This is a genomic window from Pseudomonas sp. 7P_10.2_Bac1 (assembly GCF_025465935.1).
Lineage (GTDB): Bacteria > Pseudomonadota > Gammaproteobacteria > Pseudomonadales > Pseudomonadaceae > Aquipseudomonas.
This window is the reverse complement of the sequence record NZ_JANLNV010000007.1, coordinates 115,344-173,014: the sequence shown is the minus strand read 5'-3', so window position 1 is coordinate 173,014 and position 57,671 is coordinate 115,344. Positions and strand designations below refer to the sequence as shown.

General features: G+C 58.6%; 51 protein-coding genes and 1 pseudogene (2 of these 52 cut by a window edge). 25 read left to right on the top strand and 27 right to left on the bottom strand.

Annotation, left to right across the window (positions count from 1 at the left end; translation table 11 throughout):
- Both mscK and selO read left to right on the top strand, forming a co-directional pair.
- Positions 1-2,685, top strand: the 3' portion of a protein-coding gene (gene mscK, locus NTD86_RS01850; RefSeq protein ID WP_262200442.1) for a mechanosensitive channel MscK. 642 nt of this gene lie to the left of the window's left edge; the window shows 2,685 of its 3,327 coding nt (coding positions 643-3,327); its start codon lies beyond the left edge, outside the window; it ends in the stop codon at positions 2,683-2,685.
- A gap of 108 nt (positions 2,686-2,793) precedes the next feature.
- Complete coding sequence (gene selO, locus NTD86_RS01845; protein ID WP_262200441.1) at positions 2,794-4,257, top strand: protein adenylyltransferase SelO; 1,464 nt, start codon at positions 2,794-2,796, stop codon at positions 4,255-4,257.
- A gap of 98 nt (positions 4,258-4,355) precedes the next feature.
- On the opposite strand, the gene NTD86_RS01840 is transcribed toward selO, so the two are convergent.
- Positions 4,356-6,287, bottom strand: coding sequence for an acyltransferase family protein (locus NTD86_RS01840; protein WP_262200440.1), 1,932 nt, complete (start codon positions 6,285-6,287; stop codon positions 4,356-4,358).
- Between the two features lie 616 nt (positions 6,288-6,903).
- On the opposite strand from NTD86_RS01840, the gene trxC reads away from it, so the two are divergent.
- Positions 6,904-7,344 (top strand): thioredoxin TrxC, encoded by a 441-nt coding sequence (gene trxC / locus NTD86_RS01835; protein ID WP_262200439.1) that lies wholly within the window; start codon positions 6,904-6,906, stop codon positions 7,342-7,344.
- Here the strand turns inward: trxC and NTD86_RS01830 are convergent.
- Entirely contained in the window at positions 7,341-8,114 is a 774-nt protein-coding gene (locus tag NTD86_RS01830) for a ParA family protein (protein WP_262200438.1), read from the bottom strand. The two genes, trxC and NTD86_RS01830, sit on opposite strands and share 4 nt — an antisense overlap.
- A gap of 335 nt (positions 8,115-8,449) precedes the next feature.
- On the opposite strand from NTD86_RS01830, the gene NTD86_RS01825 reads away from it, so the two are divergent.
- The 20 genes from NTD86_RS01825 (at position 8,450) to NTD86_RS24285 (ending at position 25,306) form a co-directional block, all read left to right on the top strand.
- Positions 8,450-9,169: a beta-ketoacyl synthase chain length factor gene (locus NTD86_RS01825; protein WP_262200437.1), complete on the top strand. Its 720-nt coding sequence runs from the start codon at positions 8,450-8,452 to the stop codon at positions 9,167-9,169.
- 41 nt (positions 9,170-9,210) lie between these two features.
- The gene (locus tag NTD86_RS01820) at positions 9,211-9,948 is read left to right on the top strand and encodes a lysophospholipid acyltransferase family protein (RefSeq protein ID WP_262200436.1); all 738 of its coding nucleotides are present in this window, start codon (positions 9,211-9,213) and stop codon (positions 9,946-9,948) included.
- Positions 9,929-10,189 carry a phosphopantetheine-binding protein gene (locus tag NTD86_RS01815; protein WP_262200435.1) on the top strand — a complete coding sequence of 87 codons (261 nt, stop codon included), beginning with the start codon at positions 9,929-9,931 and terminating at the stop codon, positions 10,187-10,189. The genes NTD86_RS01820 and NTD86_RS01815 overlap by 20 nt, the downstream gene beginning before the upstream one ends.
- A 9-nt stretch (positions 10,190-10,198) precedes the next feature.
- On the top strand, positions 10,199-10,453 hold the full coding sequence (locus NTD86_RS01810; RefSeq protein WP_262200434.1) for an acyl carrier protein: 255 nt from the start codon (positions 10,199-10,201) through the stop codon (positions 10,451-10,453).
- Complete coding sequence (locus NTD86_RS01805; RefSeq protein WP_262200432.1) at positions 10,450-10,995, top strand: hypothetical protein; 546 nt, start codon at positions 10,450-10,452, stop codon at positions 10,993-10,995. The genes NTD86_RS01810 and NTD86_RS01805 overlap by 4 nt, the downstream gene beginning before the upstream one ends.
- Positions 10,992-12,662 carry an AMP-binding protein gene (locus NTD86_RS01800; protein ID WP_262200430.1) on the top strand — a complete coding sequence of 557 codons (1,671 nt, stop codon included), beginning with the start codon at positions 10,992-10,994 and terminating at the stop codon, positions 12,660-12,662. The genes NTD86_RS01805 and NTD86_RS01800 overlap by 4 nt, the downstream gene beginning before the upstream one ends.
- A gap of 116 nt (positions 12,663-12,778) precedes the next feature.
- Positions 12,779-13,513: a glycosyltransferase family 2 protein gene (locus NTD86_RS01795; RefSeq protein ID WP_262200428.1), complete on the top strand. Its 735-nt coding sequence runs from the start codon at positions 12,779-12,781 to the stop codon at positions 13,511-13,513.
- Positions 13,510-14,448, top strand: a complete 939-nt coding sequence (locus NTD86_RS01790) for a glycosyl transferase (protein WP_262200427.1) — start codon at positions 13,510-13,512, stop codon at positions 14,446-14,448. The genes NTD86_RS01795 and NTD86_RS01790 overlap by 4 nt, the downstream gene beginning before the upstream one ends.
- Positions 14,429-15,973, top strand: coding sequence for a histidine ammonia-lyase (hutH, locus tag NTD86_RS01785; protein ID WP_262200426.1), 1,545 nt, complete (start codon positions 14,429-14,431; stop codon positions 15,971-15,973). The genes NTD86_RS01790 and hutH overlap by 20 nt, the downstream gene beginning before the upstream one ends.
- Positions 15,966-16,391: an acyl-CoA thioesterase gene (locus NTD86_RS01780; protein ID WP_262200425.1), complete on the top strand. Its 426-nt coding sequence runs from the start codon at positions 15,966-15,968 to the stop codon at positions 16,389-16,391. Before hutH ends, NTD86_RS01780 begins: the two co-directional genes overlap by 8 nt.
- A gap of 59 nt (positions 16,392-16,450) precedes the next feature.
- Positions 16,451-17,044: an outer membrane lipoprotein carrier protein LolA gene (locus tag NTD86_RS01775; protein WP_262200424.1), complete on the top strand. Its 594-nt coding sequence runs from the start codon at positions 16,451-16,453 to the stop codon at positions 17,042-17,044.
- The gene (locus NTD86_RS01770) at positions 17,034-19,388 is read left to right on the top strand and encodes an MMPL family transporter (protein WP_262200422.1); all 2,355 of its coding nucleotides are present in this window, start codon (positions 17,034-17,036) and stop codon (positions 19,386-19,388) included. The genes NTD86_RS01775 and NTD86_RS01770 overlap by 11 nt, the downstream gene beginning before the upstream one ends.
- Positions 19,375-20,103, top strand: coding sequence for a class I SAM-dependent methyltransferase (locus NTD86_RS01765; protein ID WP_262200421.1), 729 nt, complete (start codon positions 19,375-19,377; stop codon positions 20,101-20,103). Before NTD86_RS01770 ends, NTD86_RS01765 begins: the two co-directional genes overlap by 14 nt.
- 125 nt (positions 20,104-20,228) lie before the next feature.
- Positions 20,229-20,693 carry a DUF3261 domain-containing protein gene (locus NTD86_RS01760; protein WP_262200455.1) on the top strand — a complete coding sequence of 155 codons (465 nt, stop codon included), beginning with the start codon at positions 20,229-20,231 and terminating at the stop codon, positions 20,691-20,693.
- A complete protein-coding gene (locus NTD86_RS01755; protein WP_262200420.1) occupies positions 20,690-21,877 on the top strand; it encodes a beta-ketoacyl-[acyl-carrier-protein] synthase family protein in 1,188 nt (395 codons plus the stop codon). The genes NTD86_RS01760 and NTD86_RS01755 overlap by 4 nt, the downstream gene beginning before the upstream one ends.
- Positions 21,874-22,341, top strand: a complete 468-nt coding sequence (locus NTD86_RS01750; protein ID WP_262200419.1) for a hotdog family protein — start codon at positions 21,874-21,876, stop codon at positions 22,339-22,341. The genes NTD86_RS01755 and NTD86_RS01750 overlap by 4 nt, the downstream gene beginning before the upstream one ends.
- Positions 22,334-23,062: a 3-ketoacyl-ACP reductase FabG2 gene (locus tag NTD86_RS01745; RefSeq protein ID WP_262200418.1), complete on the top strand. Its 729-nt coding sequence runs from the start codon at positions 22,334-22,336 to the stop codon at positions 23,060-23,062. Before NTD86_RS01750 ends, NTD86_RS01745 begins: the two co-directional genes overlap by 8 nt.
- On the top strand, positions 23,062-24,288 hold the full coding sequence (locus NTD86_RS01740) for a beta-ketoacyl-ACP synthase (RefSeq protein WP_262200417.1): 1,227 nt from the start codon (positions 23,062-23,064) through the stop codon (positions 24,286-24,288). Before NTD86_RS01745 ends, NTD86_RS01740 begins: the two co-directional genes overlap by 1 nt.
- 16 nt (positions 24,289-24,304) lie before the next feature.
- Positions 24,305-24,748 carry an excinuclease gene (locus tag NTD86_RS01735; protein WP_262200416.1) on the top strand — a complete coding sequence of 148 codons (444 nt, stop codon included), beginning with the start codon at positions 24,305-24,307 and terminating at the stop codon, positions 24,746-24,748.
- A 369-nt stretch (positions 24,749-25,117) separates the two neighbouring features.
- Positions 25,118-25,306, top strand: a complete 189-nt coding sequence (locus NTD86_RS24285; protein WP_410016934.1) for a DUF6124 family protein — start codon at positions 25,118-25,120, stop codon at positions 25,304-25,306.
- A 267-nt stretch (positions 25,307-25,573) separates the two neighbouring features.
- Here the strand turns inward: NTD86_RS24285 and NTD86_RS01730 are convergent, their stop codons facing one another.
- On the bottom strand, positions 25,574-26,479 hold the full coding sequence (locus NTD86_RS01730) for a LysR family transcriptional regulator (RefSeq protein ID WP_262200415.1): 906 nt from the start codon (positions 26,477-26,479) through the stop codon (positions 25,574-25,576).
- A gap of 220 nt (positions 26,480-26,699) precedes the next feature.
- Between NTD86_RS01730 and NTD86_RS01725 the strand changes: the two genes are divergently transcribed.
- Positions 26,700-27,878, top strand: coding sequence for an MFS transporter (locus NTD86_RS01725; RefSeq protein ID WP_410016938.1), 1,179 nt, complete (start codon positions 26,700-26,702; stop codon positions 27,876-27,878).
- A 20-nt stretch (positions 27,879-27,898) separates the two neighbouring features.
- Here the strand turns inward: NTD86_RS01725 and NTD86_RS01720 are convergent, their stop codons facing one another.
- The 23 genes and pseudogenes from NTD86_RS01720 to pilM form a co-directional block, all read right to left on the bottom strand.
- Positions 27,899-28,345, bottom strand: a complete 447-nt coding sequence (locus NTD86_RS01720; protein WP_262200413.1) for a type II secretion system protein M — start codon at positions 28,343-28,345, stop codon at positions 27,899-27,901.
- Positions 28,342-29,403: a type II secretion system protein GspL gene (gene gspL / locus NTD86_RS01715; protein ID WP_262200412.1), complete on the bottom strand. Its 1,062-nt coding sequence runs from the start codon at positions 29,401-29,403 to the stop codon at positions 28,342-28,344. Before gspL ends, NTD86_RS01720 begins: the two co-directional genes overlap by 4 nt.
- Positions 29,403-30,260: a type II secretion system protein GspK gene (locus NTD86_RS01710; RefSeq protein WP_262200410.1), complete on the bottom strand. Its 858-nt coding sequence runs from the start codon at positions 30,258-30,260 to the stop codon at positions 29,403-29,405. Before NTD86_RS01710 ends, gspL begins: the two co-directional genes overlap by 1 nt.
- Positions 30,257-30,817: a type II secretion system protein GspJ gene (locus NTD86_RS01705; protein ID WP_262200409.1), complete on the bottom strand. Its 561-nt coding sequence runs from the start codon at positions 30,815-30,817 to the stop codon at positions 30,257-30,259. Before NTD86_RS01705 ends, NTD86_RS01710 begins: the two co-directional genes overlap by 4 nt.
- Positions 30,810-31,178, bottom strand: coding sequence for a type II secretion system minor pseudopilin GspI (gene gspI, locus NTD86_RS01700; protein WP_262200408.1), 369 nt, complete (start codon positions 31,176-31,178; stop codon positions 30,810-30,812). The genes NTD86_RS01705 and gspI overlap by 8 nt, the downstream gene beginning before the upstream one ends.
- Positions 31,168-31,656 carry a type II secretion system minor pseudopilin GspH gene (gene gspH / locus NTD86_RS01695; RefSeq protein ID WP_262200407.1) on the bottom strand — a complete coding sequence of 163 codons (489 nt, stop codon included), beginning with the start codon at positions 31,654-31,656 and terminating at the stop codon, positions 31,168-31,170. Before gspH ends, gspI begins: the two co-directional genes overlap by 11 nt.
- A 3-nt stretch (positions 31,657-31,659) precedes the next feature.
- The gene (gspG, locus tag NTD86_RS01690) at positions 31,660-32,100 is read right to left on the bottom strand and encodes a type II secretion system major pseudopilin GspG (RefSeq protein WP_262200406.1); all 441 of its coding nucleotides are present in this window, start codon (positions 32,098-32,100) and stop codon (positions 31,660-31,662) included.
- A gap of 3 nt (positions 32,101-32,103) precedes the next feature.
- Complete coding sequence (gene gspF, locus NTD86_RS01685) at positions 32,104-33,303, bottom strand: type II secretion system inner membrane protein GspF (protein WP_262200405.1); 1,200 nt, start codon at positions 33,301-33,303, stop codon at positions 32,104-32,106.
- 2 nt (positions 33,304-33,305) lie between these two features.
- The gene (gspE, locus tag NTD86_RS01680; protein ID WP_262200404.1) at positions 33,306-34,778 is read right to left on the bottom strand and encodes a type II secretion system ATPase GspE; all 1,473 of its coding nucleotides are present in this window, start codon (positions 34,776-34,778) and stop codon (positions 33,306-33,308) included.
- The gene (gene gspD, locus NTD86_RS01675) at positions 34,775-36,691 is read right to left on the bottom strand and encodes a type II secretion system secretin GspD (RefSeq protein WP_262200403.1); all 1,917 of its coding nucleotides are present in this window, start codon (positions 36,689-36,691) and stop codon (positions 34,775-34,777) included. Before gspD ends, gspE begins: the two co-directional genes overlap by 4 nt.
- A gap of 9 nt (positions 36,692-36,700) precedes the next feature.
- The gene (locus tag NTD86_RS01670) at positions 36,701-37,147 is read right to left on the bottom strand and encodes a type II secretion system protein N (protein WP_262200402.1); all 447 of its coding nucleotides are present in this window, start codon (positions 37,145-37,147) and stop codon (positions 36,701-36,703) included.
- Between the two features lie 267 nt (positions 37,148-37,414).
- On the bottom strand, positions 37,415-38,890 hold the full coding sequence (gbpA, locus tag NTD86_RS01665) for an N-acetylglucosamine-binding protein GbpA (protein ID WP_410016933.1): 1,476 nt from the start codon (positions 38,888-38,890) through the stop codon (positions 37,415-37,417).
- Positions 38,891-39,213: 323 nt separating this feature from the next.
- Complete coding sequence (gene hemE, locus NTD86_RS01660; protein WP_262200401.1) at positions 39,214-40,281, bottom strand: uroporphyrinogen decarboxylase; 1,068 nt, start codon at positions 40,279-40,281, stop codon at positions 39,214-39,216.
- A gap of 193 nt (positions 40,282-40,474) precedes the next feature.
- The gene (locus NTD86_RS01655) at positions 40,475-41,893 is read right to left on the bottom strand and encodes an FAD-dependent oxidoreductase (protein WP_262200400.1); all 1,419 of its coding nucleotides are present in this window, start codon (positions 41,891-41,893) and stop codon (positions 40,475-40,477) included.
- 33 nt (positions 41,894-41,926) lie between these two features.
- The gene (gene gltB / locus NTD86_RS01650) at positions 41,927-46,375 is read right to left on the bottom strand and encodes a glutamate synthase large subunit (protein WP_262200399.1); all 4,449 of its coding nucleotides are present in this window, start codon (positions 46,373-46,375) and stop codon (positions 41,927-41,929) included.
- 476 nt (positions 46,376-46,851) lie between these two features.
- Positions 46,852-48,429 carry an AAA family ATPase gene (locus tag NTD86_RS01645; protein WP_262200398.1) on the bottom strand — a complete coding sequence of 526 codons (1,578 nt, stop codon included), beginning with the start codon at positions 48,427-48,429 and terminating at the stop codon, positions 46,852-46,854.
- 10 nt (positions 48,430-48,439) lie between these two features.
- Complete coding sequence (gene aroB, locus NTD86_RS01640; protein ID WP_262200397.1) at positions 48,440-49,540, bottom strand: 3-dehydroquinate synthase; 1,101 nt, start codon at positions 49,538-49,540, stop codon at positions 48,440-48,442.
- A 93-nt stretch (positions 49,541-49,633) separates the two neighbouring features.
- Positions 49,634-50,152 carry a shikimate kinase AroK gene (gene aroK / locus NTD86_RS01635; RefSeq protein WP_262200396.1) on the bottom strand — a complete coding sequence of 173 codons (519 nt, stop codon included), beginning with the start codon at positions 50,150-50,152 and terminating at the stop codon, positions 49,634-49,636.
- A 4-nt stretch (positions 50,153-50,156) separates the two neighbouring features.
- A pseudogene (locus NTD86_RS01630) lies at positions 50,157-51,407 on the bottom strand (type IV pilus secretin PilQ); the annotation flags it as partial.
- Between the two features lie 168 nt (positions 51,408-51,575).
- Entirely contained in the window at positions 51,576-52,106 is a 531-nt protein-coding gene (locus NTD86_RS01625; RefSeq protein ID WP_262200394.1) for a pilus assembly protein PilP, read from the bottom strand.
- A gap of 5 nt (positions 52,107-52,111) precedes the next feature.
- Positions 52,112-52,723 carry a type 4a pilus biogenesis protein PilO gene (locus NTD86_RS01620; RefSeq protein ID WP_262200393.1) on the bottom strand — a complete coding sequence of 204 codons (612 nt, stop codon included), beginning with the start codon at positions 52,721-52,723 and terminating at the stop codon, positions 52,112-52,114.
- Positions 52,723-53,289 (bottom strand): PilN domain-containing protein, encoded by a 567-nt coding sequence (locus tag NTD86_RS01615; protein ID WP_262200392.1) that lies wholly within the window; start codon positions 53,287-53,289, stop codon positions 52,723-52,725. Before NTD86_RS01615 ends, NTD86_RS01620 begins: the two co-directional genes overlap by 1 nt.
- A complete protein-coding gene (gene pilM, locus NTD86_RS01610) occupies positions 53,289-54,260 on the bottom strand; it encodes a type IV pilus biogenesis protein PilM (protein ID WP_262200391.1) in 972 nt (323 codons plus the stop codon). The genes NTD86_RS01615 and pilM overlap by 1 nt, the downstream gene beginning before the upstream one ends.
- A 207-nt stretch (positions 54,261-54,467) precedes the next feature.
- Between pilM and NTD86_RS01605 the strand changes: the two genes are divergently transcribed.
- Positions 54,468-56,891 carry a penicillin-binding protein 1A gene (locus tag NTD86_RS01605; RefSeq protein WP_410016937.1) on the top strand — a complete coding sequence of 808 codons (2,424 nt, stop codon included), beginning with the start codon at positions 54,468-54,470 and terminating at the stop codon, positions 56,889-56,891.
- 91 nt (positions 56,892-56,982) lie between these two features.
- On the opposite strand, the gene NTD86_RS01600 is transcribed toward NTD86_RS01605, so the two are convergent.
- On the bottom strand, positions 56,983-57,671 hold the final stretch of the coding sequence (locus NTD86_RS01600; protein ID WP_262200389.1) for a lipase family protein. It continues 1,498 nt past the right edge of the window; the window shows 689 of its 2,187 coding nt (coding positions 1,499-2,187); the start codon falls outside the window, past its right edge; the stop codon is at positions 56,983-56,985.

Genomic DNA, 57,671 nt, shown 5'->3' with positions numbered 1-57,671 from the left:
GACTTGAGCGGTAGCCAGCACGATCTATTGCTGGAAAAAACCACACGCCAGGACCAGGAAATCCAGGACCTGCAGACCCTGATCAACAAGAAGCGTCTGGCGCAGTCGCAACAGACCGTGACCGAACAATCGATCGAGGCTCAAAAGTCTGGCAGCAGCAGCCTGCTGGCCACCGAAAGTGCCACCAACCTCAGGCTCTCCGACTATCTGTTGCGCAGCACTGACCGGCTCAATGTGGTCACCCAGCAAAACCTTGAAACCAAGCAGCAACTGGACAACGTTACCCAAAGCGACCAGGCGCTGGATGAGCAAATCAACGTCCTACGGGGCAGTTTGCTGCTGTCCAAGATCCTCTATCAGCAAAAGCAAGCGCTGCCGCGCCTGCAAAAGATGGACAAGAACCTGGCAGACGAAATCGCTGATATTCGCCTGTACCAATTTGAAATCAATCAACAGCGCGAGCTGATCAGCAGCCCGATTGTTTATGTCGACAACCTGCTATCGACCCAGCCTGCCGACCAGGTGACCCCACAACTGCGCAAGACCCTGCTCGAACTGGTCAACACCCGCAGCGACCTGCTGGACCGCTTGAATCGCGAGCTCAGTTCCCTGCTCAGTGAGTCGATCAACCTGCAACTGAACCAGAAACAGTTGCTCAGCACCGCACAAGGCCTGCGGGCAACGCTGGAAGAGCAGATGTTCTGGATCCCCAGCAACAAGCCGCTGGACCTGGATTGGCTGGAGTCGGCCCCGCGCCACCTCAAGCAACAGATCGTCATGCTGCCGTGGGGCTCAAGTGTTACCGAGCTAGCAGAAGGCCTGATCCAGCGGCCATTGTTGTTTTTGCCGTTTGTCTTGGTGGTGGTGGGCCTGCTGTGGAAGCGCCGTTACCTGTACAACAAACTCAACGATATCCATAAGGACATTGGCCACTTCAAGCGTGACAGCCAGTGGCACACGCCGTTGGCGATTCTGATCAACATTTTGCTGGCGATGCCGATTTCATTGGCCCTGGCGCTGTGCGGCTATGCCTTGCAAACCGACGCCCGCGGCATGAATGCCAACACTGGCGCGGCATTGATGCAAATGGCCGAAGCCTGGCTGGTGTTCTACACGGCTTATCGGATTTTGGCACCGGGCGGCGTAGCCGAATTGCATTTCCGTTGGGAGAAACCGCTGGTTTCCTTCCTGCAGAACTGGATCCGCAAGCTCGGGCTGGTGGTGCTGGCATTGGTCGCGGTGGTCGCCTTTGCCGAACAACAACCGGCGGCGCTGGCAGACGACGTACTGGGTATCCTCGTGGTGTTGACGTGCTACGCCGCCATGGCGTGGCTGTTGTGCCGCCTGATCCTCAACGACCAGACCGAGAAAAAAGCCTACCGCGTGCGCAAACTGCTGGGTTTCGCCTTCGCCCTGCTGCCTCTCACGCTGTTTTTGGCGGTGTGTTTTGGCTACTACTACACCGCACTCAAACTCAGCGACCGGCTCATCAACACCCTCTACCTGCTGATGCTATGGCTGGTGGTTGAGGCCACCTTTGTACGTGGGCTCGCCGTCGCCGCTCGTCGTCTGGCCTATCAGCGGGCGCTGGCCAAGCGCCAGGCCGCCAAGGAAGCGGGTGAAGGCAACGATGCCATTGTTGAAGAACCGACGCTGGACATCGAACAGGTCAATCAGCAATCGCTGCGCCTGATTCGCCTGGCATTGCTCGCAGCCTTTATCGGGGTGCTGTATTGGGTATGGGCCGACCTGATTTCAGTGTTTTCTTACCTCGACAACATCACCCTGTACGAGTACACCAGCGGTACCGGCGCAAACATGAGCATGGTGCCGATCAGTATTGGCGACGTGATCGGTGCGCTGGTTATCATCGGCATCAGCATCGCGCTGGCGCGCAACTTGCCCGGCCTGCTGGAAGTCTTGGTGCTGTCACGGCTCGATCTGGCCCAAGGCAGCGCCTACGCCACCACGACGCTGCTGACTTACGTGATCATCGGTGTCGGCTTTGTCGCCACGTTGTCGACCTTGGGGGTGAGCTGGGACAAGTTGCAATGGCTGGTGGCGGCACTCTCCGTTGGCCTGGGCTTCGGCATGCAAGAAATTTTCGCCAACTTTATCTCCGGCATCATGATCCTCTTCGAGCGCCCGGTACGGATTGGCGACACAATCACCATCGGCAACCTGTCGGGCACCGTAAGCAAGATCCGCATCCGGGCCACCACCATCACCGACTTCGACCGCAAGGACATCATTGTCCCGAACAAAACCTTCATCACCGGGCAACTGATCAACTGGTCGTTGACCGATACCATCACCCGCGTGACCCTCAAGCTGGGTGTCGATTACGGGTCGGACCTGGATTTGGTCAAGCAGTTGCTGCTCAAGGCCGCGCAAGACAACCCGCGCGTGCTCAAAGAGCCCGAGCCGCATGTGTACTTCTTGAGCTTCGGCCAAAGCACGCTGGACCACGAACTGCGCATGCACGTGCGTGACCTGGGCGACCGCAACCCAGTAGTCGACGAAGTGAACCGCTTTATCAACCGCGAGTTCAAGAAACACCACATCAACATCTCGTTCCAGCAGATGGAGGTGTACCTCAAGAACACCAGCAACCAGGAATACAAACTGGTGCCCATGGACCTGCCAGCGCCGGAGCAAAAGCCCCAACCGGGTAAACCCGACTAGCAGGACGCCTAAACGTCTGTAGGAGCGATTTTTTGATCCTAAAAAGATCGCGAGGCAAGCTCGCTCCTACACGGGGTGTTTACCCTCACACTTAGCGGGAGACGGCCATTGAAAGCCCTCGACGAACTGACCTTTGACAACCGTTTCGCCCGCCTGGGTGACGCGTTCTCAACCCACGTGCTGCCCGATCCGCTCGACGCACCACGGCTGGTGGTCGCCAGCGATGCGGCCATGGCCTTGCTCGACCTCGACCCCGCCGTGGCCGACGATCCGGTATTTGCCCAACTGTTTGGCGGCCATACCTTATGGGCTGATGCCGAGCCGCGAGCGATGATCTATTCCGGGCATCAGTTCGGCTCGTACAACCCGCAATTGGGCGATGGCCGCGGGCTGTTGCTGGGTGAGGTCTACAACCAGGCGGGCGAGCACTGGGACCTGCACCTCAAAGGCGCCGGCATGACGCCCTACTCGCGCATGGGCGATGGACGTGCAGTGTTGCGCTCGTCGATCCGCGAGTTTCTCGCCAGCGAGGCATTACACGCACTGGGCATCCCCACCAGCCGCGCCTTGTGCGTGATCGGCTCCGACACCCCGGTGTGGCGTGAAAAACAGGAACGCGGCGCCATGGTACTGCGCTTGGCGCACAGCCATATCCGCTTCGGGCACTTTGAGTACTTCTACTACACCCAGCGTCCGGAACAGCAAAAGCAACTGGCCGACCACGTCCTGGCCCTGCATTACCCTGAGTGCCTGGAGCAGCCGGAGCCCCACCTGGCGATGTTCCGCGAAATCGTTGAGCGCAACGCAGAACTGATCGCCAAATGGCAGGCCTACGGGTTTTGTCACGGGGTGATGAACACCGACAACATGTCGATCCTGGGCATCACCTTCGACTTCGGCCCGTTCGCCTTCCTCGACGACTTCGACGCCCAGTTCATCTGCAACCATTCCGACCACCAAGGGCGCTACTCCTTCAGCAACCAGGTGCCTATCGGCCAGTGGAACCTCAGCGCGCTGGCCCAGGCACTGACGCCGTTTATCAGCGTTGAGGCCCTGCGAGAAACATTGGGCTTGTTTTTGCCGCTGTACCAGGCCCACTACCTCGACCTGATGCGCCGCCGCCTGGGCCTGACCACCGCCGAGGACGGTGATCAGAAACTGATCGAAGACCTGCTGCAACGCATGCAAGGCAGTGCCATCGACTACACCCTGTTCTTCCGCCGCCTGGGCGACGAACCGGCCGAACAGGCCGTGGCTCGCCTGCGCGAAGATTTTATCGACCTCAAGGGCTTTGACGAATGGGCCGCGCAGTACCTCGCCCGCATTGCCCGCGACGGCGAGCCAGACCAGCAGCAACGCCGCGAACGCATGCACGCGGTCAACCCGCTGTACATCCTGCGCAACTACCTGGCACAAAAAGCTATCGACGCAGCCGAAGCCGGGGATTACAGCGAAGTTCGGCGCTTGCACAACGTCCTGACCCAACCGTTCACCGAACAATCGGGCATGCAACACTACGCCGAGCGGCCACCTGAGTGGGGCAAGCATCTAGAGATCAGTTGCTCGTCTTGAAAAACTAAAACCGTGTAGGAGCGAGCTTGTCTCGCGATCTTTTGATCTTAAAAAATCGCGAGACATGCAAATGATTGCTCAGGACTGATTGAGCTCAATTATTTATTTTTTGTAGACACTATGAAATTTACTATTCCTAGCGAAGCTGCAATAGAGCCATCTATTGAAAGATGAAATGAGTCTGAATATAGAATTTTCCCAGAGCTCACCATCCCACACTTACTTTCTTTACAAAAAGCTTCAGTAGCATCTACATAATACGTACGGGGATTAGAAGCCGCAAAATTCTTTAGAACTGAATTTATCGACAAGGTCGCAGAAGCACTCTCAACGTATTCAAGAAGGCTTTCACAGTGCTGCGCGATGTAGTTGGGCCTCAATAGGCATGTTGCCGGGCTAATGAGTTTAGCGGGATATGGCTGATTACCGATGATGATAAAGTCTCGATCGCCTATGTCTTTTCTTGTCGCAGTGAGTATTTTAACTATTAATGCTTGATACTCAGAGGCATTGTCAACAGGCACAAGTGCTCCTGTAGAGTCTGTAATTGTGCCTAGGTAACCATCCCAACTTTGTGCCTGAATAAACGGTAGCAGGTTACCGTCTAGCTTAAGCATTGCTTTTTTGTAAGCCTCTCGACATGCAGGCCTCGGAGACTTGTTTACTTGGTTTGAGTACTCTCCGGAAAATATGCACCCATGTAAAAAAGTAGCATCAAGCATTAACCCTTGTTTTTTAAGTTCAGCGTCCATTCCTACTGCATATTGGTGAGCGAAGCTATCGCCTCCGAAAACGGCAATTTTTTCACCGTTCTCACTTCCTAACTGGCTGTCTAAATCAAACCCGTATCCACCATAATTATTGGTATGAAAGTTAACTGGATCGGCCGCAAAAGAAAGGTAATCAGCGGGCACTCTGGAACCTACACCTCTGGCCTGCACAATAAGTATGCAAATAAACGTGACAATAGCAACAGACACGGCAACGAATGAAACACCTAACGGCTTTATAGCTTTCTTTGACCTCATAAATATTCGCTCAACCGTGACGTACAAAACGTAGCCGAGCACAATAGATAAAGCGAGCAGGATTAATTTTTCTTCTACATTGAGCGATCTAAAAATATAGTATTTATAGAATACTGCGGTAGGCCAATGAACCAAATACACAGAGTAAGAAACCAGACCAAGCTTAACCATTGGCCAAATGCGCAACACTGAGCCTGATGTCGAATGCCCAGAATAAATGCATGCAGCAGCTCCAAAACATGGGATCAGCGCGAGAATTCCTGGAAAAGGAGAGGCCGCATCCAACACAAATGCCGAAATAAATATTAATGCAAGACCCAGCAAGGTGATAAGTGAATTTACAACATCCCCCACTCTATATCTTGATATGAACACTAGGCTTGCGCCAATAGAAAGTTCAAAAATTCTCGAAGGCATCATAAAATAAGCAGCGGGCGAGTTGTAAGAAAGCATATATTGAGAAAGACCCAACGAGCCTATCGCCATTGCGATCAACAGCCACACAAGAAAACGTTCCGATATTTTCAGCGTGCCCCAGACGACGAGCGGCCAAACAATATAAAACTGCCATTCAGCAGCTAACGACCACGTATGAAGCAATGGCTGCGTTTTAGCCGAAGCATCAAAATAGCCCTGATTAAACAAGAAATAGAAATTTGACGCAGAGAACAGAGAATACGTGGCAGAATTGGCAAGTTCACTAAACGAAGCAGGATCCATCAGCACATACCCGGCAATCAGGCAGAGGCTAATGGTCGCTATGAGCGCGGGGTGCAACCTGAGCAGTCTTCTTGAATAAAAATCAACGAAGGAAAATCGTCCAGCGGACACGGAGTTTTTGATAACTTCAGTGATCAGATACCCCGAAATCACAAAGAAAACATCAACACCGACAAACCCACCGGGCACACCAAGCTCAAAGTGATACAGGAGAACAAGGATGACAGCAAGTGCTCGTAGCCCGTCTATTTCCGGCCGGTAAGTGATATTTTTGTTCAGCACTAATCAATCCCCTTCCCAATTTTGATGCGCAGCTTTCAAAAAACCTTCCCAAACCATACGATGCTACGGACTCGCAAACGCGATAATTACTGCCCCTTGGCACCCACGCCTATACGTCGATAAATATAGATATTTAAATGCCACCCCCTGCACTTAAATTTATATACAACACTACCGTTAGAGACGAATACCCATATTGACCCAAGAGCATATTAGATCCACTCTAAGCATGGATTTCTGCCAAATTCGGACAATAACAACCATCTGATTATTAGGCGCTGGAGAGTAAAACTATCTGCAAGCGTAATATGTAAGGCAAAAAGCAATTATTTGTAGGAAAATTCTAAATCCCTCGAAGATTCATCAAAGACACATCGGTCCGGCCGCCAACTTGAAAATCTGTCGCACGTTGAACTGAAAGTTTCCTCTGAGTATTTCGAATACCCACGACTGCGTATCCGGCAGGTCACTTTGCTTTGCGGTGGGCTCTTGCATCAAAGAGCGCAGTGACTGTCAGCCAGTGGCGGGCGGGGGCAACATCTGCTGAACTGCACCTTTTACGCAACGCGCTCATTGCGAACAGGGGCGCGCCACAGCAATTTCCGGAGTTTTTTAAATGACTGATCCGCTGCTTATACCCTGCCCTCACTGCAACGGCCTTAACCGTATCCCCGCTGCGCGCGTGGGCGAGCACCCCAAGTGTGGGCGCTGTAAGAACGAAGTGCTGACCGCCAAGCCCTTCGATTTAAAGCAAACCGATTACGCCAGCCAGATCAAAGGCGATCTGCCGCTGCTGGTGGATGTTTGGGCTGATTGGTGCGGGCCATGCAAGGCCTTTGCGCCGGTATTCGAGCAAGCCGCCAGCCAATTGGTGGGAGTGTGCCGACTGGCCAAGCTGGACAGCGATGCCAACCAGCAACTGTCCGGGCAATTGGGCATTCGCTCGATTCCAAGCCTGATCCTGTACAAAAACGGCCAGGAAGTCGCCCGCCAAAGCGGCGCCTTCCCGTTGCAACAGCTCAAGGCCTGGCTGCAAAGCCACGGCGTGAGCGCTTAAGCGTTTTGATCCAGGTAATCGTGCAGCTCAATAAATTGCTGGGTCAGCTTGTGTCGTGGTTCGAAATACACCAGCGGCTGGCTGGCCTGGTGCGACTCGCGCATTTTGACTGAGCTGGTGAGGTACACCGGCAGCACGGGCAAGCCTTCGGCAATCAACTCATCGAGCATTTGCTGCGGCAAGCTGGCACGGGCCTGAAACTGGTTGACCACAATGCCTTCAACCAGCAGGTCTTCGTTGTGGTCGTCTTTCAACTCTTCGATCTCGGTCAACAGACCATACAACGCCTGACGCGAAAAGCTGTCGCAGTCGAAGGGGATCAGTACACGATCAGAGGCGATCAACGCGGATACCGCATAGAAATTCAAGGCGGGTGGCGTGTCGATGTAGATGCGGTCGTAATCTTCGGCCAAGTCATCCAGCAGCTTCTTGAGCTTGTTGATCTTGTGCTTGGCCTCAAGCTTGGGCTGCAAGTCTGCCAGTTCGGGCGTGGCGGTAATGATGTGCAGGTTTTCGAACGGTGTTTCGTAAATATCGACCCGATTCTTCTTCGACCCCACGCCCGCAGACAAGCTTTGCTTGAAGAACTCTGCGATGCCCATCGGAATGTCATCACCTGTCAGCCCGGTGAGGTATTGAGTGGAATTGGCCTGGGCATCCAGATCGACCAACAGAGTGCGATACCCCTCGCTGGCACTGACAGCCGCCAGGTTACAAGCGATGCTGGACTTGCCCACACCACCTTTTTGGTTGAACACCACGCGACGCATTTCAAAACCTCCGTGTATCAATAAGTGCTCGAGTGTAGATGCCCTGTAGATAACTTCGCTACCTTGCGGCGAAAAGAGCTACGAGCAAGGCAGATTTATCCTTATAAACGCCGGAACGAATCTCTTTATCAATGTGATACAGGCACCCATAGTTTAACGATTACTAAAAGATAGCGATTTCGTCCGATAAACCAAAAAAACTGCTACAAAAATGTAAGCGATAATTGCTACGAGCCAATAGCACCGGGATAATGCTGCCTCGTAATTAATAGTGCCGCATTGACCGCTGCCTAATTTCGCATCAAGGAAGCCTGCAAGGGCGGGATGAACCTCCAGTGATTAACTTCAATATTGCCGCTTGGCGAGCCTGGGCACCGGGCCTCGACAGCGTGGCCGATTGGCAGGCCTGGAGCCAGCACCCCCACGCAATCGCCGCCAGCGATGCCAACCCAGACGTATCGTTTTTACCGGCGATGCAACGCCGCCGTCTCAGTCGCTTGGCGCGTATGGCATTCAGTGTCGGCTGGCCACTGGCAGAAAGTCATGAAGCCCTGCCACTGGTGTTTGTTTCCCGTCATGGCGAAACTCCGCGCACCTTCGACATGCTGAGCGAACTCGCAGCCCAGCAGCCCTTGTCACCCACCCAATTCAGCCTCTCGGTGCACAACGCCGTCATTGGGTTGTGGTCTATCATGCGCGGCGAAACCAGTGAAATGACTGCCCTTGCTGCCGCCGGGGATGGCCTGGAGCATGGCCTGATCGAAGCTTGTGCGTTACTCAATGATGGCGCGCCAGCCGTGCTGCTGGTGATCTCTGAAGAAGAACCGCCCGAGGCTTACCGGCCCTGGATTGACGACGTGCCCTTTGCCTATGCCGCGGGCCTGCTGCTGACTCGCGGTGAGCAGTGGCACCTGTCGTTGTCCACACGACCTGCTGGCGTCGCCCAAACCCGGTGGCCTCATGCACTGCAATTGTTACAGCACCTGTTCAGTGGCCAGACGTCGTTTCAGCACGCCTGGGAAAACCGGCTCTGGCAGTGGCAACGTAAGTCGTGAAGCTTGGTAATGCTTACTACTGGCGCCTAATGGCCACGGCCATGAGCTTCGTTCTCTTTGGATTAGGGTGCCTGTGCCTGCGACTAATCATCTTCCCGCTGCTCAGTTGCTTGTCGGGCGATGCCCTGCGTCAGCGCGAGCGGGCGCGTTACACCGTCAGCCAACTGTTCTGGTTGTTTATCCGGTTCATGGCCCGCATGGGCGTACTGACCTATGACGTGCAAGGTGCCGAGCGCCTCGGACGTCCCGGCCAAATGATCATTGCCAACCATCCATCACTGATTGATGTGGTGTTTCTGATCGGACTGGTGCGTAACGCCAATTGCGTGGTCAAGCAAAGCCTTTGGCAAAACCCGTTCACCCGCAGCCCGGTGCGCGCCACGCAATACATCAGCAATGACGGTAGCATCGACATGCTCGACAGGGCTGCAGAGGCCCTGCAACAAGGCCAGACGTTGATTATTTTCCCGGAGGGCACTCGCACCTCGCCCGGCCAGATGCCGACCTTACATCGGGGGGCATCCGCCATCGCTTTGCGCGGTGCCAAAGTCCTGACCCCGGTGGTGATAAAAGTCAGCCCCACCACGCTGACCAAAGCCGAACCTTGGTACCGCATACCCAAACGCCGCGTTCACTTCAGTTTTTGTGTCGGGCCCGATATAGATCCAAGCAGCTTTGCAGCTGCAGGCCCGCCGCCCAAGGCATCGCGCCTGCTTAACGACTTCGTGCATGACTACTTTATTAAGGAGCTCGCAACAGATGAGCGATCTACGCAGTGACATCAAACAACTGATCATCGATGCCCTGGGCCTTGAAGACATCAGCATCAGCGACATTGGGGATGAGCAAACCCTGTTTGGCGAAGGCTTGGGGCTGGACTCGGTCGACGCCCTGGAGCTAGGCCTGGCGATCCAAAAAACCTATGGCATCAAAATAGATGCCGACGCAAAAGACACCCGTGATCACTTCTCCAACGTGACCAGCCTTGCGGCTTTTGTCACAGCCAAACAGGCTGCCTGAGACCGAACCATGCAAACCCGTGAAGACATTTTCAACATCCTGCGCGACGCTCTGGTCGAACTCTTTGAACTGGAACCCGAACGCGTCACGCTGGAGGCCAATTTGTATCAGGACTTGGAAATCGACAGCATCGACGCTGTCGACCTGATCGATCATATCAAGCGCAAGACCGGCAAAAAGATTGCCGCCGAAGCCTTCAAGTCGGTGCGCACCGTCAATGATGTGGTTGATGCGGTCTACCACATGGTGCAACCGCACGCATGAGCCGATTGATCGGCCTGGGCCTGCTGCTGGCAGGCCTGCTGTACCCCTTCGCGGTGCATTTCGGTATGGCCCACTTTGCTCCGTGGCAGTTCGCGTTACTGCTCGGCGGGCTGTGGCTCGCGCGAGTCCTGACCGGCGAACGACGCCCTGGCAGCCTGTGCATCGCCGTGGTCGCGCTGGTGTTTTGTGCGTTGCTGGCACTTTTTAACAGCCCGGCTCTATTGCGCTGGTACCCGGTACTGATCAGCACACTGATGCTCAGTCTGTTTGGCGTGAGCCTGAGGTTCGGCCCGCCGATGGTAGAGCGTCTAGCTCGATTGCGTGAACCGGTACTCCCCGATAGCGCAATTCATTACACCCGCCAGGTAACCAAGGTCTGGTGCCTGTTTTTTATGTTCAACGGTCTGGTCGCGGCCAGCCTGACACTGTGGGCGCCACTGAGCTGGTGGACGCTATACAACGGTCTGATCGCTTACGGATTAATGGGGCTGTTGTTTGCCATTGAATGGCTGATACGACAAAAGGTAAGAGACCAGGCATGAAGTGGATAAAGCTTGAGCAACTATTGCTCGAGGGTGATGCACATCGCATCGTCAGCGTTGAGCCAACGCTCACTCATCACGCCCTCTGCGCGCAGGCCCTGAGCCTGGCGGGCGGGTTGCAGCAACGCGGTATACAACGCATGGCCGTGCATCTGGACGATGCAGGTGAACTGGCCATTGCGCTGCTAGGCGCCTGGCGCGCCGGGGTCAGTGTGTTATTGCCCGCAGACCTGCAAGCCCACACCCGTGAACGCTGGGACACCTACGTCGATGTATGGCTGACCGGTAGCCTCGAGCTGCACGCCTTGTATGGCGCCCCATTGGTCCCTGACGAGCTGGACCTGGACGCGTGCCAACTGAGCCTGTGCACTTCAGGCTCCAGCGGCGAGCCCAAGCGCATCGACAAAAGCGTGCGGCAAATGGCCAATGAGGTAGAGACCCTCGAACAACTGTGGGGACATGAACTGGGCGACGCGTGCATCATCGCCAGCGTTGCCGCGCAGCATATTTATGGGCTGCTATTCCGCGTGCTGTGGCCGCTGTGTGCGGGCCGGGTCTTTACTCGCGAGCAACTGGCCTTCCCCGAAGACATGCAGCGCGCCAGCCGCGAACACGCAACATTTGCCTGGGTAGCCAGCCCCGCCCTACTCAAGCGCATGACCGAAAACCTCGACTGGCAAGCCTTGAGTCAGGTGCGCCGGGTGTTCTCTTCGGGCGGCGCATTACCTGCCGAGGCGGCTCACGCGCTGAATCAGCGCCTGGGCCAATGGCCGACCGAGATTTTCGGCAGCTCTGAAACCGGCGGCATTGCATGGCGGCAAGGCACCACCTTATGGCAGCCATTTGCCGGAGTTCACCTGAGTCAAAGTGAAGACGGCGCACTGCGCATCGCCTCACCGTACCTGATCGCAGGCCATGTCGAACAAACGGCCGATGCAGCACGCATTGAAGCCGACGGGCGCTTCGAACTGCTGGGACGCCTGGACCGCATCGTTAAAATCGAAGAAAAGCGCATCTCGCTACCCCTGCTGGAGCAGGCCTTGAGCACACACCCATGGATCGCGGAAGCACGCTTGGGCGTGATCAATGAAAACCGCGCCTCACTGGGTGCCTTGCTGGTACTCACCGACAGCGGGTTGTTTGCCATGCGGGAACATGGCCGTCGGGCCCTGACCCAGGCCCTGCGCCAATACCTTGTCCCCTATTGCGAAGCCCTGGCGTTACCGCGTCGCTGGCGGTTGCTGCGGCAAATGCCGCTTACCAGCCAGGGCAAACTGCCGCAAGCGCAGGTTGATGCGTTGCTGCTGGCTGTACGACCATCAATGCCTGAAGTGCTCAACCAACACTCCGATGATGACGGCTGGAGACTTAACCTGTCGGTCCCGCCTGACCTTACGTACTTCAGCGGGCACTTCCCCCAAACCCCGGTGCTGCCCGGGGTGGTGCAAGTGGAGTGGGCCATCAATTTAGCCCAGCAACTGCTCGACCTGCCGCCCCGCTTTGCCGGAATGGAAGTGCTTAAGTTCCAGCAACTGATACGCCCCGGCGATGAAATCGAGTTGACCCTGCGCTTTGATCGCGAACGCAACAAATTGCATTTTGCCTACCGCAATGCCAATGCCGCCTGCTCCAGTGGCCGTGTCGTGCTGGAGGCCGCCTGTGCATAATTTGATCTGTGAATGCTGTGGGAGCGGGCTTGCTCGCGATTGCATCAACGCGCCGCTTCAGAAAATCCGCAGCGCCTGTATCGCGAGCAAGCCCGCTGCCACAAAGGCCGACCGTCATGCATAACCCTTGCGCCGTGATCCCGGTGTATAACCATGAAACTGCCGTGCCCGCCGTGGTCGAGGCGTTGCAGGCCGCAGTTTTGCCCTGTGTATTGGTCGACGACGCCAGCAGCCCCGCGTGCAGCGCCGTACTCAACGAACTGGCCCAGCACGAACGCATCTACTTGGTGCGGCTGACCGTCAACCAAGGCAAAGGCGGCGCCGTCATGGCCGGTTTGCGTGAAGCCTCACGCCTGGGCTTTACCCATGCGTTACAAGTCGATGCCGACGGCCAGCACGACCTGAGTGATGTAACGACCTTTATCCAAGCATCACAACACAGCCCAGAGGCACTGATCTGCGGTTACCCGCAATACGATTCCAGCGTGCCCAAAGGCCGCCTGTATGCACGCTACCTGACCCATATCTGGGTGTGGATCAACAGCCTGTCATTGCGCATTCCCGATTCGATGTGCGGCTTCAGGGTGTACCCGCTAGCACCGACAGTGGCGTTGATCGACTCGGTCAAGGTGGGCAAACGTATGGACTTCGACCCTGAAATACTCGTGCGCCTGGCGTGGCGCAACCAGCCAATGCAGTGGCTGGCGACCAAGGTGCATTACCCGCAAGACGGTCTGTCGCACTTTCGCCTGTTCCATGACAACGCCCTGATTTCGGCCATGCACACCAAGCTATTCTTCGGCATGTTGGTGCGTTTACCGAGCATTCTCTGGAGGCGCTGGCAGGCATGAGCGATACACCACAGCATTGGGCCGAGCATAAAGAGCGAGGCAATTTTTGGCTGATGAAGCTCACGGCCTTTGGGGTCAAAGTGCTCGGTCGCCGCCTGCTGGCTCCCGTTTTATACGGCATCGTGCTGTACTTTTTTGTCTTCGGCCGTAAAGCCCGACGCAGCATCTGGCACTACCAGCAACACTTGGCCGACTGGAGTGGGCAGCCCGCTTTGCGCCCCACGCCGTGGCGGGTGTTCGGCCAGTTCATTGCGTTTGCCGATTCGCTGCTCGACAAGCTCGACGTATGGAACGGCCGCCTCAAGACGCAAGACATCGAGATCATCGACCCTGCCCGGCTGCGTGAGCAAATGCGCAATAAGCGTGGGCAAATGCTGGTGGGTGCACATTTGGGCAACCTAGAGGTGTGCCGTGCCCTCGCCGAACTGGGCGAAAAAATAACCCTGAACGTGCTGGTACACACCCGCCATGCCGAGCAGTTCAACCGTTTGCTGGGCGAAGCCGGAGCCACGCATGTGCGGCTGATTCAAGTCAGCGAGCTTAACCCTGGCGTCATGCTGCAATTGAGCCAACGCCTGGAAAACGGCGAGTGGCTGGCCATTGCCGGTGACCGCGTGCCGCTGCATGGCGCACGCACCGCGCAGGTCAAATTTCTCGGCCTATCGGCACCCTTCCCGCAAGGCCCGTGGTTGCTGGCCGGGTTGCTTAAGTGCCCGGTCAATTTATTGTTTTGCCTGAAACACCAAGGCCGCTATCGAGTGGTTATCGAACCCTTCGCCGAGGCCATCGAATGGCGGCGCAGCGACCGCGAACAGGTGATCGCCGAGTGGGCGGGGCGCTATGCCGAACGGCTTGGCCATTACTGCCTTGAGGCGCCGCAACAGTGGTTTAACTTTTACCCTTTCTGGAAAACCGATGACGACGCATCAGCATAAGCCAGTAACCTTCGGCCAAACCCCACTGTGCATTGAAGACGTGCTGGCACTGGCCAATCGTCAGGTGCTGACCCGTTTGCAAGACGATGCCGAGTACCGTGAACGCATCGCCAAAGGTGCGCGCTTTCTCGATTCATTGCTCGACAAAGAAGGCGTGATCTACGGCGTGACCACTGGCTATGGCGACTCGTGCGTGGTGGCGGTGCCGCTCGAGCATGTCGAAGCACTGCCACGTCACCTCTTCACCTTCCATGGCTGCGGCCTGGGTAAAGTGTTCGACGCTCAGGCCACTCGCGCCGTGCTGGCCGCACGGTTGCAGTCACTGTGCCACGCGGTGTCCGGGGTACGCGTTGAACTGCTGGAGCGCCTGCAAGCGTTTATCGCCCACGACATTTTGCCGTTGATCCCCGAAGAGGGCTCGGTGGGCGCCAGTGGCGACCTGACACCGCTGTCTTATGTGGCGGCCACCTTGTCGGGCGAGCGGGAGGTCATGTTCAACGGCGAGCGCCGCCTGGCAGCTGACGTGCACCGCGAACTGGGCTGGACGCCGCTGGTACTGCGGCCCAAGGAAGCACTGGCGCTGATGAACGGTACGGCCGTAATGACCGGCCTTGCGTGCCTGGCGTATGCCCGCGCCGATTACCTGCTCAAGTTGGCAACCCGCATCACGGCACTCAACGTGGTGGCGTTGCAAGGTAACCCTGAACACTTCGATGAGCGCCTGTTCGCTGCCAAGCCGCATCCGGGACAGATGCAAGTGGCGGCATGGTTGCGCCAGGACCTCGCCATCGACGCCCCGACGGCGCCTCTGCATCGCCTGCAAGACCGTTACTCGCTGCGCTGCGCGCCCCATGTGCTGGGTGTTCTGGCTGACAGCCTGAGCTGGCTGCGCGGGTTTATCGAAGTCGAACTCAACAGCGCCAATGACAACCCGATCATCGACGCCGAAGAAGAACGCGTGCTGCACGGCGGGCACTTCTATGGCGGGCACATTGCCTTCGCCATGGACAGCCTCAAAACCTTGGTGGCCAACGTGGCCGACTTGCTTGATCGCCAACTCGCGCTGTTGGTAGACGTGCGTTACAACCACGGCTTGCCGAGCAACCTCTCGGGCGCCAGCGCCGAACGGGCGATGCTCAACCACGGCTTTAAAGCGGTGCAGATCGGCGCCAGCGCCTGGACCGCCGAAGCCTTGAAAAACACGATGCCAGCCAGCGTCTTCTCGCGCTCAACCGAATGCCACAACCAGGACAAAGTGAGCATGGGCACCATTGCCGCCCGTGACGCCATTCGTGTGCTGGAGCTGACCGAGCAAGTGGCCGCCGCGACATTGCTGGCTGCCAACCAGGGTGTGTGGCTGCGCAGCCGCGACGCAGACGCCCGCCCATTACCCACCGCACTGGCCGACATGCACGCTGAACTGGCCAAGGATTTCGCCCCCGTCATTGAAGACCGCGCACTGGAAGCCGAACTGCGCTTGTGCCTGGCCCGTATTGCCCAACAACACTGGAGGCTGCATGCGTAGCAAAGGCGTTTTGCACGTCGACACCGAAGTCCTGGTGCCGTTTTTCGACATCGACACGATGCACGTGGTGTGGCACGGGCATTACGTCAAATACCTCGAAGTCGCCCGCTGCGCCTTGCTCGATCACATCGGGCATAACTACACGCAGATGCTCGACGCAGGCTACGCGTGGCCGGTGATCGACCTGCAACTGCGCTATGTGCGCGGTGCCACCTTCGGCCAACGGATCAACGTGCGTGCCAGCTTGGTGGAGTGGGAGAACCGTCTGAAGATCAATTACCTGATTACCGATGCGGCCACCGGCGTACGCCTGACCCGCGCCTGCACGGTGCAGGTTGCGGTCAGGATTGCCGACCGGGAAATGCAACTGGCGTCGCCCAAATGCTTGATCGATGCGATTGCGAAGGTGCTGGCATGATCTTTTCTTTGCGATCAAAAAACCCTCTACCGGAGGGAGAGGGTTGGGGTGAGGGCAAGTTGGTTCGCGTTTTGTGCACGGCGCTGCTGCTCGGATTATCGCCATTGGCCCACGCCTTCGACCTACAACAACTAAGCGATCAACTGGCAAGGCCGCAGGTGATCCACGGTGATTTCATCCAGGAAAAACACCTACGCGCGTTACCCAAACCGCTGACCAGCACCGGCACGTTTGTGCTGGCCAAAGATCACGGCCTGTTATGGCAACTCAACACCCCGCTGAAACAGGACTACCGCATCACCGCCCTCGGCATTGCCCGGCGCAATGGCAGCGAGTGGCAAATGCTCCCCGGCAAGAGCGCAGGTGCTGAGCAGAACCGTCTGTTCCTCGCCGTGCTGCAAGGCGACAGCAGCGGGCTTCAGCGTGATTTCGAGCTGCGCCTGCAAGGCCAACCGACGCATTGGACGCTAATGCTCACGCCGCGCTCGTTGTTGCTCAAGCAGGTGTTCACACAGATCAATATCGACGGCGGCGAGCTGGTGCAACGCATCGAGTTGCAGGAAGCCCAAGGCGACAGCACTGTGCTGAAGCTGCAAAACAGCACCCGTTATTCCCCCTTGAGCGACGCGGAGCAGCACGATTTTGCGCAGTGAACGCTGGCTGCCCCAGGGCTTTTTGATCCTGCTGCTGGTCGTGCTCGCACTGGCCGGTTGGCAATGGCGGCATGGCCCGCCGCTGTCGGCCAACCTGATCGAACTGGTGCCCGGCCACACCCCGGATGCACTGCTACAGAGCGCCGAGCAGCGCATGCAAGACCCCCTGAACCGAGAGGTTCTGCTGCTGGTGGGCAGCGCTGATCGCCAACAAGCCATTACCACCGCTCGCCAGTTGGGCGAACAGTGGTTGGCCAGCGGGCTGTTTGAAAAGGTCCAGTGGAACCTTAAAGCCGACTTGCCCGCCCTGCGCGAGCAACTGCTGCGCGGGCGCCTGGCAATGCTCGCGCAAGCTGACCGCACACAACTGATCGAACACCCTGATGCCTTTATCCAACAACGCGTTCAAGCGCTGTTCGACCCGTTCAGCGGGTTTAGCCTGGTGCCCAGCCAAGACGACTGGCTGGGCCTGACCGGGCGCATCCAGAACAGCCAGCCGCAACGCGGCGCGGTACAGCTGGACATCGGCAGCGGCGCCTTGATCGCTGACGACGACGGTAAAAGCTGGGTATTACTGCGCGCACGCACGCAGGGCGATGCTTTTGATATGAAGCTGCCCCTGCAAGTGGCCGCACTGGTTGAAAACAGCCGCGAACTGGCAACCCGCCAGAACGTGCAGCTACTTGCCGCCAGTGGCCTGCTCTACGCCGCCAGCGGGCAACAACAGGCCACCCGTGAGATCACCTGGGTCGGCGGCGGGGCTACCTTCGGGATTTTGCTCTTGTTGCTGCTCGCGTTTCGCCGCTGGCGCGTGCTGCTGGCATTTGTTCCGGTGCTGGTGGGCATGCTGTTTGGCGCCGTGGCCTGTGTCGGTTTGTTTGGCAGCCTGCACGTGATGACATTAGTGCTGGGCTCAAGCCTGATCGGCGTGGCCGTCGATTACCCGCTGCATTACCTGTCCAAAAGCTGGAGCCTGAAACCTTGGCTAAGTTGGCCTGCCGTGCGCCTGACATTGCCCGGTTTGAGCCTGAGCCTAGCCACCAGTTGCATCGGTTATCTAGCCTTGGCGTTTACCCCCTTTCCAGCGTTGACCCAAATTGCCACCTTCTCGGCCGCAGGCTTGGTCGGGGCGTATTTAAGCGCCGTGTGTTTGCTACCCGCGCTGCTCAACGGTATGACGTTACAGCCCGCGCAATGGCCGTTGCGCCTCGCACAACGCTTGCTGGATGCGCGAGCAGCACTTTTGAAAAAAATCCCCACACCGGTGCTATTGGCCTTGTTGCTAGCCTTTTGTGCAGCGGGCGTGTGGCAACTGACCAGCAAAAACGATATTCGCCAATGGGTTGGTGCACCACCTCAACTGACGGCACAAGCCCAGGCTATTGCACGGATTACCGGCTACCAACCGACCAGCCAGTTCTTTTTGGTGCGTGCTGACAATGAGCAGCAACTGCTTGAGCGCCAAACCGTGCTACGCGAACGGCTGGATCAACTGGTCAGCACCGGCACGCTGCAAGGCTATTTGTCCCTGGGCCAATTGGTCAGCCTGACGAGCGAGCAACAACACCTGCGCGCTGCCTTGAAGCAACTGCCACAGCACTGGCAACCGCTGCTGGAACTGGGCGTGCCCGAGGTCGCGCTGCAACATGAACTCGCACAGTTAGAGGCTTTGCCCGAGCAAACTATCGACGCCGCGCTCATCGGGCCATTGGCCGAACCGTGGCGCGCGTTGTGGTTGGGCAAACAGGGCAACGGCGTGGCCGCCATGGTCAGCCTGCAAGGCTTGAACAACCCCGACCTGTTGCACGAACAAGCCCAGGGCCTACCCGGCGTGCAGTGGGTGGACCGTTTGGGCGACTTGAATGGCGTGTTCGCGGCCACCCAGATCAGCGCAGCAGAATTGAAGCTGTTGTCGTGCGTATTGATCGTCTTGCTGTTGATCGCGCCCTTTGGCTTAAGTGGCGCGCTGCGCATTGTTGCACTGCCGCTGTTAGCCGCACTGTGCAGCGTGGCCAGCCTCGGCTGGTTGGGGCAGCCGCTGACCCTGTTCAGCCTGTTCGGGTTATTGCTGGTGACGGCGATCAGCGTCGATTACGCGATTTTGATGCGTGAACAAATCGGCGGGGCTGCCGTCAGCCTACTCGGCACCTTGCTCGCGGCGCTGACCACTTGGCTGTCGTTCGGTTTACTGGCGGTGTCCAGCACGCCAGCGATCAGCAACTTCGGGTTGTCGGTCAGCCTCGGCCTGGCCTTCAGCTTTATGCTCGCGCCGTGGGCCGGTCAACAAACGCCGCACACCCAGCGTTACTCTTCATTGCCACGGAGGCCCCATGAAACCCCTTAGCGATACCTACGTAGAAGAAACCCGGTTCGGGTTTTGGTTTTTGCGCAGCCACACCTGGCAGCACCATGTACTGCGGGTGGCGATCAATGACTTGCGCGGTTTGTTCAGTGAGCCGCCGCCGTCTGCACCGGTCATCCTGGATGCCGGTTGCGGGCAGGGCAAGTCGTTTCAGTACCTGCATAAAACCTTCGCTCCGAAACGTTTGATCGGGCTTGATGCGGACCCGCTTAGCCTTGAGCTAAGCCGTGAGGAAGCTCGCCGCCAGGGTTTCGACATTGAGCTTATAGGTAGCGACTGTGCTGAACTGAACGTGCCAGATGCCAGCATCGACCTGCTGTTCTGTCACCAGACCTTCCACCACCTGGTGCAACAAGACCGGGCGCTGGCCGAGTTCTATCGCGTGCTCAAGCCGGGCGGCTATTTGCTGTTCGCCGAGTCCACCGAAGCCTACATCGACACCTGGATAATTCGCTGGCTGTTCCGCCACCCCATGCACGTGCAGAAAAGCGCGGCGCAATACCTGGAAATGATTCGCGACCAAGGCTTTGAATTTGACGCGCAGAACGTCTCTTACCCGTACCTGTGGTGGAGCCGTGCAACCGATTTCGGGCTATTGGAACGCTTTGGCTTGCGCCCTGCCAAGCCGGTGGGTCAACGGGAAGAAACACTGGTCAACGTGGTGGCACGCAAACCGTTGCAAGGCAAAGCTCAATGACACATGCGAAAGCTGTAGTCAATGCCGCAGGCTGGGATGAGATCTTGGGAGACTTCAAAAAACGAGTTGCTCCGCAACCCTTCGCAGCCTTCGGCAGCAATTACACCATTTTTGTGGTGCTTGGAATGTTCCTGTTTGTGCTGTTAAGTGGCTGCACCAGCTTGCCCTTGCCCAAGCACACGCCCAGCCTGGCGTTGCCGATGCAGTTGCATGTCCAGCGCCAACAGGCCGACGAACGCCAGGACTGGTTGCTGGTGATTCAGCAACAGGACGCCGGGATACGCTGGTCGTTAATGGACCCGCTGGGGATTCCGCTGGCGCGGCAAGTACTGCAGAGCAATCACTGGCAAGCAGACGGTTTGCTGCCGCCAAACCCCGAGGCCCGGGAACTGTTCGCCGCGCTGCTGTTTGCACTCACACCTGCTGACCAGTTGGCCGACAATTACCCGCAGGCAACCTTCGATACTGATCGTCGTGCGCTCGAGCGCCGCTGGCAGGTGCACTATTCACAACCGCAGGTGTTTAGCATCAACATGAACAATGGCGTGCACTACACCCTCAGCCCACTCAACACCGAGACGGCCCCATGACTGCGTACCTGAATGCACTGGGCATTGCTTGTTCACTGGGCCGTGGGGCCAAGGACGTCGCGCAGCGCCTGTTTGCCGGGGACTGTTCGGGCATGCAGCAAACAGCCGGTTGGATCCCTGAGCGCCCGGTCGCGGTGGCGCAGGTGCAAGGCGAGTTGCCAGCAATCCCCGCACACCTTGCCCGCCACAACAGCCGCAATAATCAACTATTGCTTGAGACGGCGTTGCAGATTGGCGATGACATCGAGCAGGCGATCCAGACCTATGGCCGTGACCGCATCGCTGTCGTGCTGGGCACCAGCACCTCGGGTATCGACGAAGCCTCCCATGGCATTGCCCACTACGCGCAGCACCAGCATTTCCCCAGTGATTACGACTACCGCCAGCAAGAGCTGAGCGCACCGGCTGAGTTTTTGGCCGCGTGGCTGAATATCAGCGGGCCGACCTATGTTATTTCGACGGCTTGCACCTCAAGCGCCCGCGCCCTAATGAGTGCCCAGCGCCTGCTGCACATGAACCTGTGCGACGTGGTGCTGTGCGGCGGCGTCGACAGTTTATGCACGCTGACTCTCAATGGCTTTGCCGCCCTTGACGCAGTGGCCAATGAGCGTTGCAACCCGTTTTCGGTCAACCGTCGCGGCATCAATATTGGCGAAGGCGCGGCCCTGTTTTTAATGAGCAAACAGGCCCGCGGCGCGCAACCGATCGCATTACTGGGCGCAGGCGCCAGCTCGGATGCGCACCATATTTCTGCCCCCGAGCCCAGCGGCCGGGGCGCGGTCAACGCCATGCAGCAGGCCTTGAAGCTTGCAGGGTTGCAGGCCAGCCAGATCGGCTACTTGAACCTGCATGGCACGGCAACCCAGCATAACGACGCCATGGAAAGCCAGGCCGTGGCCCAGGTGTTCCCACAAGGTGTACCGTGCTCGTCAACCAAACCCATGACCGGCCACACCCTGGGTGCGGCCGGTGCGCTGGAGGCCGCGTTTTGCTGGTTGAGCTTGAACCACGGCAACACGTTGCCCCCACACATCTGGGATGCTCAGCCCGACCCGCAGTTGCCCGCGCTGAACTGGGTCACCCCCGGCCAAACCCTGGCCCCCACACATTCACGCTGCCTGATGAGCAACTCGTTTGCCTTCGGCGGTAATAACGTCAGCCTGATTATCGGAGACGCTCCATGATTGATTGGCCGCTCGCCGAATTACTGCCCCACGCTGGCGACATGATCTTGATCGATCAGGTGCTGGCATTTGATGAAGAAACCATTCAGACCCGCTTGACTGTCCGCCCAGGAGGGCTGTTTAACCGCGCAGACGGCAGCCTGCCGGCCTGGGTCGGCGTCGAGTTGATGGCGCAAAGCGTGGCCGCTTATGCCGGCTGCCGCGCACGTCTGGCAGGCAACCCCGTGGCGCTGGGCTTTTTGCTCGGCACCCGCAAGTTTGAATGCAACGTGGAGCACTTCCCGCTCGGCGCCGAGTTAAAAATCCACGCCGTGCGCTCGCTCGAAGACGACAACGGCATGGGCGTATTTGAGTGCCACCTGACCGGCCCACAGATCCACGCCACCGCACGCCTGAATGTGTTCCGTCCGCCTCAGGCTGAAAACTACCTTGCTCAGACATCTCAGGAGACTCGCCATGACTGAGGCCATTTTGGTCACCGGCTCTAGCCGTGGCATTGGTCGTGCTATCGCGTTGCGTCTGGCCCAGGCCGGTTTCGATCTGGTGCTGCACTGCCGCAGTGGGCGCAGCGAAGCCGACAGCGTAATGGCTCAAGTGCAAGCAATTGGCCGCAACGCCCGTGTTCTGCAGTTCGACGTGTCGGACCGTGCTCAGTGCCAGGAACTGCTAGAAGCCGATGTTGAAGCCCACGGCGCTTATTACGGTGTGGTACTCAATGCTGGGCTAACCCGTGACGGGGCGTTTCCGGCCCTCAGCGAAGACGATTGGGACGTGGTGATGCGCACCAACCTCGACGGTTTTTACAACGTCCTGCACCCGGTCATGATGCCCATGATCCGCCGTCGTCAAGCCGGGCGCATTGTGTGTATCACCTCGGTATCGGGCTTGATCGGCAACCGCGGCCAAGTCAATTACAGCGCCTCAAAAGCCGGGCTGATCGGCGCAGCCAAGGCCCTCGCCATTGAACTGGGCAAGCGAAAAATCACCGTTAACTGTGTGGCACCGGGCCTGATAGACACCGCCATGCTTGACGAGAATGTTCCCATAGAAGAATTGATGAAAATGATCCCTGCCCAACGCATGGGCACCCCGGAAGACGTCGCTGGGGCGGTCAACTTTTTGATGTCGGCCGAAGCGGGCTATATCACCCGCCAGGTGCTGGCCGTCAACGGAGGCTTGTGCTGATGAAGCGCGTCGTCGTTACCGGTATGGCCGGCATCACCTCGCTGGGCAGTGACTGGGCCAGCATTGAAGCCAATTTTGTGGCGGAGCGCAGCGGCATTCGGCGCATGGGCGAATGGGACCGCTTTACCGAACTCAACACCCGTTTAGCAGGGCCGATTGATGACTTTGCAGTGCCCCAACATTGGACACGCAAACAACTGCGCAGCATGGGTCGCGTCTCACGCTTAGCGGTCGGAGCGGCCGAACAGGCCCTGCAAGACGCAGGCCTGCTGGGCAACCCGATCATTCGAGACGGGCGCATGGGCGTGGCGTGCGGGTCGTCTACCGGCAGCACGGACGAAATCAAAGCCTTCGGCAACATGTTGCTCAACTCAGTCGCCGAAGGCCTCAACGCCAATAGCTACGTGCGCATGATGCCGCACACCACGGCGGCGAATATTAGTATCTTCTTTGGCCTTACAGGGCGGTTGATCCCGACCTCCAGCGCCTGCACCAGCGGCAGCCAGGGCATTGGTTATGCCTACGAAGCCATCAAGTTCGGCCGCCTGCCATTGATGCTTGCAGGAGGCGCCGAAGAACTGTGCCCTACCGAAGCCATGGTGTTTGATGCGCTGTACGCCACCAGCCTTAAAAACGACGCTCCGCACACCAGCCCGCGCCCCTACGACAGTGGTCGCGATGGCCTGGTGATAGGCGAAGGTGGCGGCATGCTGGTGCTTGAAGAGCTGGAACATGCGCTGGCTCGCGGTGCGCACATTCATGCTGAAATCGTCGGTTTTGGCAGTAACGCAGACGGCCAGCACACCACCCGTCCCGAGATCAGCACCATGCGCAGGGCAATGGAACTGGCGCTTGAAGATGCGGGCATTGCCGCCCAGGCCATCGGCTATGTCAACGGTCACGGCACCGCCACTGAACAAGGCGACATCGCCGAAACCCAGGCCACTCATGAAGTGTTTGGCAAACACATGCCCATCAGCTCGCAAAAAAGTTTTTTAGGCCACACTTTGGGAGCCTGTGGCGCACTGGAATCGTGGTTCAGCATCGAGATGATGAACCGCGATCGCTATGTGCCTACGCTTAATCTGCAAGACGTTGACACACGCTGCGGTGAACTGGACTACCTGCGCGGCGAATGTCGCGTGATGCACAACGACTATGTGATGAACAATAATTTTGCCTTTGGCGGCGTCAACACATCGTTGATCTTTCGCCGTTGGTCATGAGGTCAAGGAGACCCCTATGCACATCAAAACGCTGGCGGCTGCCGCCCTTCTGCTGTCCGCCCTGCCTGCCGTGAGCCAGGCCCGCGACACTACCTTGTACCTGCCGTTTGATCAGGTGGTCACTGAAGCCATCAGCACCGGCAAAATCGACGGCAGCGTCAAGTTTTACCTGGCTGGCAATACGCCGAGCGGCAAGGTCAGCGTACTCAGCCCCGGCGCTGTGACAAACAAAAAGACCAACGCCTTCAACAAAACTGACTACCAAGCGTGTTCATGGGCGCTGCAATCGGCGTTGATCACCCTGCATGACGCGGCCAAAAAGGCCGGTGCCAACGCCGTGACCGACATCACCAGCTACTACAAACGCAACGAACGCAAAGACCCGAAAACCTACGAATGCCACGCAGGCGCGATCATTGCAGGCGTGGCGCTGAAAGGCGATTTGTCGAAGGTGAATTGAGGTCTTACGGCCAGAGGAACAGCGAGCGACACCACCCCCCCTGTAGGAGCGAGCTTGCCTCGCGAGCGTTTAAAAGATCAAAAGATCGCGAGGCAAGCTCGCTCCTACGGATTTACGATGTTCTGTGTAATTGGGGTATTTCAGATTGATCTCTGCGCGAGACTGACCTCTTTCCTTTGCAGGACTATTCCTAGAGAGTCCCTTTGCCTTGCGCCTGCCTGTTTCGATCGCTAGCCTGCGGTTCGTCATGCCTCATGGATGGCCGGACTTGCAAGTTCGAATAGCAAATGGTGAATCAAGCGTCACCGCCAAATACTCAGGTTTTATGGCGGTTGTGCGTGGGAGATCGTCAGGTCTGCCGGGTTCCTTTTGCCCCGGTCTTGCACACCCGAATACGAACAAAACCTCGAACACACTGACGAACTGTTGCGGTGCGCGCTTGCGACGGCGCATGCGTCGGCCGATAACATGCAAGGCCTGAACCGCGACGTGGCGTTGGCGGTAGTGCATTTGATTCATCGGGTCAAAGCGTCTGTGGATAAGTTATTGGCTGGGTAAAAACGTTCACAGGCTGCGATCTTTTGATCGTGGCCGTTGTGGAGGGCTTTACGGGGAGTGGCGCTGCCGATCGCAGCCTTCATGCCTCGCCAGCGACTACAGGGTTTGTATGCGCTACGCCACCCTGTAGGAGCGAGCTTGCCTCGCGATCTTTTGATCTTGGCCGTTGCATCCAAATACACCGCGTGGACGGGTTTACGGCCACCGCGCTGCCGATCGCAGCCTTCGTGCCTCGTCAGCGACTACGGGATTTGTGTACGCCTACCGTTATGCGTTGGAGGGTTTCACCATCTTGCGCGTCACCAGTTCCGCAAACGCTTTGGCCATTGGCGAGGGGTTGCCTTTGCGTTGCACCAGCCACACGGCGGTGCTGGCGTCTGCGTCGAGCAAGGGCCGATAGACTACGCCTTTGATGCGCATGTGCTGGAACGACGCGGGCAGTACGGAGACGCCCAACCCCGCTGACACCAAGCCGATAATGGTCATGGCTTCGCCCGCTTCTTGGGCGATGTGCGGGCTGAAACCGGCTTGGCGCGCCAGGCTCAGCAGTTGCGCATATAACCCGCTGCCGTAACTGCGCGGGAAGAAGACGAACGGTTCATCCGCCAATGCCCCAATGTAAAGCCCGTTTTCACTGCCTTCGGCCAGCGGGTGTTCGGCCTGAATAACCGCCACCAAAGGCTCGCTGAATAACTCCACGGCCACCAGCGAGTCTGCCAAGGGGAACGGGCGCATCACGCCGATTTCAATCGATTCTTCTACCAGTGCCTGCGCCACGTCGCGGCTGCTCATTTCCAAAAGGTTTAAGTGCACCGCCGGGAAGGCTTGGCGGAAGGCAAAAATGGCCCGCGGAATGCTTGAGTTGAAGGGCGCTGAAGAGGTGAAGCCAATTTTCATTTCGCCCAGTTCACCCAGTTGCGCACGGCGGGCGACGTCGGCGGCTTTGTCGACTTGCGCCAATACCTGGCGCGCTTCGTCAAGGAACAATCGTCCGGCTTCGCTGAGGGCGACCCGACGGTTGGTACGGTCGAAAAGCCGCGCGCCCAACTCTTCTTCAAGGGCCTGTATTTGCTGGCTCAAAGGGGGTTGAGAAATACCCAGCAACTGGGCGGCACGGCCAAAGTGCAGCTCTTCAGCGACGGCGATGAAATAGCGTAAATGGCGCAGTTCCATGCAAACTCCATTGAGTCGTTAAACCTATCAAACAGGTCGAATAATATATTGGAAAGAATCGTTAGCTGGCTATATTCTTTTGTCACTGCCGTTTGGCTGCTCGCGTTATGAGGTCCCCGTGAAAACTGCTGTTGCCCCGCTCGCTCACGAAATCCCGCCCACTGCGCTGGATGAAGTTGTCGCTCAACTCAATGAAGGGTTTATCGAGAAAGGCACACCGATGTTCATGCGCACGGTGCTGGCGCTGTTCTCGGGGGGCTTTGCAACGTTTGCCCTGCTCTATTGCGTACAGCCGATGATGCCGCTGCTGTCCCACGAATACGGGATTAACGCCGCGCAAAGCAGCCTGATTTTGTCGGTGTCGACGGCGATGCTGGCCATCGGCTTGTTGATCACCGGACCTATTTCTGACGCCTTCGGCCGCAAGCCGGTGATGGTGACGGCGTTGTTCAGCGCCGCGATTTTCACGATGCTCAGCGCGCTGATGCCCAGTTGGGAAGGCGTGCTGATTACCCGAGCGCTGATTGGTTTGTCGCTCAGCGGGCTGGCCGCCGTGGCCATGACCTATTTGAGTGAAGAAATTCATCCGCAACACATTGGTCTGGCGATGGGCCTGTACATCGGCGGCAACGCGATTGGCGGGATGAGCGGGCGTTTGATCACCGGCGTGTTGATCGACTTTGTGAGCTGGCACACCGCAATGCTGGTGATCGGCGGGCTGGCGCTGATCCTGGCCATGGTGTTTGTGAAGATCCTGCCACCGTCGCGTAATTTCCGCGCACAGACCATGAACCCGCGCAGCCTGTTGAATGGCTTCACCCTGCACTTTCGTGACGCCGGTTTGCCGTGGTTGTTTCTCGAAGCGTTTTTGTTGATGGGCAGCTTTGTGACGCTGTTCAACTACATCGGTTATCGCTTGCTCGCCGAGCCTTACAACATGAACCAGGCCGTGGTGGGCTTGCTCTCGGTGGTGTACCTGTCGGGCATTTACAGTTCGGCGCAAATTGGCGCACTGGCTGACAAGCTCGGCCGTCGCAAGGTGCTGTGGGCGGTGATTGTGCTGATGTTGGCCGGTATCGCATTGACCATGTTTGAGCCTGTCGCGGTGGTGATTATCGGCATGCTGCTGTTCACCTTCGGCTTCTTTGGGGCACACTCGGTGGCCAGCAGTTGGATCGGCCGTCGTGCAACCAAGGCCAAGGGGCAGGCCTCGTCGCTGTATCTGTTCTGCTATTACGCCGGGTCGAGTGTGGCCGGTACTGCGGGTGGTTTTTTCTGGCATTACGCCGGCTGGAACGGCATCGGCGCGTTTATCGGCGGTTTGCTGGTGCTTGCCCTGCTGGTGGCGCTGCGCCTGGCCAAGCTGCCCGCGTTGCCCGGCAATACCAAGAACGCGTAAGAACGCAGCAGCTACAGAGGTTATGGGTTGTTGATCTGTAGCTGCACCTGCAGAGCCTGGCCGCTTTTTTCCAGGCTCAGGCTTTCGAACTCGGCGCCTTCTTGTTCGATACGGTTAAGCCACTCCAAAGCCACTAAGGCATTGCCACTCAAGGTGATGCGTAATACCTGGTTGTCCATCTCAAACTGCTGCACGTTCAGCCCCGCACTCGCGGCGCTTTCGCTGAGGCGGCTGCTCAAGGGCTGCGTGTAGACCCGGGCCGCGCGCGTGGGCCGCGCTCGCTGAACATCCGCCGCCTGGGCAATGCGTTGGGCATACAGCGTTTGCGCCGCCGTCAGCCGTTGCTGCGCGGGTTGCCATACGCCATAGAAGGCAAAGACGGCCAGTAGAAATACCCCAAGCACTGCGCACAGTTGGCGGTCACGGCGTGGCAGTTGCAGCCAGCGCTCACGCACACGGGCCTTCATAAAACGTCCTCCAGGGTGAGTAAAGCCTGCACCCGATTGCCCTGCTGGCTGGCGTTGCCCACGGTAATCGGCAGTGCACTTTGCAGGCCACGCTCACGCAATTGCTCAAGCTCGGTAAAGCTGTTGGCGGTGATGTTCAAGGTCCAGCCAACAGTAGCGCGCCACTCCATGCGTTGTACGTCGACGCTGCTGGCACCAATCACTTGTTGTGTTAACTGCAGCAACCGGGCCATGTGCCCGTTTTGCAGGGCCGCGCTTTGTTGTTGCAGGGCTTTGAGTTGCGCAGACAAATCCACGATGCGGGTTTGCTCGGGGTACAGGCTTTTAAAGTGCTGCTCGCTGAGTGCGTAAACGCGGGCCGCTTCGTTCTCAAGGAAACGGCTGCGCAGCTGGCTCGCACCCACGGCCATGGTGAAGATCAGCAATGCGGCAACACTGACACCCCGCCAAGGCAGCCGTTGTGACGTACGCCGAAACTCACCTTGCAGCAGGTTGATGGCGCCAAGCGGCGTACTACCAGGATTAAAGGTGTGCTCGACCGCTGTACCGAGCGGCCCGTCTTTCAAGGCCTCCAGCGTCTGAGGGTTTAACGCCAGGCGTAGGTCCAACGCGCCACCCGCCAACCAGCGCCCGTCCCACCATGCGATGCTCGGTTGCTCGCGCGGCAACAGATCGGCATCCACGTACACGCTGACAACGTTTAAACCGCGCTCATGCAACAGCGCCAACAGGTTTTTGAAACGCTGGCGATGAATCACCAGCAACGGGTACCGGCGCTGTGCATCAACAGGTCCGACGGCGATGTGCAGTTCATCAAGGTCGTCCGCCAGTTGATCTTCCACCGCAAAGGCCAAAGCCTGAACGCTGGGGCGGCGTCTGCCCGGCCAAGGTTCGGTCAGCAGCCAGCTGCACATTTCCATGGGCAGAATCAGCTGCACTTCGTGCGCGCCCAGCCTCTGGGCGGCCTCGCTCAGTGAGGTTTCGTGCGCGGCTTTTTCGCCGTGCCATAAGTAGACCCGCGCATCGCTATGAGCGCTGAGATAAAGCCGGCTGTTCATCAAGAAGGTTCGCTGTGTTCAGGCGCTAAAAAGCGCCGCTGGAGAAGGTGCCATCGGCCGGTTTTGAGGTCGCGGGCCATATCGCTTTCGAGGCGCAAACGGCTTTGCCCCATACGTACGTGGGTGGTGATGCGAAACCAGCGGCTGCCGGTGCCAAGCCCTGCGGCCTGAAGCCCCTGGCCGATCAACGCCGGAGTAAAGGTGAAATCCTCAACGCTGGCGTACCCCTGCAACGGGCGCTCGCTCAATAAGCGACGGGCCATGCTCGGTGTCACACCTTCTAGAGTGGCGAGCAACGTGGCGCCAGCGGTGTTGATGTTGAGCGTCGCGTCTTTGCCCAACAGGGCGATCCAGGGGTGCATACGCGCGTACCAGCGGGCGTCGACGCCCGGCACACTGCGCAATTGGCTGATGTCGCTGAGGTTCAGGCCTTGCAGCGCGCTGGTATCTACGGGCGGCAGGTCGAGCTGGGTTTGCAGGCGTAACCAACGCTGTTTCAAGGCCTCGTCGACAGCACCTTGAGTGAGCAAGGCGCTGATGTTGAAACGGGCGGCCAAGTCTTCGATTTCGACTTCAATGTGACCGTTGTCGATCAGCCATTCGGGCTGCCCGATAGCCCAGGCCTGGCCTGCTGCAACAGGCAGCTTGGGGTCTGCCAGCAACGTGTACAAACGCTCTCGCCCCCAGGCTTCACCGGCAAACGCCGACTGGCGCAATTGCAGTTGATGGAGTTGCTGAGCGCTGCTGTGCAAGGCCAAGCGGTGGCTGCGCAGCATGCCGGCGGTCACCAACAGGGCAAGGCTCATCACCAGCAGCACAGTGAGCAATGCAATGCCTTGCTGCCCCTTGCGCATCATTGCCCCTCCGGCAGCAGCATCACGCGGCGAAGCTGTTCAAATCGCCCCGTCGAGAACTGCATTTCAAGCGCCTGTGGCAGACCCTTGGGAGCCGCTTTGCCAGTAGGCCAATCGGTGCGCCAACCCGCAGCGGGGTCGTACAGCCGCCAGCGCAGATCGCGTACGTCAGTGAGCAGTTTCTGCTTTTGCAGTTCGCCGCCTTCCAGCCCCTGGCTGTAGCGCCAGAGCTCGCCATTTTCGAGTTTGTAACTGACGTCTTGCAGTTCGCTGCGCGGCTGGCCCAACGGGTTGCGCCAGTTGGCGCGGCGCACGTTGAGCTGGTTGGGATAAAGCGCTAGCCCAGGCGACGTGACCGAGGTCTGCAGGTGCATCACATCGCGCTCAATCAGCGCCACCGCGCGCTGCAAACCGCGCAAGGTTTGCTCGTGGACGCTGCTGCTGCGTTCGGCGCGCAGCACGCCGTCAAACAGCCGCCAACAGGCCACGCCCAGCAAAGCAAAAATGGCAATGGCGATCACCAGTTCGAGCAACGTAAAGCCCGCCTGCGGCTTAGTCATGCTGGCGCGCCAGCCAGTGCGTCACGTTGAGCAAAACCTGATCACTGCCCGCCGGGCTGACGCTCAGTTGCACCCGTAACAGGCCCGTCGCGGGCTCGCTGGCGATGTGTTGAAGCAGGCGCCAGTCACGCTGGGCAAAACGCTGGTGGAGTGTTTTTGAGCCCATGACCAGGGTGGCGCTCTGCAGGTGCAGTTCGCTCAAGTGGTTGTCTGCCAACCAGCCCGCCAGCAATCGGGTTTCAACCCGGGCACTTTGCCCCACAACGTATTGGCTGGCCGACATGACGGCTGCCGACAGGGTCGCGAACACGGCCAGGGCGATCATGACTTCCAGCAAGGTAAAGCCTTTTTCAGCGCGCATCCGTAACCTCGGACGCTTCGAGCAACGGGTTGCCCAGGCCATCGCTGTAGAGGCTCTGCCAGCGCAGCGGCGGGCTCTCGAAGTGCAAGGCAAAGGGGGTGTTTTCATCACTGCTGAGCCATAGCAGTTGCGGGGTTTGATCACCTGCGGCAAGGCTGTGCACACGCCCCTCCAGCACTAGGGTCAGTTGCACGCCAGCGGGCAGTGTTACCGGCGCTTCGATGGCCTGCCAGGTCGTCCCTTGCAGGCGCATCTGTTGATAGGCTTCGGGCTCCAGTCGCAAGCCGTACTCCTGCCCCTCCAGCACGGCCTTTTCACGCAGCCCCTGCATCAGGGCGAGCATGACCTGCGCTTCTTGCCGCGCATCACGGGCCCGTTTGTCACCCTGGCTGATGTGCACCATTGAGACCAGCACGCCAATCATCACGATCACCACCATCAGTTCGATCAGGGTGAAGCCCAGCGATGAATCGCGCATGCCTCAGTTGCTCCAGTTGCCAATGTCCGCGGCATAGCCTTCACCGCCCTGCACACCGTCCGCCCCCAAGGAGAACACGTCATACCCCGCCGAGTGGGTGCCGGGGTTGAGGTATTGGTACGGCGTACCCCAAGGATCGACCGGCAGGCTTTTGAGGTAACCCTGCGGGTTCCAGTTTTTCGCCAGCGGCGTGCCGGACGGGCGGGTCACCAACGCCTCCAGGCCTTGCTGGGTCGAGGGGTAGTTGAAGGTGTCGAGGCGGTACATTTCCAGGGCAGTGCTGATGGCCTGGATGTCGGTGTGCGCCGCAGTGACTTTGGCCTGGTCAGGGCGACTCATGAACTGTGGCACGACAATGGCGCCCAACACGCCGATGATGACCACCACCACCATGATTTCAATCAGGGTAAAGCCACGTTGAGTTGATTTTCGAAGGGTGTTCATCGGTCAATTCACCAGTTGATTGAGGCTAAGGATCGGCAACAGGATGGCCATGACGATCAGCAAAACCACGCCGCCCATCAGCACCAACATGATCGGTTCAAACAAACTCACCACCAGCGCGATGCGCGCCGCGAGGGTTTTTTCCTGCTGTTCGGCGGCCCGCGCCAGCATGCTGTCCAGCTCGCCAGCACGCTCACCGCTGGCAATCAGGTGCAGCATCATGGGCGGGATGTCGCCGCTGCGTTCCAGGCCTCGGGCCAGCGTTGCGCCTTCGCGAACCGTGCGGGCGACATCGAGCATGCGATGGCGAATGGCGAGGTTGGCAATCACCGTGGCCGAGATTTCCAAGGCATCCACCAGCGGCACGGCGCTTTTGCCCAGGATCGACAAGGTGCTGGCAAAACGCGCCGCTTCCATGGCCCGCAGCACCCCGCCGACCATAGGCCAATTGAGCAGCAGCGCATGCCAGCGCAGTTTCAAGGCTGGCTGCTGCAACGCCCAGCGCGCCGTGCCAAGACCGGCGAGCAACAGCAGCAATAACAACCAGCCGTAGTCACGCAAACCATTGCTCAGGGCAATCATCGCTTGGGTCAGCGTGGGCAGCGGCTGGCCGCTGTTCACGAAAATCTTGACCACGTCCGGTACCACGTAGCCAAGCAGGAAGCCGACGATGGCAAACGAAGCAATCAGCAGAATCAGCGGGTACACCAGCGCCAGCTGGATCTTCTGACGCGAGGCATGACGGGCTTCGGTGTAGTCAGCGAGCTGTTCGAGCACGTGGGCCAAATGGCCGCTGCGCTCGCCCGCCGCGACAGTGGCGCGAAACAACTCCGGAAAGGCCCGGGGGAACGCTGACAGCGCCGTCGCCAGCGCATGGCCTTCGGTGACGCGGTTGCGCACAGCGAGCAGCACGGTGCTGACGTGGCGCTTGGCACTCTGCGCCGCCACCGCGCCCAAGGCTTCCTCAAGGGGTAAACCGGCATGGATCAAGGTCGACAGCTGCCGCGTGACCAAGGCCAGATCGGTAACACTCAGCCGCCCCCGTGAACGCGCCGCACGGTGTGTTCTGGCTTCGCTCAATTGGCTCGGGCGCAAACCGCGGTCGCGCAACAGTTGACGCGCATGGCGCGCACTGTCGGCCTCTAACTGGCCTCGGCAGTCGCGCCCGTTGGCGTCCTGTGCCCGGTACTCAAAGGTCGGCATGTTCAGTCCTCCAGGGTCACGCGCAGCAGTTCGTCAAAGCTGGTCAGGCCTTGGAGCACCAGGCGCTGGCCGTCTTGAAACAAGCTGGGGCCGTGCTCGCGCGCCACGCGTATAAGGTCCGGCTCGCTGGCCCCTTGGTGAATCAGCTCGGCCAGTGCCGGGGTGATGCCCACCAGTTCGTAAATCCCGGTGCGCCCGCGATAGCCCTGCTGGCAATGGCGGCAGCCCTGCGGCTGGTACAAGGTGACGCCAGCCTGTGGATCGAGCCCCAGCCGCTGGCATTGCTGCGGGTCGGCGCGGTAAGGGGTTTTGCAGTCGGCACACAGGGTGCGCAGTAAGCGCTGGGCCAGTACACCGACCAGCGAGGACGCCAGCAGATAGGCATCGACGCCCATGTCGACCAGGCGGGTGACCGCGCCTACAGCGCTGTTGGTGTGCAGGGTCGACAGCACCAGGTGCCCGGTGAGCGAGGCTTGTACGGCGATGTCAGCGGTTTCGTGATCACGGATTTCGCCGACCATGACCACATCCGGGTCCTGCCGCAAAATCGCCCGCAGACCACGTGCGAAGGTCATGTTGGCTTTGGTGTTGACCGGTGTCTGGCCGATGCCGGGGAGGTGGTATTCCACTGGGTCTTCGACGGTCAGGATGTTGCGGGTCGGGGCGTTGAGATGGCTGAGTGCGGCATACAGGCTGGTGGTTTTGCCCGAGCCGGTAGGCCCGGTGACCAGGAATATCCCGTGGGGACGGGCCAGGATGTGTTCAAAGCGGCTCAGGGTGGGTGCGGGCATGCCCAGACATTGCAGGTCCAGACGCCCGGCCTGTTTGTCGAGCAGGCGCATCACCACGCGCTCGCCATGGGCTGAAGGCAGGGTCGAGACGCGCACATCGACTTCATGCCCGGCCAATCGCAAGCTGATACGGCCGTCTTGCGGCACGCGTTTTTCAGCGATATCCAGCCGCGCCATGACTTTGATCCGCGACACCAGCAGGTTCGCCAGCTCGCGTTTTGGCCGCAGCACTTCGCGCAACTGGCCATCGATACGCATGCGCACCGACAAGTAATGCTCGAAAGTTTCCAGGTGCACATCCGAAGCTTTCTCGCGCATGGCTTCACGCAGCAGCGCGTTGATCAAACGAATGATCGGCGCATCGCCCTCCTGCTCCAGCAGGTCGGCGGTTTGTGGCACTTGCTCGGCCGCGCTCATCAGGTCGAGCTCGCTGTCGAGCCCCTGCGCCACTTGCTCGGCCGCGCTTTGCCCGGCGCTGTAGCTGTGGGTCAGGCGCTCACTGAAGAGCGCATCCGGCACCCGCTGCAGCAGCACCTCTTTGCCCGCCCAGCGCTGCACTTCGGCCAGCACGGTCAGCGGCGTATCGCTGCGTATCAACAGGCTCGCAGGCTGGGTCGAGGTGTCCAGCAGCACCCCGAAACGTCGAGCAAAGCTGTAGGGCAAGCGCACCGGCGGCTGGCTCATGGGCGGTCAGCTTTGGGCCGGCGCAGATCGACGGCATCCGGGTCTTGCAGATTGCCGTCAAACATCTGGTGCGGGTCTTTGGGCAGCAACAGCGAGTTAGTGTCTTTGGACGACGGTTGGCTGAGGTTACGCAACGCGTTGTAACGATCTTCGCTGATCTCGCGGATATCGTTTTTGCTGCGCACGATGGTCGGGCGCAAAAACACCATCAGGTTGGTTTTGGTGTGGGTGTCTTTGTTCCAGCGAAACAGCGCGCCCAGATAAGGAATGTCGCGCAGCAACGGTACGCCGCTGACCTGAGTGCGCACGCTGTCTTTGATCAAGCCGCCGATGACAATGATTTCGCCATCTTCGGCGAGGATGGTGCTTTTGAGGGCGCGCTTGTTGGTGATCAGGTCAGATGAATCCACGCCTTGCAGTGAAGGGGCCAGTTCGGAGTTTTCTTGTGCAACCTCTAAGCGCAAGGAGCTGCCGTCATTGATGTGCGGCTTGATTTTGAGGCTGATGCCGATGTCCTGGCGGGTCACTGTGGTGAACGGATTTTGCGAACCTTCGCCCGTGCCCGTGTAGGAACCGGTCTTAAAAGGGACGTTTTGCCCCACCAGAATCTCGGCTTCCTGATTGTCCAGCGTCAGTAGGCTGGGTGTGGACAGCACGTTGTTGTTGGTGTCGCTGGCCAACGCTGAAATCAGCGCATTGAAGCGGTCACCGCCCAGTTGCAGCACCGCCCCTTCGGGCAGCGTGGGAGCGGGCCCCGAGAGTGCACCGATCTGGATATTGGTGCCCGGGAAGGTGATCGCGCCTTGAGCGCTGCCACTGTTCACTCCCCATTGCACGCCCAGGGTATTCACAATGTCGCCGGAGATTTCAACGATGGCGGCATGGATCAACACTTGTGAGCGTGGTTGGTCGAGCTGGCGCACGATACTTTCCAGGCTACGCACTTTCGCCGGATCGGCCATGATCACCAACGCATTCTGGCTTTCATCGGCGGCCACCATCACCTCGCTGGCCGAAGCCTTTGGCATGGCGACGGCCAGCGCGGTGTCTTGTTGCATGCCCTTGGCGACGGTGTCGAGCACCTCGGCCAATTGCTTGGCATCACTGTGACGAAGACGAATGACCCGCGAGTTTTCGGACTGCCGGGTCGGCTTTGTGTCCAGCGAGTGCGCCAGCCTGCTCAGGCGTTCACGCACCGCCTTGTTGCCCAGAATCACCAGGCGGTTGGCCGACGCATCGGCAATCACCTGGCTGCTCGGCCCTTCACTTTTTTTGCTCAGCGACTGCTGCATCACCTTGGCCACATCACTGGCCTGCGCATGGCGCAACTCGACCACCGAATAGTCATGCCGCGTGCCGCCATCCAGTTGACGTACCAGCTCGGCAATACGCCGGGTATTGGAGGCGGTGTCGGTAATGATCAGCGCATTGGCCGAGGCCGAAGGCCCGATATAACCGTTAGTCGATACCAGGGGGCGCAGCAGCCCCGCTACATCAGCCGCCACGCTGGCGTTAAGCTCGATAACCTGGGTGACGAAGGCCTGCTCGGAGCCATCGGGGTTGCCTGCGCGGGCTTTGGCCTCGGCGGCGGGGATGATCAATAAACGATCACCTTGGTCAACCACGGCAAAACCGTGTGCCTCCAGCACCGCGTAAAACAACTCGCGCACGCCTTCACGGCCCAGCGGTGCTTCAGACATAACGGTAATACGGCCCTGCACCCGAGGGTCGAGCACGATGGTGGCGCCCAATACCGATGACATTTCCTGCACGACATCGCGCAGCTCGGCGTCTTTCATTGCCAACTGCCAATACGGCTCATCGGCCAGCACATCGCTTTGCAACAGCGCAGTACTTAGCACAACGCTGCACAGTAAAAGACGGCCGATGCCGAACACGTAGTGCCTGGTCATGATGCTTCTCTAAGGTTGTTCGGCAAAGGGCCGCAGATATAGGGAGGTTGCCTGGGCCGGTGTGGCAGGCGTTTGGCTGGCGGGTAAAACATGTCGGCTCTGCGGTTTGAGCAACAGGCGTTCCTCGCGGTTGTTGCGCCACAGCACCACGTGCGACACCTCGACCCGCCGCAACACGCTGCCTCCCGGCAGCCGTTCGCCGACGCGGTAAAAGCGCGCTAGCTGGCTGCCCACCAACAACGCCTGCGACGCACCATGGCTGGACACAAGACTGGCCCGCAGCTCCAACGGCTCAGTGCTGTGTGCCAATGCGCCTTGAGGCGCAAGGCCCAGTACGCTGGCGATGGCCTCTGGCTGAAAGGGCTCAAGCGCAGGTACAGGCGCCGGGCGAGCGGGGACGATCATCGGCGCAGCCAGCGCCTGGCGGTATAACCACTCTTGCCAGGCTAAATGCACGCCATATCCAAAACACGCCCCCCACAGCAGCACCTTCAAGATGAGCGGTAAGTGGCGAGTGATGGCACCCGAAAAACTATTCAAAACCTTTTCATCTGCAAGCCATTAATAAATAAAAAACACTCACTGTTAAAACGAACCGTGTAGGAGCGAGCTTGCCTCGCGATCTTTTGATTGTTTAAAAAGATCGCGAGACAAGTTCGCTCCTACAGTTGTCGGTGGATAACGCTTAAATTAAAAACGTTATCCAGACTTGATCACGTGGAGTTACTTTTCAGTCCACGCCATGTTCCAGCTCGCACCAACACCCGGCTCGAAACCATTGGCGTTTGGATTGTATTGAATGCAGTAGCCCGAATTCGGGAACGGCTGGCACTCATAGACTTTGTCGTTCTTAGGTTGAAGTACCAACGTGCCGGCCTTGTAACCGGCAATGCCTTCAGGGAATACAAAGTCGTATTCCTGAGCACCGCCTTCACCGGTCAGGTTGATGGACTTGAGGTCCTGGAAGGTCTCACGCCCATCCTGGCTGCTCGCAATGAGCTTCAAGGAGTGCTCACCCGGTGCGCTGGTCACTGCAATGCTGACCGGCGACGTGGTGGCGTTGACGGTTTGCTTGGTGTAGCCCACTTGCTTGTTGGTAGCGTTGAACACCGTCGCTTCCAGCGTGACATTTTTGTTGGTCATGACGGTGAAGCCAACGGTGCCACGGCCTTTTTCCAGCACGTACTCCGGCGCGACGTCATGCAGGTGCAGGTAAGCACCCGGATCTGGCACCATCACAGTCTGCATCTCGTAGCGGGTCACACCGCTCTCGGGCTTCACGTAAAGGGTGTTCGCGCCTTTGATCGGCTCGATGTCACCGTTTTCATTACGCACGCCTGCACGCACTAAAGGCTTGTTCGCCGCGTTCACGGTTTCTGCCAATTTGTAGGACCAGTTGGCCGGCTGGCCTTCTTCCGGCTTTTCAATGGTTACGCCGAAGCTGTATTCAGCGCTCTCGGAGCTGCCGGTAAAGGCACGTGCCTTGACCGAATCACCTGGCTGCAGTGTTTGAGTTTGCGAGATGGAACCGACGTTTTTCCAGCCATCCGGGTCTGCGCTCTGCGCGGTGATGTTGACATCCACTACGTCATAGAACGAAGCGGCGGTGTCATCCACCGTCCAGACACCCAGAATAATGTGGTGGCCGCTGCGATCTGACGGGATCGAGCAACTGTGTTTGTCTTTGGCCTGGCCTGTACCGCCCGCAGCGCCGTCGATAGGCACGCCGCCGCCACCTTCAACCTGGCAGAACGGGGTCAGCTCAAAGCTGTCGCGGGAGATCGGCAGATTGGGGTTCCAGCCACCTTTGGTGATGAAGTACTGCCAGCGTGTACTTTTATGGGCAGCGGTATAGAACCAGCTGAATTCGATGTTGTGATCCTTGATTTCAGTCAGGTGCCAGCGATTGGCCGACTGGGCATCCAGTGCCGCGAAACTGGCATGACCGCCACTGGCGATCTTGCCGTCGGCTGGGCCGAACTCAGGGAATCCTTTTGGGGCTTCACCCACGGTCTGCGGTTCATACTGAGCCGGACCGCAATCAATGTTCAGCCCTTGCTGACAAGCATAAGCCCGTGATGGCGGTGAGTTCATGTAACCATGGGCAGCGGCTTGTTGAGCCGTAAACAGGGTTGCCATCAGCGTTAACGATGATGCGCACAGCATCAAGTTTCGAGACTTTGACAGTGCAATAGCCATATAACCCTCATTCTATTTTTTATATAAAAGATAAAACTTGCGCTTTCTGCTCAACGCACAGCGATATAAACAATGAGATATGACAGAAAGCGCCCTACCACGGGCAACCACAAAAAACTAAGAAACTTCCTACGTGACATCCTGAAAGCGTTAAATGATTTATGACTGCCCGAAATCAGGGTGGGAGATTTTGCCTATTCTGATAATTTAATATGTAGGACTATTCCCAAATACATATAAGAAAGATCCTAATTATTTTAAATGATAAAAAACGCCCGACTTTAGCCGGGCGTTTTAGGGAGGAGCGTTCTAGAGCACTGCACTTACTCGTGATATTGCCCCGAGAACTCATGCACAGCGCTGATAAACGCGCCAGCGTGTTCAGGTTTCACTTCCGGGGTAATACCGTGGCCCAGGTTGAATACATGCCCCGAACCTTTGCCGTAACTGGCGAGAATGCGCTTAACCTCGGTGCGGATCGCCTCGGGATTCGCGTAAAGCACGGTGGGGTCCATGTTGCCTTGCAGTGCCACTTTGTTGCCGACACGGCGACGGGCTTCGCCCAGGTCGCAGGTCCAGTCCAGACCCAGCGCATCGGCGCCGGCATCGGCAATGCTTTCCAGCCATAGGCCGCCATTTTTGGTGAACAGGATCACTGGCACTTTGCGGCCTTCATGCTCACGGATCAGCCCGCTGACGATTTTGCGCATGTAGGCCAGCGAAAACTCCTGATACGCCGCCGACGACAGATTGCCGCCCCAGGTGTCGAAAATCTGCACCGCCTGCGCGCCCGCGAGGATTTGGCCGTTGAGGTACGAGGTAACCGACTGCGCCAGCTTGTCGAGCAGCAAGTGCATGGCCTGCGGGGTGTCGTAGAGCATGGCCTTGGTTTTGCGGAAGTCTTTGGACGAACCGCCTTCAACCATGTAGGTGGCCAGCGTCCACGGGCTACCCGAGAAACCGATCAGCGGCACACGGCCGTTGAGTTCACGCCGGATGGTGCTGACCGCGTTCATCACGTAACCGAGGTCTTTTTGCGGATCCGGGATCGGCAGAGCTTCGATATCAGCCAGGGTGCTGACGACTTTTTTGAAGCGCGGGCCTTCGCCGGTTTCAAAATACAGGCCTTGGCCCATGGCATCGGGAATAGTCAGGATGTCGGAAAACAGAATGGCCGCATCCAGCTGAGGGTAGCGGTCCAGAGGCTGCAGCGTGACTTCGCAGGCGAATTCGGCGTTCTTGCACAGGCTCATGAAGTCACCGGCCTTGGCGCGGCTGGCGCGGTATTCCGGCAAGTAGCGGCCGGCCTGACGCATCATCCAGACAGGCGTTACGTCTACGGGTTGCTTGAGCAAAGCGCGAAGGAAACGGTCATTCTTGAGATCAGTCATGTCTGCATCCGGAAAAAAAGTGCGGGCATTTTCTCAGAGACAGACGCAAAAGGCACGGCAAGAGCCGTGCCTTTTATCTATGGGGTCGATTTGACGCGGGGTAACGCACTGTTTGCTGTAGGAGCGAGCTTGTCTCGCGATCTTTTAAACGATCAAAAGATCGCGAGGCTAGCTCGCTCCTACAGGGGGCGGGTTAGACGCCCAAGTAATCCATGATCCCTTCAGCCGCAGTACGGCCTTCGAAGATAGCGGTCACTACCAGGTCTGAGCCACGTACCATGTCGCCGCCGGCAAAAATCTTCGGGTGGCTGGTCTGGTGCTTGAACTGCGACTGCTCGGGCGCAATGACACGACCTTGGCTGTCAGTGGCAATGTCGAACTGCTCGAACCACGGCGCCGGGCTAGGACGGAAGCCGAATGCGATGATCACGGCATCTGCCGGGATGATCTCTTCGGAACCCGGAATCGGCTCCGGGCTGCGACGGCCACGGGCATCCGGCTCGCCGAGACGGGTCTCGACCACTTTCACGCCTTCAACCTTGCCGTCACCCACGATGGCAATCGGCTGACGGTTGTAGAGGAACTTCACGCCTTCTTCCTTGGCGTTTTTCACCTCTTTGCGCGAGCCAGGCATGTTGGCTTCGTCACGACGATAGGCACAGGTCACCGATTTGGCGCCCTGACGAATCGAAGTCCGGTTGCAGTCCATGGCAGTGTCACCACCGCCCAGCACCACGACCTTTTTGCCTTTCATGTCGACGAAGTCTTCCGGCGACTTTTCAAAGCCCAGGTTGCGATTGACGTTGGCGACCAGGAAGTCCAGCGCGTCGTGCACGCCCGGCAAGTCTTCACCGGCAAAACCGCCCTTCATGTAGGTGTAGGTGCCCATGCCCATGAAGACCGCGTCGTACTCGGCCAGCAGTTCTTCCATGCTGATGTCTTTGCCGATTTCGGTATTGAGACGGAACTCGATACCCATGCCGGTAAAGACTTCGCGACGGTTGCTCAGCACGGTTTTCTCAAGCTTGAACTCCGGGATGCCGAAGGTCAGCAGACCGCCGATTTCCGGGTTCTTGTCGAAAACCACCGGGGTCACTCCGCCACGCACCAGCACGTCAGCGCAGCCCAGGCCCGCAGGCCCGGCGCCGATGATCGCCACGCGCTTGCCGGTCGGCACCACTTTGGACATGTCCGGGCGCCAGCCCATGGCGAAGGCGGTGTCGGTGATGTACTTCTCGACCGAACCGATGGTCACTGCGCCGAAACCGTCGTTCAGGGTGCAGGCACCTTCGCACAGACGGTCTTGCGGGCACACCCGGCCACACACTTCGGGCAGGGTGTTGGTCTGGTGCGACAGTTCAGCGGCGGCGAGGATGTTGCCCTCGGCCACCAGCTTGAGCCAGTTGGGAATGAAGTTATGCACAGGGCATTTCCATTCACAGTACGGGTTGCCGCAGCCCAGGCAGCGGTGGGCCTGGTCGGCCGACTGCTGGGGTTTGAAGGGTTCGTAGATTTCCACGAACTCTTTTTTGCGTTGACGTAACAGTTTCTTCTTCGGATCTTTGCGCCCGACATCGATGAACTGGAAGTCGTTACTCAGACGTTCAGCCATTGTTAAAACCTCATCAAACTCTTCAGGCGCATATCACTGCGGGTTGGCACGGATGCTGGAAAGCAACGTTTTCAAGCTGGCAGCCTTAGGCTTGACCATCCAGAAACGACGCAGGTAATCATCAAGGTTTTCCGAGAGGTTACGGCCCCACTCGCTGTTGGTTTCCTCGACGTATTCGTCCAGCACGTGTTGCAGGTGGTTGCGATAGGCTTCCATCGCTTCGCCGCTGATACGCTGGATTTCCACCAGTTCGTGGTTCACCCGGTCGACGAAGGTGTTGTCCTGATCCAGCACGTAGGCGAAACCGCCTGTCATGCCCGACCCGAAGTTGTAACCGGTTTTGCCCAATACGCAGACAAAGCCGCCTGTCATGTATTCGCAACAGTGATCGCCTGTGCCTTCAACCACGGTGTGAGCACCGGAGTTACGCACCGCGAAACGCTCGCCTGCGGTGCCCGCGGCGAACAACTTGCCGCCGGTGGCGCCGTACAGGCAGGTGTTGCCGACAATGGCGCTGTCCTGAGTTTTGTACACGCTGCCGACAGGCGGAACGATCACCAGCTTACCGCCGGTCATGCCTTTGCCTACGTAGTCGTTGGCGTCGCCTTGCAGGTACAGGTTCAAACCACCGGCGTTCCACACACCAAAGCTCTGACCGGCAGTGCCTTTGAAGCGGAAGGTGATCGGTGCCTTGGCCATGCCCTGGTTGCCGTGTTTACGGGCGATTTCACCCGAGATGCGCGCACCGATCGAACGGTCGCAGTTGCAGATGTCGAGGTCGAACTCGGCACCGCTCAGGTCGTTGATCGCCGGGCGCGCCATGTCGAGCATTTGCTCGGCCAGCAGGCCTTGGTCGAACGGCGGGTTGCGGTCAACCTGGCAGAACTGAGGCTTATCGGCCGGAACGTGATCGCTGCCCAGCAATGGCGTCAGGTCGAGGTGATGCTGCTTGGCCGTTTCACCTTGCAGGATGTCCAGCAGGTCGGTACGCCCGATCAGCTCTTCCAGGCTGCGCACACCCAACTTGGCCAGCCACTCGCGGGTTTCTTCTGCCACGTAGGTGAAGAAGTTGACCACCATGTCGACGGTGCCGATGTAGTGGTTTTTACGCAGCGATTCGTTCTGCGTGGCGACACCGGTCGCGCAGTTGTTGAGGTGGCAAATACGCAGGTATTTGCAGCCCAGCGCGATCATTGGCGCGGTCCCGAAGCCGAAGCTTTCAGCGCCCAGAATCGCCGCTTTGATCACGTCGAGACCGGTTTTCAGGCCGCCGTCAGTCTGCACCCGCACTTTGCCGCGCAGGTCGTTGCCACGCAGGGTCTGGTGGGTTTCCGCCAGACCCAGTTCCCACGGTGCGCCCGCGTATTTGATCGAGGTCAGCGGCGATGCACCGGTACCGCCGTCGTAGCCGGAGATGGTGATCAGGTCAGCATAGGCCTTGGCCACGCCTGCGGCGATGGTGCCGACGCCTGCTTCGGCTACCAGCTTGACCGAAACCAGCGCGCTTGGGTTGACCTGCTTGAGGTCAAAGATCAGCTGCGACAAGTCTTCGATGGAATAGATGTCGTGGTGCGGCGGCGGCGAAATCAGGGTGACGCCCGGCACGGCATAACGCAGTTTGGCGATCAGGCCGTTGACCTTGCCGCCCGGCAGTTGTCCGCCCTCACCCGGCTTGGCGCCTTGGGCGACCTTGATTTGCAGCACTTCGGCGTTCACCAGGTATTCCGGGGTTACCCCGAAACGGCCGGTGGCCACTTGTTTGATTTTCGAGCTCTTGATGGTGCCGTAACGCGCAGGGTCTTCGCCGCCTTCACCGGAGTTGGAGCGTGCGCCCAGGCGGTTCATGGCTTCTGCCAGGGCCTCGTGCGCTTCTGGCGACAAGGCGCCGAGCGAGATACCGGCCGAGTCGAAACGCTTGAGGATCGAGTCCAGCGGTTCGATTTCGTCGATCGACAATGGCGTGTCGAGGGTTTTGACCTGGAGCAGGTCGCGGATCATCGACACCGGGCGCTTGTCGACCAGTGCGGTGTATTCCTTGAACTTGCTGTAGTCGCCCTGCTGTACCGCCGCTTGCAAAGTGGCGACGACGTCCGGGTTGTAGGCGTGGTATTCGCCACCGTGGACATACTTGAGCAAACCGCCTTGCTGGATGGCTTTGCGCGGGCTCCAGGCTTCGGCCGCCAGCAGCTTTTGCTCGGCTTCGATGTCGACAAAGCGCGCACCCTTGATGCGGCTTGGCACGCCACGGAAGCTCAGGTTGCAGACTTCTTCGGACAAGCCGATGGCTTCGAACAGCTGCGCACCGCGGTAGGACGCGATGGTCGAGATGCCCATCTTCGACAGGATCTTGAGCAAGCCTTTGGTGATGCCTTTGCGGTAGTTCTTGAATACTTCGTACAGATCGCCCAGCACTTCGCCGGTGCGGATCAAGTCGCCCAGCACTTCGTAGGCAAGGAACGGGTACACCGCCGAGGCGCCGAAACCGATCAACACGGCAAAGTGGTGTGGGTCGCGAGCGGTCGCGGTCTCTACGAGGATGTTGCTGTCACAGCGCAGGCCTTTTTCGGTCAGGCGGTGGTGCACGGCGCCCACGGCCAGCGAGGCGTGAACCGGCAACTTACCTGGCGCGATATGACGGTCGGTCAGCACGATCTGAGTGCGGCCCGCACGAGCAGCCTCTTCGGCCTGATCAGCGATGTTGCGCACAGCTGCTTCAAGGCCCGTCGCCTGGTCGTAGTTGAGGTCGATGATCTGACGCTCAAAGCCCGGTAGGTCGAGGTTCATCAGCGAACGCCATTTGGCAGGCGAGATCACTGGCGAGCTGAGGATCACCCGCGAGGCGTGCTCTGGGGATTCCTGGAAGATGTTGCGCTCGGCACCCAGGCAGATTTCCAGCGACATGACGATGGCTTCACGCAGCGGGTCGATTGGCGGGTTGGTGACCTGCGCGAACTGCTGGCGGAAGTAGTCGTAAGGCGTACGCACACGCTGGGACAGCACGGCCATCGGCGTGTCGTCACCCATCGAGCCCACGGCTTCATAGCCTTGCTCGCCCAACGGACGCAGCACTTGGTCGCGCTCTTCAAACGTGACCTGATACATCTTCATGTATTGCTTGAGCTGGTCGACGTCGTAAAAGGCAGAACCGTGGTCGTTGTCTTCGATGGTGGCCTGAATGCGCAGGGCGTTCTTGCGCAGCCATTGTTTGTACGGGTGGCGCGACTTCAAGCGATTGTCGATGGCATCGGTGTCCAGCACCTGGCCGGTTTCGGTATCGACCGCCAGAATCTGGCCCGGGCCAACTCGCCCCTTGGCAATCACGTCTTCAGGCTTGTAGTCCCACACGCCGATTTCGGAGGCGATGGTGATATAGCCATTGGTGGTGGTCACCCAGCGTGCCGGGCGCAGGCCGTTACGGTCGAGCAGGCAGACCGCGTAGCGGCCGTCGGTCATGACCACGCCCGCCGGGCCGTCCCACGGTTCCATGTGCATGGAGTTGTACTCATAGAACGCCCGCAGGTCGGGGTCCATGGTTTCAACGTTCTGCCATGCTGGTGGAATCAACATGCGCACGCCACGGAACAGGTCAATACCGCCGGTGACCATCAACTCGAGCATGTTGTCCATGCTGGAGGAGTCAGAACCCACGCGGTTGACCAGCGGGCCGAGCTCGTCGAGGTCGCCGATCAGGTCATTGGCAAACTTGGTACGACGGGCCTGCGCCCAGTTGCGGTTGCCGGTAATGGTGTTGATCTCGCCGTTGTGGGCGAGAAAGCGGAATGGCTGAGCCAGCGGCCATTTCGGCAGGGTGTTGGTGGAGAAGCGCTGGTGGAACACGCAAATGGCGGTTTGCAGGCGCTCGTCGCTCAGGTCTGGATAGAAGGCGGTCAAGTCCGCCGGCATCATCAGGCCTTTATAAATGATGGTCTTGTGAGAAAAGCTGCAGATGTAGTGATCGGTGTCAGCCGCGTTGGCCACCGACGAACGACGACGGGCGCTGAACAGCTTGATCGCCATGTCCTGATCGCTCAGGCCATCACCCGCAATGAACACTTGCTCGATTTGTGGCAGGCGCTCCAGTGCCAGACGACCCAGTACGTTGGTCTCAATCGGGACTTTGCGCCAGCCCACCAATTGCAGGCCCGCCGCGAGAATTTCGCGGTTCATGTGGGCACGGGCCGCTTCGGCCTTGATCGGGTCCTGGTTAAAAAACACCATGCCGACCGCATATTGTTTAGGCAGATCAGTGCCGAACTGTTCCTTGGCGACTGCGCGCAGGAACTGATCGGGCTTCTGGATCAGCAGGCCACAACCGTCACCGGTCTTGCCGTCTGCGTTGATCCCACCGCGGTGGGTCATGCAAGTCAGGGCTTCAATGGCGGTTTGCAATAGGGTATGACTGGGTTCGCCCTGCATATGGGCTATCAGGCCGAAACCACAGTTATCCTTGAATTCATCGGGGTGGTACAGACCTGCTTTCATAGACACTTTCTCACCAGGCTGCCCCAAAAAGGGGCAAATTTCTTTTTAATTCAACCACCTGCTTTCCGCGCTGAACGTTCGCCAGCTTAGCGGTAGCAAAAGGGTGGCCATTTTACACACCGTCGCAAAGGCCCACAAATTAAGCGGCGATTGACCGTAAATTTATGTCGCATTAATGAAGGTTTAAAGCGATTGCTCGTGCTAGTCAAAACATTTTTGATGTTGACCGCCGCACGGCGCAGACACCACAACGCATGCAACTCGGTAAAGTCGCATGCTGGGGCGAATATGTTGATGGGCTAGGGCCAGTACGAAATGTCTTCGAGCGTAGGTCAGACAAGGCGAAAACAGGCGAGGGAGCGGAGTTTACGGGGTGTAAATGAGCCTTCCGAGCCTGTTTTCAACGCCGCATAACCGAGCGCAGATACATTTTGTACAGAGCCTAGAACGGCGACCTGGGTAAGGTCGCCGGTTCATCAGCGAGCTGCTGCCAGTTCTTGTTGGACGCTGGCTACAGTGCGAGGCCAAGGTTTACCAGCCTGAGTCTTCGCTGGCAAGTTCTTGATTGCCGCAGTGGCTGCGGCGTGGCTTGGGAAGTTGCCGTAAGTCACGACGTACAGCGGCTTACCGTTCAGGGATTTCTTGAAATAACGGGCTTCGCCACCCAACTCTTTCGCGACATTTTGCGCCGACGCTTCGGAGCTGGTGCCGACGATCTGCACGACATAGTTGCTAGCTGGCTGGCTGGCGTACCAGTTACCGCCCGGCGCGGCCTTGGCCACGGCGACCGGCTTCTCGACCGGCTTAGGCGCTGGCTTGGGAGCCGGGGCCGGAGCAGGTTTAGGTGCCGGCGCAGGCGTTGGCTTGGCCGCTGCAACCGCTGGCGCCGGACGCGGCGCTGGGGTCGGAGCAGGTGCCGGACCTGACGGCACACCCACAGGTGGCGCGGTGGTGGTCACGGTTGGCGGGTTGGCGACACCGCCGTCGACCGCTGGCGCACCGCCATCATCGCCCTCGGTGATACCACCCGCGGCCTCAGCCAGCGGGCCACGCATCACCGGTTGCGATTGCCCTACGAGCGGCAACGGCATCGGCTGTGAGGAACCAGCGAAATCAATCGACGGGTTGGCGCCATTTTTTGGCGTGGCCTGACCCAGCGGCAATTGCCCCTGTTCAGCGTTTGGCGCGGTCGGCGTTTTGCCCCGGCCCGGAATCAACACAGCTGCGGCAACTGCCACGACCACAACGGCACCAATGGCCAATACGTGCTTCTTCGGCATTTTGAACCCCATACTTGGACGCTTGACCGCTGAACGGCTCGCAATCATGGCTTCGATCATTGCATCGCGGGCGACCTGATTGATGATGCCAGGCCAGCCTCCGGAGCTCTCATGTATATCTGAGATCTGCTGCGCGCTAAAGAGTTCGATCCCGCGCCCTGCACCTTCAAGGCGCTGAGCCAGATACTCACGGGTTTCTTCTTCGGTATACGGCTGCAACTCGATGACGTGGAAGCGCTCTTCATCACCGCTGAGCTGTTCAAGTCCGGCGATCATCGACGGCTCGCCAAACAGGAACACATGCGGACGACCTTCGGGCGTACCCGCGGCCAGCGCCAGCAGCGCTTCCTGGGCAGAATCGTCGAGCTGTTCGGCATCATCGACCAGCAAATAGACTTCTTGCCCGGTCAGTGCCAATTGCACCACTTGAGCCAGAATCGCGCCGACTTCGGGGCGGGCAACGTTCAGGGTCTGCGCCACCTGGCGCAAGATCCCCGCTGCATCGCCAGCACCGCGTGCCGACACCACCACGCTCTGTACGGACTGCTTGTTCGTGCTGGCCACCAACGCCTGGCGCAGCAGGGTTTTGCCGCTGCCCTCAGGGCCGGTGACAACTAGCAGCAACTGGCTGTAACGCGCCAGATGATGCAACTGCCCCAGCACGGGCTTGCGCTGTGCAGGGAAAAACTTGAAACCCGGCACCCGAGGGGCGAACGGATCGTGAGTCAGTTGGAAGTGACCGAGGAACGCCTCGTCGGCATGCAAACTAGTCATCGGGATCTTATTAACCTTTAAGCTGAGCCAGCGCGCGGTAATCCGCACCCAGCGTGGCTTGTAGAACCTCTTGTGGATAATCGTCAGTCACTGTGGCTTCACCGATGCGACGCAAAAGCACCAGGCGCATACGACCGTCGATCACTTTTTTATCTACTGCCATGTGCTGCATGAAATCAGACGGGCTCATTTCAGCAGGCGGCACCACCGGCAAACCGGCGCGCTCGAACAGGCGAATCCCGCGGTCACGTTCGGCGTCTGTGATCCAGCCCAGGCGGGCGGACATTTCCAGCGCCATCACGGTGCCTGTCGCCACCGCTTCGCCGTGCAACCACACGCCGTAACCCATGTGGGTTTCAATCGCATGGCCAAACGTATGCCCCAGGTTGAGCGTGGCGCGTACGCCCGACTCACGTTCGTCAGCGCCCACCACGGCAGCCTTGGCCGCACATGAACGGTGAATCGCCGCCGTCAGGGCTGCCTGATCAAGGCCGCGCAGCGCGTCCATGTTGTCTTCGAGCCAGGTCAGGAACGGCTCGTCGCAGATCAGGCCGTATTTGATGACTTCCGCCAAACCTGCCGACAGCTCGCGCTCAGGCAGCGTATTGAGCGATTGGGTATCAATCAGAACCAGATTGGGCTGGTAGAACGCGCCTACCATGTTTTTGCCCAACGGATGGTTGATGCCGGTCTTGCCGCCGACCGAAGAGTCCACCTGGGACAGCAACGTGGTCGGTACCTGGATGAAATCAACACCGCGCTGGTAGCACGCAGCCGCAAAGCCGGCCATGTCGCCGACCACGCCACCGCCCAGGGCGACCACGGTAGTGCGACGGTCATGACGAGCGGTCAGCAGGCCATCAAAAATCAGTTGCAGGGTTTCCCAGTTTTTGTGGGCCTCACCATCCGGCAAGATGATCGATACCACAGAATACTGCGCGAGGCTGCGAGTCAGACGCTCGAGGTAGAGTGGCGCAACGGTTTCATTGGTCACAATCGCCACTTGGCGACCGGCGATGTGCGGGGCCAGCAACTCGGGCTGATCCAACAAACCTTCGCCAATATGAATTGGGTAACTACGCTCGCCTAGATCAACCTTCAGTGTCTGCATGAAACCCCGTGCCTTGTTTCGCAATTATCAAGTGATGGCATGCCGCTGAACGGGCATGACCGGCGCCGAGGATAGCGCATTTCGTGGCGCACTTTAACGGGGGGGAAGCTGCGCCAGTCGGTCGAGAATATCCAGAACCACCATTCGTGGCGGCCGCTCATCGGTTTCTACCACCAGGTCGGCGATTTCCCGATAAAGCGGATCGCGCATGGCCAGCAGGTCACGCAGGGTTTTCTCGGGGTTGGCGGTGCGCAACAAAGGCCGATTGCGATCGCGCGCTGTGCGGGCAACCTGCTGTTCAACTGATGCATGCAAATACACCACTCGCCCGCCGGCACGCAGCGACACGCGGTTTTCCGGCCGCATCACTGCACCACCGCCCGTCGCCAACACCATGCCATCAACTTCGCAAAGCTCGGCAATCATGGCCGATTCGCGATCACGAAAGCCCGGTTCGCCTTCTTTATCGAAGATCCACGGGATGTTGGCACCGGTGCGCACTTCAATTTCCTTATCGGAATCTTTGAACGGCAGGTGCAGCTCTTTAGCCAGCAAACGTCCGATGGTGCTTTTACCAGCCCCCATGGGCCCAACAAGAATCAAATTTCGCACAGAATCAATGACTCACAGCAATCGCCTGGTTGCTCATAATACGCGGAGTAAGGAACACCAGCAGCTCGGATTTTTTTTCCAGAACGACGTCTTTACGGAAAAGTCGGCCAACATACGGCAGATCGCCCAAAAATGGCACTTTATCTACCACTTTGCTCTGAATATTTGAGAAAACACCCCCGATAACGATGGTTTCGCCATCTTTGACCAGCACCTTGGCCTTGACCTCGTTCTTTTTGATCGGCGGCACATCATTGACCATGTTCATAAAGTCGGGCTCGTCCTTGGTCACCAGCACTTCCATGATGACGCTGTTGTCCGGGGTAATTTGCGGCGTCACCTCCAGCGACAGGGAGGCCTCCTTGAAGGACACGGAGGTGGCACCACTGGAGCTCGACTCCTGATAGGGAATCTCGGTGCCTTTAAGGATCTTGGCGGTCTCCTTGTCGGAAGTAACGACTTTGGGCTGAGAGATGATTTCGCCATTGCCAGTCTTTTCCATCGCGCTCAGTTCCAGGTCCAGCAATACATTGTTGGTAATAAAGGCAATGCCCAACCCCGAACTGTTGCCCTTGACGCCCAGATCCACAAAGGGCGCGCTGACATTGCCTGGTTCCGCGCCCGCTTGGAGCGGGCTCGTGATCCCACCGGCACTCCATTTACCCCCCTTATTCAAGGCGCCACCCCAGCGCACCCCCAGATTACGTTCGAAATCCACCCCGGCCTCCACCACGCGGGCTTCAATCATCACCTGCCGGACCGGCACATCCAGTTGCGCCACAATGCGCCGCAGCTCAGCCAACTGCTCGCCGGACTGAAACGCAATGATGTTGTTGGTACGTTCATCCACCGTGATTGAGCCGCGAGTGTCAGTGCTGGCCAAGCCGCCGGTCACCGACTGAAATAACTTGGCGATATCGGTCGCCTTGGCGTAATTGACCTGCACCAGTTCGCGGCGCAAAGGTGCCAGCTCGGCCAGTTGATTGCGCGCCTCCAACGCGTATCGCTCGCGGGCGGCTATTTCTTCAGCGGGGGCGATCAGCAGCACATTACCTTCGAGACGCTTGCCCAGCCCCTTGCTTTGAAGCACCAGATCCAGCGCCTGATCCCAGGGCACATCCTGCAAGTTGAGGGTAATACTGCCTTGTACGGCATCGCTGACCACCAGATTAAACCGGGTGAACTCGGCCAGTAACTGCAGTACCGTGCGCACCTCAACGGCCTGAAAGTTCAGTGAGACCTTGTCCCCTACATACACTGGACCGGGCACTGTAACCGATTGTTTTAAATGAAGAATGTCGCTCATCCCCGAGACGGGCAAGGGGTCATGAGGCTGAATGACAGCCAGCACTGACGGCGAATTCAGCGCACTCCATAGCGCCAGTCCGCAGACCGGGAAAATCCTTTTCATGGTGTCTATCCGTTAAGACTGCTGCTTTAAAGGGATGCTCAGGGATCGTTCCAGCCAACCGTCCTGACCATCTGAAATCACTTCAAACACTTCAACGTACGCGGGGTGAATGGAGACAATCTGCCCGTTATTGCGCCCCAGATAGTCGCCGACCTTCAAACGGTGGACGAGCCCATTGGCGCGCAGCAAGGCATTGGTCTCTTGGTCATTGGAAAACGTGCCGACCATCTCGAACTGGCCAAGCTCAAGCCCTTCGAGAAAATGACGGGGCCGGTCGTTGTCCAGCTCCTCAGCGGTGAGCAAGCTAAGCTGCCAGCTCCCGGCACGCCCATCGAACTGAGCCTGAAAAGGGCTGCGCAAGCCGGCCGCTTCATAGGCGACCACCCTCGCAGTGTCGACACGCGGGATGGGCGGCGGCGCCGTGGTCGACCCAGCCGGAGCAGCCTGCAGAAAAACCTGGAGTTGCGCAGTGTCTTGCGCGTGATCGCAGCCCGTCAGCGCCGCCAGCAAGCCGACACTGAAAAGCCGAAAGCCAACACTCATGGGATCTATCCTTGATCGTGGGTGCGGTATGTCTTGGCCAGCAGCGTCATGCGTAAATGGCCGTCGTTTATCTCATTGGCAGGGGCAAGGCTGAAATCATGCAGGGTGACGATGCGCGGCAGGCTCGCGAGTCGGCTGACGAACAGCCCAAGGTCGTGATACCCGCCAATCAGCTCCAGCTTTAGCGGCAGTTCGGCATAGAACGGTTGCAACACCTCGGGCGACCACTGAATGTGCTCCATGCGTAGGCCGCTTGTCTGACTCAGACGTGTTATGTCGTCCAGCAGGCCGGGCACCTCTGCCTCGCCGGGCAATTGTTTTAACAAGCCACTGAACACGGCTTCAAGCTCGCGCATATGCAACAGGTAGGCTTCCAGGCCCGAGGCCTGAGCCGCCCGTGACACATAGTCGGCCTTAAGCGTGACTTCAGCCTCACGTTGCTGCGCAAGCTGCTGGATCGGCGAGCGCAGCAACAGCCAGTAGCCCATCACTAGCACTACGCTCACCAACACCAGTGCAACCAATGCCTTGAACCCTGACGACCAACTGCCCACACGTTCGATGTCAATGTCGCGCAGATCAAATTGGTTCAGGCGCGACAGCCATTGAGCCAACATCAAAACTGAGCGCCTGTGCGCACATGCCGGGTTTGGCGCACGGTCATTTGAAACAACCGCTGCGGCCCCTCACTTGGGCCAGGCCCGGCCTGCACATCTATCAACACGGGTGCTTCCAACCAGTGCGAGGCGTTCAGATTGCGCATCAGCTCGGCGACCAGGCTGTTGGACTGAGCGACCCCCGTGATCACCAGAGTCTGGTCCGACATTTTCACGTCGGTGAAAAACACACCGTTGGGCAGGCTGCGTGCCAGCTGTTCCAGGATAATCCCGCTATCAGACCGGTTGCCTTGCAGCGTTTCGATGGTCTGCATGCGCTCCAGCAACTGTTCGCGGCGCACTTTCAACTGATCGATCTGCTCAGCACGACCATCCAATTGCACCATGGCGCTTCGGATCAGGTCATTGCGCGCCAGCTGCCGCTCGACGGCCCGGTCAATAAAGTGGTCAATCACAAATAACCCACCTACTGCCACCGCTGACAGCGCGACCAGTACGATCAGAAAACGCTTACGTCGTTTTTCTCGCAACAATGTGCGCCACGGCAGTAAGTTGATTCTCGCCATTAATCAAATCCCCTCAAGGCCAGACCGCAGGCAGTCAACAACATCGGGGCATCGCAACGCAAGGCTTGAGGTGTAACCAAAGGGCTAATGGTCATCGGTGCGAATGGATTGGCGACGTGTACCGGCATCCCGAGTCGGGCCTCGAACCAGGCACACAGGTCAGTACGGGCGCCCACAGGGCCGGCCAAAATCAACATCTGTACAGCGTGCTCACTGCCAGACGCGACGTAATGTTCCAGCCCGCGCTGCACCTGTTCAAACGCGCTTGGCTCAAAGGCTTCGTCTGCAAGGGTTTGCGCGCCAAACAGCAACTCACGGGCGTAGAGCACCTGCCCTTTGTGCACGACACTCAACAGTGAGGTCGGGTGCGCAAAATCGATCACGGCAAGCGTGCTCAGCGGCTTCGACTGCCCGAAAGAAGGTGTTGCGTCCTCGAGTGCCCGCCCCAGCGCATGGGCTTGTACGGCAATAACCCGCGGCTTGAGCCCGGCCATGCTCAAGACGGCTTCATACCACCCCACGGTTTGCTGGCGACACGTCACCAACAGCACATCCAAGCGTTCAGAATCGCCGGGGGAAGGCCCCAGCACCTCGAAATCCAGCGCTGCCTCTTCCAGTGCATACGGAATGTATTGCTCAGCTTCAACCCGCACATACAGTTCCAGATCGTCATCACTTAGGCCGGCCTCCAAGTCGAGGTGTTTACAAATGATCTGGGTGTCGGGGAGTGCCACCACCGCCTCACGTGCCATGAAAGGGCCGCTGCCAAGTGCCTTGCGCAGCACCTGAGCGACACTTTTTGGCTCGGCACTGGTCTGATCGTCCATCGGTGCGGCGGGCAACGGCTCAATTGCGTAGCCCTCCAGCTGGAAGGTGCCGTTTGAATGGCTCAATTCGACAATTTTTATCGTTTGCGAACCAATGTCGACACCCACATACCGTGAGCGGGTTTTGCAAAAATATCCGGACACTGTGTTTTTCCCTAATACAATCCGTGACTTACGGAGGGTCAATAATGAGATCCGTTCATAACCCGTTCTGACATGCGGCCCATGACGCCCGCGGCCGAAAAATGCTTATAATGCCGGGCGTTTTTTTCCGTATCGTCGACCCGGCGCAGCATGCGCATTACCCTGACGTGCAAACCCATTTCTTAATCTGGAAATCCAAAAGCCTTGATTCGTCTGCTGAAGTTTTTCGGGTGGTCTTTCGTTGCCGTGGTCTGCGGGCTTTTGCTCGTGTTGAGTGGCGCGTTTCTCTATCTTAGTCCTGGCTTGCCGTCCGTAGAGTCGTTGAGAAGCATCCAGTTGCAGATTCCTTTGCGGGTCTACACCAGCGACGGCAAATTGATTGCAGAGTTTGGTGAAATGCGCCGCTCTCCGATCAAGTTCGCCGACATTCCCCCCAATTTCATCAATGCATTGCTCTCGGCAGAAGATGATAACTTCGCCAATCATTACGGGGTCGATCCCAGCAGCCTGATGCGTGCCGCCAGCCAGTTGGTAAAAAGCGGACACATTCAATCGGGTGGCAGCACCATCACCATGCAGGTGGCGAAGAACTATTTCCTCACCAGTGAGCGGAGCTTTTCCCGCAAAACCAACGAAATCCTGCTGGCCCTGGAAATCGAACGCGAGTTGACCAAGGACGAGATCCTTGAGCTGTACGTGAACAAGATTTACCTGGGCAACCGCGCCTACGGCATCGAGTCCGCCGCGCAGGTTTACTACGGCAAATCGATTCGCGACCTGAGCCTGGCGCAGATGGCAATGATTGCCGGCCTGCCAAAAGCCCCTTCGCGCTTCAACCCGCTGGCCAACCCGGTGCGCAGCAAAGAGCGCCGCGACTGGATTCTGGGCCGTATGTACAAGCTGGGCAAAATCGACCAGGCCAGTTATGAAGCCGCGATTGCCGAGCCAGTGAACGCCAGCTACCACGTCCCGACGCCAGAAGTGAACGCGCCTTACATCGCTGAAATGGCCCGCGCTGAAATGGTTGGCCGTTATGGCAGCGAGGCTTACACCGAAGGTTATCGCGTGACCACCACCGTCCCGAGCGACCTGCAAGAGCTGGCTAACAAGTCTGTTGAAGACGGCCTCATCACCTATGACCAGCGCCACGGCTATCGCGGCCCTGAGTCGCGCTTTGCCGGCAAGACGCCGACCGCCTGGGCCCAGGAGCTCACCAAGCAGCGTCCGATCAGCGGGCTTGAGCCGGCCATCGTGACCCAGGTCGATAAGGATGGCCTGCAAGTCCTGACCCGTAACGGCGAGGCTCACGTGGCGTGGGACAGCATGAAATGGGCACGCAAGTTCATCAACACCAACAGCATGGGCCCTATGCCCAAGCAGCCTTCGGATGTAGCGCAAGTGGGCGATTTGATCCGCCTGCAACCGCAAGCCAATGGCACGTTCAAGTTCAGCCAGGTGCCAGATGTGCAAGGCGCACTGGTATCGCTGGACCCAGACAGCGGCGCCATTCGTGCTCTGGTGGGTGGTTTTGCCTTCGAGCAAAGCAACTACAACCGAGCCACACAGGCCAAACGCCAGCCGGGCTCCAGCTTCAAACCATTCATCTACAGCGCCGCCCTGGACAACGGCTACACCGCCGCCACCTTGATCAACGACGCACCGATCGTGTTTGTCGATGAGTACCTGGACAAGGTCTGGCGCCCGAAGAACGACACCAACACCTTCCTGGGCCCGATCCCGCTGCGTGAAGCGCTGTACAAGTCACGTAACCTGGTGTCGATCCGCACCCTGCAAAGCCTGGGTGTCGACCGCACCATCGACTACATCAGCAAATTCGGCTTCAACAAGCAGGACCTGCCACGCAACTTGTCGCTGGCTTTGGGTACCGCCACCCTGACGCCGATGGAAATCGCCACTGGCTGGAGCACCTTTGCCAACGGCGGTTACAAAATCACGCCATACCTGATCGATAAAATCGAAAGCCGTAACGGCGAAACCCTGTTCGTGGCCAACCCGCCGAGCGTTCCGAAAAACGCCAGCAAAGACGTCCCGGCAGAAGCCGCCGCGCTCACCGTTGACACCATCAACGCAGCACCCGGCCTGCCGACCGCAGAAACCCAGGCCGTGGCCGAACGTATCGTTGACGGGCGCACCACCTACATCCTCACCAGCATGCTGCAGGACGTGATCAAACGCGGCACCGGCCGCCGCGCACTGGCCCTGGGCCGTACTGACCTGGCGGGTAAAACCGGTACCACCAACGACTCGAAAGATGCATGGTTCTCGGGTTACAACGCCGATTACGTGACCACCGTATGGACCGGGTTCGACCAGCCTGTGAGCCTTGGGCGTCGCGAGTTCGGCGGCACCGTGGCCTTGCCTATCTGGATGAGCTACATGGGCGGCGCGCTCAAAGGCAAGCCTGCACATACCCAGGCCGAACCGGAAGGCATCCTCAGCCTACGCATCGACCCGGCCAGCGGTCGTATTGCCTCACCGGGCACGCCGGGCGCCTACTTTGAACTATTCAAAAGCGAAGACACCCCGCCGACCAACAGCGAACTGGGCAACACCCCGGCGCCGGGCAGCCCGCTACCCGCTGAAGATGGGGCACCGATTGATCTCTTCTGACGAAGAGAGCGGCAAGAGAAATCAGCTGCAAGCGGCAAGTTAGAAGCGGTTTTAAGCTTGTAGCTTGTAGCTTGCCGCTAGCGGTTCACCGCTATGACAAATCCAGAATGTCACCCTTATAGGGTGCACCCACCACATGAATGCCCAATGAGGCATCCAGCTCGGCCATGGAAAGCCCCTTGGGCGCCATGGCCAGTTGCTCGATACGGGTATTCTCGCTATGGGCCTGCCAGCGTTCGACACTTTCGGCCAGGCCCTGAGCGTCTGCCGCACAGCTGCCATAGACGTCTTTCAGTTGCACCGTGTGAAGGCCCAATGTTTGCAAACGATCACGGGTTGTTTTTATTTTTTGCGCCTCGGTGAGCAGAGCACCCATCTCCATTTGTGAAACGCGTATAAACGGGTCAGTCGCATGGCTCAATTGGCTGCGCCGCTCTTTCACCTGCGCCTCAATGCGCGCCAACATTTCATCCACCCATTCCACTTCTCGCCCGGTTACCCGTGGGCGCTTGTTGGCCAGTGCTTCTTGCCAACGGCGAAGGGTGGCCCAACTGTGCGGGACATAGCCCCAGGGCATAGAGTGATCGCCCGCCTCCATCACTTGTTCGATCAAACTACCTCGCATGGGCAACCCTTCGTGTTGCGCAAGGGCTAGGCTGCACGCGGCGTGTTGAGCCAACGTCTCACAACCCGGCGCCCACAACATATGAGACACCTCGTTGCCACCGAAATCCACCGGCATAAAGTGCTGCAACTGCCCATGATGAACATAGCGCTCAC

What these genes read in the sequence shown, in the direction of transcription:
- gspD (WP_262200403.1), bottom strand. Translation starts at nt 36,691, where the DNA reads ATGACCAGGCACTACGTGTTCGGCATCGGCCGTCTTTTACTGTGCAGC.
- NTD86_RS01705 (WP_262200409.1), bottom strand. Translation starts at nt 30,817, where the DNA reads ATGACTAAGCCGCAGGCGGGCTTTACGTTGCTCGAACTGGTGATCGCC.
- NTD86_RS01620 (WP_262200393.1), bottom strand. Translation starts at nt 52,723, where the DNA reads ATGTTGGCTCAATGGCTGTCGCGCCTGAACCAATTTGATCTGCGCGAC.
- gltB (WP_262200399.1), bottom strand. Translation starts at nt 46,375, where the DNA reads ATGAAAGCAGGTCTGTACCACCCCGATGAATTCAAGGATAACTGTGGT.
- NTD86_RS01810 (WP_262200434.1), top strand. Translation starts at nt 10,199, where the DNA reads ATGCAAACCCGTGAAGACATTTTCAACATCCTGCGCGACGCTCTGGTC.
- NTD86_RS01760 (WP_262200455.1), top strand. Translation starts at nt 20,229, where the DNA reads ATGTTCCTGTTTGTGCTGTTAAGTGGCTGCACCAGCTTGCCCTTGCCC.
- gspG (WP_262200406.1), bottom strand. Translation starts at nt 32,100, where the DNA reads ATGAACACCCTTCGAAAATCAACTCAACGTGGCTTTACCCTGATTGAA.
- NTD86_RS01765 (WP_262200421.1), top strand. Translation starts at nt 19,375, where the DNA reads ATGAAACCCCTTAGCGATACCTACGTAGAAGAAACCCGGTTCGGGTTT.
- NTD86_RS01645 (WP_262200398.1), bottom strand. Translation starts at nt 48,429, where the DNA reads ATGACTAGTTTGCATGCCGACGAGGCGTTCCTCGGTCACTTCCAACTG.
- NTD86_RS01730 (WP_262200415.1), bottom strand. Translation starts at nt 26,479, where the DNA reads ATGGAACTGCGCCATTTACGCTATTTCATCGCCGTCGCTGAAGAGCTG.
- NTD86_RS01800 (WP_262200430.1), top strand. Translation starts at nt 10,992, where the DNA reads ATGAAGTGGATAAAGCTTGAGCAACTATTGCTCGAGGGTGATGCACAT.
- NTD86_RS01725 (WP_410016938.1), top strand. Translation starts at nt 26,700, where the DNA reads ATGTTCATGCGCACGGTGCTGGCGCTGTTCTCGGGGGGCTTTGCAACG.
- NTD86_RS01735 (WP_262200416.1), top strand. Translation starts at nt 24,305, where the DNA reads ATGCACATCAAAACGCTGGCGGCTGCCGCCCTTCTGCTGTCCGCCCTG.
- NTD86_RS01655 (WP_262200400.1), bottom strand. Translation starts at nt 41,893, where the DNA reads ATGGCTGAACGTCTGAGTAACGACTTCCAGTTCATCGATGTCGGGCGC.
- NTD86_RS01710 (WP_262200410.1), bottom strand. Translation starts at nt 30,260, where the DNA reads ATGATGCGCAAGGGGCAGCAAGGCATTGCATTGCTCACTGTGCTGCTG.
- NTD86_RS01790 (WP_262200427.1), top strand. Translation starts at nt 13,510, where the DNA reads ATGAGCGATACACCACAGCATTGGGCCGAGCATAAAGAGCGAGGCAAT.
- NTD86_RS01780 (WP_262200425.1), top strand. Translation starts at nt 15,966, where the DNA reads ATGCGTAGCAAAGGCGTTTTGCACGTCGACACCGAAGTCCTGGTGCCG.
- gbpA (WP_410016933.1), bottom strand. Translation starts at nt 38,890, where the DNA reads ATGGCTATTGCACTGTCAAAGTCTCGAAACTTGATGCTGTGCGCATCA.
- gspI (WP_262200408.1), bottom strand. Translation starts at nt 31,178, where the DNA reads ATGCGCGCTGAAAAAGGCTTTACCTTGCTGGAAGTCATGATCGCCCTG.
- NTD86_RS01830 (WP_262200438.1), bottom strand. Translation starts at nt 8,114, where the DNA reads ATGCGTCGCGTGGTGTTCAACCAAAAAGGTGGTGTGGGCAAGTCCAGC.
- NTD86_RS01750 (WP_262200419.1), top strand. Translation starts at nt 21,874, where the DNA reads ATGATTGATTGGCCGCTCGCCGAATTACTGCCCCACGCTGGCGACATG.
- aroB (WP_262200397.1), bottom strand. Translation starts at nt 49,540, where the DNA reads ATGCAGACACTGAAGGTTGATCTAGGCGAGCGTAGTTACCCAATTCAT.
- NTD86_RS01755 (WP_262200420.1), top strand. Translation starts at nt 20,690, where the DNA reads ATGACTGCGTACCTGAATGCACTGGGCATTGCTTGTTCACTGGGCCGT.
- gspL (WP_262200412.1), bottom strand. Translation starts at nt 29,403, where the DNA reads ATGAACAGCCGGCTTTATCTCAGCGCTCATAGCGATGCGCGGGTCTAC.
- NTD86_RS01745 (WP_262200418.1), top strand. Translation starts at nt 22,334, where the DNA reads ATGACTGAGGCCATTTTGGTCACCGGCTCTAGCCGTGGCATTGGTCGT.
- NTD86_RS01805 (WP_262200432.1), top strand. Translation starts at nt 10,450, where the DNA reads ATGAGCCGATTGATCGGCCTGGGCCTGCTGCTGGCAGGCCTGCTGTAC.
- NTD86_RS01815 (WP_262200435.1), top strand. Translation starts at nt 9,929, where the DNA reads ATGAGCGATCTACGCAGTGACATCAAACAACTGATCATCGATGCCCTG.
- gspF (WP_262200405.1), bottom strand. Translation starts at nt 33,303, where the DNA reads ATGCCGACCTTTGAGTACCGGGCACAGGACGCCAACGGGCGCGACTGC.
- trxC (WP_262200439.1), top strand. Translation starts at nt 6,904, where the DNA reads ATGACTGATCCGCTGCTTATACCCTGCCCTCACTGCAACGGCCTTAAC.
- NTD86_RS01720 (WP_262200413.1), bottom strand. Translation starts at nt 28,345, where the DNA reads ATGAAGGCCCGTGTGCGTGAGCGCTGGCTGCAACTGCCACGCCGTGAC.
- gspH (WP_262200407.1), bottom strand. Translation starts at nt 31,656, where the DNA reads ATGCGCGATTCATCGCTGGGCTTCACCCTGATCGAACTGATGGTGGTG.
- hemE (WP_262200401.1), bottom strand. Translation starts at nt 40,281, where the DNA reads ATGACTGATCTCAAGAATGACCGTTTCCTTCGCGCTTTGCTCAAGCAA.
- NTD86_RS01820 (WP_262200436.1), top strand. Translation starts at nt 9,211, where the DNA reads ATGAGCTTCGTTCTCTTTGGATTAGGGTGCCTGTGCCTGCGACTAATC.
- NTD86_RS01795 (WP_262200428.1), top strand. Translation starts at nt 12,779, where the DNA reads ATGCATAACCCTTGCGCCGTGATCCCGGTGTATAACCATGAAACTGCC.
- NTD86_RS01615 (WP_262200392.1), bottom strand. Translation starts at nt 53,289, where the DNA reads ATGGCGAGAATCAACTTACTGCCGTGGCGCACATTGTTGCGAGAAAAA.
- NTD86_RS01625 (WP_262200394.1), bottom strand. Translation starts at nt 52,106, where the DNA reads ATGAGTGTTGGCTTTCGGCTTTTCAGTGTCGGCTTGCTGGCGGCGCTG.
- hutH (WP_262200426.1), top strand. Translation starts at nt 14,429, where the DNA reads ATGACGACGCATCAGCATAAGCCAGTAACCTTCGGCCAAACCCCACTG.
- gspE (WP_262200404.1), bottom strand. Translation starts at nt 34,778, where the DNA reads ATGAGCCAGCCGCCGGTGCGCTTGCCCTACAGCTTTGCTCGACGTTTC.
- NTD86_RS01740 (WP_262200417.1), top strand. Translation starts at nt 23,062, where the DNA reads ATGAAGCGCGTCGTCGTTACCGGTATGGCCGGCATCACCTCGCTGGGC.